The 57,671-nt window shown below is 41.5% G+C and carries 49 protein-coding genes, 1 tRNA gene and 2 pseudogenes; 14 read left to right on the top strand and 38 right to left on the bottom strand.

The window, feature by feature from the left end:
* Positions 1-212: 212 nt before the first annotated feature.
* The 3 genes from V7K79_RS04310 to V7K79_RS04300 all read left to right on the top strand — a co-directional run bounded on the left by V7K79_RS04310 (position 213) and on the right by V7K79_RS04300 (position 2,827).
* The gene (locus V7K79_RS04310; protein WP_335045009.1) at positions 213-1,292 is read left to right on the top strand and encodes an SGNH/GDSL hydrolase family protein; all 1,080 of its coding nucleotides are present in this window, start codon (positions 213-215) and stop codon (positions 1,290-1,292) included.
* 13 nt (positions 1,293-1,305) lie between these two features.
* Positions 1,306-2,352 (top strand): M42 family metallopeptidase, encoded by a 1,047-nt coding sequence (locus tag V7K79_RS04305; RefSeq protein ID WP_335045215.1) that lies wholly within the window; start codon positions 1,306-1,308, stop codon positions 2,350-2,352.
* A 181-nt stretch (positions 2,353-2,533) separates the two neighbouring features.
* Positions 2,534-2,827: a hypothetical protein gene (locus V7K79_RS04300; RefSeq protein WP_335045007.1), complete on the top strand. Its 294-nt coding sequence runs from the start codon at positions 2,534-2,536 to the stop codon at positions 2,825-2,827.
* Between the two features lie 51 nt (positions 2,828-2,878).
* On the opposite strand, the gene V7K79_RS04295 is transcribed toward V7K79_RS04300, so the two are convergent.
* Positions 2,879-2,950 (bottom strand) — tRNA-Thr (locus V7K79_RS04295).
* 33 nt (positions 2,951-2,983) lie between these two features.
* On the opposite strand from V7K79_RS04295, the gene V7K79_RS04290 reads away from it, so the two are divergent.
* Complete coding sequence (locus tag V7K79_RS04290) at positions 2,984-3,277, top strand: DUF3493 domain-containing protein (RefSeq protein ID WP_335045005.1); 294 nt, start codon at positions 2,984-2,986, stop codon at positions 3,275-3,277.
* A 351-nt stretch (positions 3,278-3,628) separates the two neighbouring features.
* Here the strand turns inward: V7K79_RS04290 and V7K79_RS04285 are convergent, their stop codons facing one another.
* On the bottom strand, positions 3,629-5,323 hold the full coding sequence (locus tag V7K79_RS04285; RefSeq protein WP_335045003.1) for a DUF1565 domain-containing protein: 1,695 nt from the start codon (positions 5,321-5,323) through the stop codon (positions 3,629-3,631).
* A gap of 293 nt (positions 5,324-5,616) precedes the next feature.
* Here V7K79_RS04285 and V7K79_RS04280 point away from each other — a divergent pair, with 293 nt between their 5' ends.
* On the top strand, positions 5,617-6,153 hold the full coding sequence (locus tag V7K79_RS04280; protein ID WP_335045002.1) for an alpha/beta hydrolase: 537 nt from the start codon (positions 5,617-5,619) through the stop codon (positions 6,151-6,153).
* Here V7K79_RS04280 and V7K79_RS04275 read toward each other — a convergent pair.
* The 7 genes from V7K79_RS04275 to V7K79_RS04245 form a co-directional block, all read right to left on the bottom strand.
* Positions 6,150-6,347, bottom strand: coding sequence for a hypothetical protein (locus V7K79_RS04275; protein WP_335045000.1), 198 nt, complete (start codon positions 6,345-6,347; stop codon positions 6,150-6,152). The two genes, V7K79_RS04280 and V7K79_RS04275, sit on opposite strands and share 4 nt — an antisense overlap.
* Before the next feature lie 171 nt (positions 6,348-6,518).
* Positions 6,519-7,139, bottom strand: coding sequence for a low-complexity tail membrane protein (locus tag V7K79_RS04270; RefSeq protein WP_335044998.1), 621 nt, complete (start codon positions 7,137-7,139; stop codon positions 6,519-6,521).
* A 105-nt stretch (positions 7,140-7,244) separates the two neighbouring features.
* Positions 7,245-10,412, bottom strand: coding sequence for a translation initiation factor IF-2 (gene infB, locus V7K79_RS04265; RefSeq protein ID WP_335044996.1), 3,168 nt, complete (start codon positions 10,410-10,412; stop codon positions 7,245-7,247).
* A 484-nt stretch (positions 10,413-10,896) separates the two neighbouring features.
* Entirely contained in the window at positions 10,897-11,166 is a 270-nt protein-coding gene (locus V7K79_RS04260; protein WP_335044995.1) for a YlxR family protein, read from the bottom strand.
* A 149-nt stretch (positions 11,167-11,315) separates the two neighbouring features.
* A complete protein-coding gene (nusA, locus tag V7K79_RS04255) occupies positions 11,316-12,599 on the bottom strand; it encodes a transcription termination factor NusA (RefSeq protein WP_335044994.1) in 1,284 nt (427 codons plus the stop codon).
* A gap of 333 nt (positions 12,600-12,932) precedes the next feature.
* Positions 12,933-13,391, bottom strand: coding sequence for a ribosome maturation factor RimP (rimP, locus tag V7K79_RS04250; protein ID WP_335044993.1), 459 nt, complete (start codon positions 13,389-13,391; stop codon positions 12,933-12,935).
* A 187-nt stretch (positions 13,392-13,578) separates the two neighbouring features.
* Positions 13,579-15,024, bottom strand: a complete 1,446-nt coding sequence (locus tag V7K79_RS04245; RefSeq protein WP_335044992.1) for a hypothetical protein — start codon at positions 15,022-15,024, stop codon at positions 13,579-13,581.
* Positions 15,025-15,380: 356 nt separating this feature from the next.
* Here V7K79_RS04245 and V7K79_RS04240 point away from each other — a divergent pair, with 356 nt between their 5' ends.
* Complete coding sequence (locus V7K79_RS04240) at positions 15,381-16,094, top strand: peptidoglycan-binding domain-containing protein (RefSeq protein WP_335044991.1); 714 nt, start codon at positions 15,381-15,383, stop codon at positions 16,092-16,094.
* Positions 16,095-16,125: 31 nt separating this feature from the next.
* Here V7K79_RS04240 and V7K79_RS04235 read toward each other — a convergent pair whose 3' ends face one another.
* Together V7K79_RS04235 and V7K79_RS04230 are read right to left on the bottom strand one after the other, a co-directional pair.
* Complete coding sequence (locus V7K79_RS04235) at positions 16,126-17,019, bottom strand: SDH family Clp fold serine proteinase (protein WP_335045213.1); 894 nt, start codon at positions 17,017-17,019, stop codon at positions 16,126-16,128.
* 104 nt (positions 17,020-17,123) lie between these two features.
* Entirely contained in the window at positions 17,124-19,019 is a 1,896-nt protein-coding gene (locus V7K79_RS04230; RefSeq protein WP_335044990.1) for a serine/threonine-protein kinase, read from the bottom strand.
* Between the two features lie 294 nt (positions 19,020-19,313).
* Between V7K79_RS04230 and V7K79_RS04225 the strand changes: the two genes are divergently transcribed.
* The gene (locus V7K79_RS04225) at positions 19,314-20,234 is read left to right on the top strand and encodes a Tll0287-like domain-containing protein (RefSeq protein ID WP_335044989.1); all 921 of its coding nucleotides are present in this window, start codon (positions 19,314-19,316) and stop codon (positions 20,232-20,234) included.
* A gap of 296 nt (positions 20,235-20,530) precedes the next feature.
* Here the strand turns inward: V7K79_RS04225 and V7K79_RS04220 are convergent, their stop codons facing one another.
* The 4 genes and pseudogenes from V7K79_RS04220 to radA form a co-directional block, all read right to left on the bottom strand.
* Positions 20,531-21,775, bottom strand: a complete 1,245-nt coding sequence (locus V7K79_RS04220) for a serine/threonine-protein kinase (protein WP_335045210.1) — start codon at positions 21,773-21,775, stop codon at positions 20,531-20,533.
* A gap of 505 nt (positions 21,776-22,280) precedes the next feature.
* Positions 22,281-23,009 (bottom strand): annotated as a pseudogene (locus V7K79_RS04215) (serine/threonine protein kinase); the annotation flags it as partial.
* A 503-nt stretch (positions 23,010-23,512) separates the two neighbouring features.
* Entirely contained in the window at positions 23,513-24,220 is a 708-nt protein-coding gene (locus V7K79_RS04210; RefSeq protein WP_335044988.1) for a Uma2 family endonuclease, read from the bottom strand.
* Between the two features lie 119 nt (positions 24,221-24,339).
* Positions 24,340-25,860: a DNA repair protein RadA gene (gene radA, locus V7K79_RS04205; RefSeq protein WP_335044987.1), complete on the bottom strand. Its 1,521-nt coding sequence runs from the start codon at positions 25,858-25,860 to the stop codon at positions 24,340-24,342.
* A gap of 170 nt (positions 25,861-26,030) precedes the next feature.
* Here radA and rpaB point away from each other — a divergent pair, with 170 nt between their 5' ends.
* Positions 26,031-26,759: a response regulator transcription factor RpaB gene (gene rpaB / locus V7K79_RS04200; RefSeq protein ID WP_292866575.1), complete on the top strand. Its 729-nt coding sequence runs from the start codon at positions 26,031-26,033 to the stop codon at positions 26,757-26,759.
* A gap of 158 nt (positions 26,760-26,917) precedes the next feature.
* The gene (locus V7K79_RS04195; protein WP_335044986.1) at positions 26,918-27,577 is read left to right on the top strand and encodes a cofactor assembly of complex C subunit B; all 660 of its coding nucleotides are present in this window, start codon (positions 26,918-26,920) and stop codon (positions 27,575-27,577) included.
* Positions 27,578-27,789: 212 nt separating this feature from the next.
* On the opposite strand, the gene V7K79_RS04190 is transcribed toward V7K79_RS04195, so the two are convergent.
* Positions 27,790-28,704 carry a M48 family metallopeptidase gene (locus tag V7K79_RS04190; RefSeq protein WP_335044985.1) on the bottom strand — a complete coding sequence of 305 codons (915 nt, stop codon included), beginning with the start codon at positions 28,702-28,704 and terminating at the stop codon, positions 27,790-27,792.
* Between the two features lie 154 nt (positions 28,705-28,858).
* On the opposite strand from V7K79_RS04190, the gene V7K79_RS04185 reads away from it, so the two are divergent.
* A complete protein-coding gene (locus V7K79_RS04185; RefSeq protein WP_335044984.1) occupies positions 28,859-29,377 on the top strand; it encodes a DUF456 domain-containing protein in 519 nt (172 codons plus the stop codon).
* Positions 29,378-29,923: 546 nt separating this feature from the next.
* Entirely contained in the window at positions 29,924-30,592 is a 669-nt protein-coding gene (locus tag V7K79_RS04180) for a PEP-CTERM sorting domain-containing protein (RefSeq protein WP_335044983.1), read from the top strand.
* A 225-nt stretch (positions 30,593-30,817) separates the two neighbouring features.
* On the opposite strand, the gene nblB is transcribed toward V7K79_RS04180, so the two are convergent.
* The 7 genes from nblB to V7K79_RS04145 all read right to left on the bottom strand — a co-directional run bounded on the left by nblB (position 30,818) and on the right by V7K79_RS04145 (position 39,859).
* Positions 30,818-31,483, bottom strand: a complete 666-nt coding sequence (gene nblB / locus V7K79_RS04175) for a phycobilisome degradation protein NblB (protein WP_335044982.1) — start codon at positions 31,481-31,483, stop codon at positions 30,818-30,820.
* A 66-nt stretch (positions 31,484-31,549) separates the two neighbouring features.
* Positions 31,550-32,014 carry a CBS domain-containing protein gene (locus V7K79_RS04170; RefSeq protein ID WP_335044981.1) on the bottom strand — a complete coding sequence of 155 codons (465 nt, stop codon included), beginning with the start codon at positions 32,012-32,014 and terminating at the stop codon, positions 31,550-31,552.
* A gap of 125 nt (positions 32,015-32,139) precedes the next feature.
* Positions 32,140-32,556, bottom strand: coding sequence for an 8-oxo-dGTP diphosphatase MutT (gene mutT, locus V7K79_RS04165; protein ID WP_335044980.1), 417 nt, complete (start codon positions 32,554-32,556; stop codon positions 32,140-32,142).
* A 740-nt stretch (positions 32,557-33,296) separates the two neighbouring features.
* Complete coding sequence (locus V7K79_RS04160; RefSeq protein WP_335044979.1) at positions 33,297-33,641, bottom strand: DUF760 domain-containing protein; 345 nt, start codon at positions 33,639-33,641, stop codon at positions 33,297-33,299.
* 218 nt (positions 33,642-33,859) lie between these two features.
* Positions 33,860-34,816 (bottom strand): RNA polymerase sigma factor, RpoD/SigA family, encoded by a 957-nt coding sequence (locus tag V7K79_RS04155; RefSeq protein WP_335044978.1) that lies wholly within the window; start codon positions 34,814-34,816, stop codon positions 33,860-33,862.
* Positions 34,817-35,406: 590 nt separating this feature from the next.
* Positions 35,407-38,730 (bottom strand): carbamoyl-phosphate synthase large subunit, encoded by a 3,324-nt coding sequence (carB, locus tag V7K79_RS04150; RefSeq protein ID WP_335044977.1) that lies wholly within the window; start codon positions 38,728-38,730, stop codon positions 35,407-35,409.
* A gap of 574 nt (positions 38,731-39,304) precedes the next feature.
* On the bottom strand, positions 39,305-39,859 hold the full coding sequence (locus V7K79_RS04145; protein ID WP_335044976.1) for a Dps family protein: 555 nt from the start codon (positions 39,857-39,859) through the stop codon (positions 39,305-39,307).
* A 460-nt stretch (positions 39,860-40,319) separates the two neighbouring features.
* Between V7K79_RS04145 and V7K79_RS04140 the strand changes: the two genes are divergently transcribed.
* Positions 40,320-40,577: an Asr1405/Asl0597 family protein gene (locus V7K79_RS04140; RefSeq protein ID WP_335044975.1), complete on the top strand. Its 258-nt coding sequence runs from the start codon at positions 40,320-40,322 to the stop codon at positions 40,575-40,577.
* 59 nt (positions 40,578-40,636) lie between these two features.
* On the top strand, positions 40,637-41,305 hold the full coding sequence (locus tag V7K79_RS04135) for a (2Fe-2S) ferredoxin domain-containing protein (protein WP_335044974.1): 669 nt from the start codon (positions 40,637-40,639) through the stop codon (positions 41,303-41,305).
* Positions 41,306-41,587: 282 nt separating this feature from the next.
* Here V7K79_RS04135 and V7K79_RS04130 read toward each other — a convergent pair whose 3' ends face one another.
* The 12 genes from V7K79_RS04130 to V7K79_RS04075 all read right to left on the bottom strand — a co-directional run bounded on the left by V7K79_RS04130 (position 41,588) and on the right by V7K79_RS04075 (position 54,112).
* Positions 41,588-42,547 carry a 1-aminocyclopropane-1-carboxylate deaminase/D-cysteine desulfhydrase gene (locus V7K79_RS04130; protein ID WP_335044973.1) on the bottom strand — a complete coding sequence of 320 codons (960 nt, stop codon included), beginning with the start codon at positions 42,545-42,547 and terminating at the stop codon, positions 41,588-41,590.
* Between the two features lie 116 nt (positions 42,548-42,663).
* Positions 42,664-44,433, bottom strand: a complete 1,770-nt coding sequence (gene hflX / locus V7K79_RS04125; RefSeq protein WP_335045208.1) for a GTPase HflX — start codon at positions 44,431-44,433, stop codon at positions 42,664-42,666.
* A 232-nt stretch (positions 44,434-44,665) separates the two neighbouring features.
* The gene (locus V7K79_RS04120) at positions 44,666-44,995 is read right to left on the bottom strand and encodes a type II toxin-antitoxin system PemK/MazF family toxin (protein ID WP_335044972.1); all 330 of its coding nucleotides are present in this window, start codon (positions 44,993-44,995) and stop codon (positions 44,666-44,668) included.
* Positions 44,973-45,194, bottom strand: coding sequence for a hypothetical protein (locus tag V7K79_RS04115; RefSeq protein ID WP_335044971.1), 222 nt, complete (start codon positions 45,192-45,194; stop codon positions 44,973-44,975). The genes V7K79_RS04120 and V7K79_RS04115 overlap by 23 nt, the downstream gene beginning before the upstream one ends.
* A 137-nt stretch (positions 45,195-45,331) precedes the next feature.
* Positions 45,332-47,209 (bottom strand): tetratricopeptide repeat protein, encoded by a 1,878-nt coding sequence (locus V7K79_RS04110; RefSeq protein WP_335044970.1) that lies wholly within the window; start codon positions 47,207-47,209, stop codon positions 45,332-45,334.
* The gene (locus tag V7K79_RS04105) at positions 47,190-48,551 is read right to left on the bottom strand and encodes an ATP-binding protein (protein WP_335044969.1); all 1,362 of its coding nucleotides are present in this window, start codon (positions 48,549-48,551) and stop codon (positions 47,190-47,192) included. The genes V7K79_RS04110 and V7K79_RS04105 overlap by 20 nt, the downstream gene beginning before the upstream one ends.
* Before the next feature lie 456 nt (positions 48,552-49,007).
* On the bottom strand, positions 49,008-49,994 hold the full coding sequence (gene cofG / locus V7K79_RS04100; protein WP_335044968.1) for a 7,8-didemethyl-8-hydroxy-5-deazariboflavin synthase subunit CofG: 987 nt from the start codon (positions 49,992-49,994) through the stop codon (positions 49,008-49,010).
* Positions 49,995-50,107: 113 nt separating this feature from the next.
* The gene (crtW, locus tag V7K79_RS04095; protein ID WP_335044966.1) at positions 50,108-50,869 is read right to left on the bottom strand and encodes a beta-carotene ketolase CrtW; all 762 of its coding nucleotides are present in this window, start codon (positions 50,867-50,869) and stop codon (positions 50,108-50,110) included.
* Positions 50,870-51,508: 639 nt separating this feature from the next.
* A complete protein-coding gene (locus tag V7K79_RS04090) occupies positions 51,509-51,952 on the bottom strand; it encodes an SRPBCC family protein (protein ID WP_335044964.1) in 444 nt (147 codons plus the stop codon).
* Positions 51,953-51,971: 19 nt separating this feature from the next.
* Positions 51,972-52,160, bottom strand: coding sequence for a CPXCG motif-containing cysteine-rich protein (locus V7K79_RS04085; RefSeq protein WP_334860686.1), 189 nt, complete (start codon positions 52,158-52,160; stop codon positions 51,972-51,974).
* A gap of 77 nt (positions 52,161-52,237) precedes the next feature.
* Positions 52,238-53,893, bottom strand: coding sequence for a B12-binding domain-containing radical SAM protein (locus V7K79_RS04080; RefSeq protein WP_335044962.1), 1,656 nt, complete (start codon positions 53,891-53,893; stop codon positions 52,238-52,240).
* Between the two features lie 21 nt (positions 53,894-53,914).
* Positions 53,915-54,112, bottom strand: coding sequence for a SemiSWEET transporter (locus tag V7K79_RS04075; protein ID WP_335045206.1), 198 nt, complete (start codon positions 54,110-54,112; stop codon positions 53,915-53,917).
* Here V7K79_RS04075 and V7K79_RS04070 point away from each other — a divergent pair.
* Positions 54,039-54,203, top strand: a complete 165-nt coding sequence (locus V7K79_RS04070; protein ID WP_335045227.1) for a hypothetical protein — start codon at positions 54,039-54,041, stop codon at positions 54,201-54,203. The two genes, V7K79_RS04075 and V7K79_RS04070, sit on opposite strands and share 74 nt — an antisense overlap.
* Before the next feature lie 60 nt (positions 54,204-54,263).
* On the opposite strand, the gene V7K79_RS04065 is transcribed toward V7K79_RS04070, so the two are convergent.
* The 3 genes and pseudogenes from V7K79_RS04065 to V7K79_RS04055 form a co-directional block, all read right to left on the bottom strand.
* Complete coding sequence (locus V7K79_RS04065) at positions 54,264-56,126, bottom strand: tetratricopeptide repeat protein (RefSeq protein WP_335044961.1); 1,863 nt, start codon at positions 56,124-56,126, stop codon at positions 54,264-54,266.
* 128 nt (positions 56,127-56,254) lie between these two features.
* Positions 56,255-57,343, bottom strand: a complete 1,089-nt coding sequence (aroC, locus tag V7K79_RS04060; protein ID WP_335044960.1) for a chorismate synthase — start codon at positions 57,341-57,343, stop codon at positions 56,255-56,257.
* Between the two features lie 175 nt (positions 57,344-57,518).
* Positions 57,519-57,671 (bottom strand): annotated as a pseudogene (locus V7K79_RS04055) (photosystem II q(b) protein); the annotation flags it as partial.

Here is a 57,671-nt window from a genome sequence, read left to right as displayed (position 1 = left end):
CTGATTTTTTATGAAGAAAATGCAAATCTAAGTATTTTCAGCGTTTTTACCTGCGTTTGATGAATTTTTAAGGCATAGTTAAGTAAAACAACGTAAACTAACTTAACTTAATAAACGTACTTAATTTTGAAATAACTCAAAAGACAAGTTGTCAGACTATCGCCTTTTGATTGCTTTTAAACAAACTAAAAAATAACGCAGGTAAAACAAATATGAAAAAACAAGCTGTCGCAGCAGGATTTGTTCTCTTATCTTTAATGTTGCCGCTCAGAGTAAGTGCTGCGAGTTTTAACAAATTTTATGTATTTGGCGACAGTCTTTCTGATACTGGCAATGTTTTCACTGCTACTGGTGGTTTAGTGGCTCCGACAACAGCTATTCCCCAATCTCCACCCTACTTTCAAGGGCGTTTTTCCAATGATCGGGTGTGGGTAGACTACCTCGGAGAGCAGCTAGGATTAAAACCTTCTCCATACATTACTTTAAATACTACTATTCCCAATCAAGGTATTAACTTTGCTGTCGGTGGTGCTAGTTCTGGTCAAGGCAATGCTGTTGTTCCTAATGCACCGTTACCGGGAGTACTGGAGCAAGTCGGCTTGTTGACGCAACCCATTTTACAAGCTAATCAGAAGCTCGATCCAAATGCCATTTATGCTGTATGGGGAGGTGCAAATGATTATGTGTTTGGTCAAGCTAGCAATGCGATTCAAACAGTCCAGAATTTATCAAATGCAGTAGGGTTACTTGCCTCATCTGGCGCAAAAAATATTTTAGTCTTTAACTTGCCTGATTTGGGCAAGATTCCATTTGCGTCTGCGACAGGTCTATCTAGCAACTTGACTAGTTTGACAAATGACCATAACAAGAGATTAGCAGAGGAACTAGGCAAATTTAGCAATAACTCCGATCTGAATCTGATCTCTGTAGATGTGTTTTCCCTATTTAATCAAGTAGAAGCAAATCCAGGGAAGTTTGGGTTTAAAGATGTGACTAACCCTTGCGTAGTAGGGAATTTCCAGACAATTATCAGTGTATGTTCTCAACCAAACGATTATTTATTCTTTGACTCTGTGCATCCAACGACAGGCGCTCATAAGTTAGTAGCAGATGCTGCACTGGCGGCGATTGAGGCTAAGTCTGTGCCTGAACCTGCGATAAACTTGGGAATTTTAGCCGTTGGTACTTTTGGTGCGGTAGGAGTGCTGAAGCGTCAACAAAAAAGGTCAGCATTGATGACAGCAGACCGGGTTTTTGATGCACAATTGTCTCATACAACAGTTGAAAACTAAACTAACTGTATTGATGTGGGATTACGATCGCTTATTTGAAATTATTGAAGAATTGGTTATGCACCATTCCCCTAGTGGTGCAGAAGCTGAGATTAACCAGTTGTTAATGCAACGATTTGCGGCGCTGGGTGTGGAAGTCTGGTGCGATCGCGCTGATAATATTATTGCCAAGATTCCAGGAAAAAATCCAGACCGAGCGATCGCCATCACAGCACATAAAGACGAAATTGGTGCAATTGTCAAGACTATTGGTGATGAAGGTCGTGTGAAAGTTAGTAAACTTGGCGGTTCTTTCCCGTGGGTTTACGGCGAAGGAGTTGTCGATTTACTGGGAGATAATGAAACTATCAACGGTATTCTCAGCTTTGGTTCCCGCCACGTTTCTCACGAATCACCCCAAAAAGTCCAGCAGGAAGAGACTACTGTTAAGTGGGAAAATGCCTGGATTGAAACGAAGCTGACATCTGCTCAATTAGAAGCAGCTGGTGTTCGACCTGGAACTAGAATGGTGATTGGCAAACATCGCAAGCGTCCAATTCGGTTAAAGGATCATATTGCTGGTTACACTTTGGATAACAAAGCTTCTGTGGCGATTTTGCTAGCTTTGGCTGAAAATCTCAAACAGCCAGTAGTCGATGTTTATTTGGTAGCGTCGGCGAAAGAAGAAGTGGGAGCAATTGGGGCGCTATTTTTCACCCAAAATCAACGTTTGGATGCGTTGATTGCTTTAGAAATTTGTCCATTATCTGAAGAATATCCGATTAAAGATGGCGAAAGTCCTGTACTTTTATCTCAAGATGCTTATGGAATATATGATGAGGGGCTAAATGGACAACTGCGCCAATCTGCCAAACAACTTGATATATCAGTGCAGCTAACGATACTGAGTCAGTTTGGTAGTGATGCTTCGATTGCGATGAAATTTGGTCATGTTGGGCGTGCTGCTTGTTTGGCGTTTCCTACACAAAATACCCACGGTTATGAAATTACTCATTTAGGAGCGATCGCAAACTGTATTGATTTGTTAAAAGCTTTTTGCGAAACTGAGTTTGAGGAATAATTCAAGGCTTTGACTAGAAGGAGCGATCGCATATCAACCCAAAATAGCGTGAATTTTTCTGGTTGTCGAAAATGCGCGATCGCACTAAAAGGGAATCACAGTTTGTCAGGGACAAAGTGCTTTTAGCGCCACTTGCTTGTCAAAGTCTACCAGTTGCAAAGATTGTTCATGCGATTGCTCAGTGGTAGTTTCAGGTAATAGAAGGATGCGATCGCTAAATAGTGATTCAGGCGATCACATTTATAGCTTTTACGTTCGCATTTGTTATTTCAGCGTTCGCATTTACAGCTTTTGCGTTCGCATTTGTTATTTCAGCGTTCGCATTTATAGCTTTTGCGTTCGCATTTGTTATTTCGGCGTTCGCGTTTGTTATTTCGGCGTTCGCATTTATAACTTTTGCGATCGCGTTTGTTATTTCGGCGATTACTGTTGGCTACCAAAAGCCCACATTGTACCGTCAGGTCAGTGTGGGTAATTTACTGTACAATTTATGTCAAACTCTAAATATTGAGGAATACTTCATCAAAGCCGATGATGGGATTTGAACCCACGGCCTGCTGATTACGAATCAGCTGCTCTACCACTGAGCCACATCGGCGTACACAATCTCAAACTATAACATGATTTAATCATGGTAGACCAAAATCCCAAAAATCGTCTTAATCCTGAACAGTATGCCAGCCTGAAAGCGGAAATAGCCGCTCCTTATCGCGGCTTCCGACAATTTTTCTACATTGCTTTCGCTGCTTCTGGCTCACTCGGAGCATTCGTCTTTTTCTTGCAAGTGCTTGCCGGACGCAATGTTGAGAGTGCTTTGCCTAGTTTAGCTCTCCAACTCGGAATAGTTGCCTTAATGGTTTTCCTCTGGCGTTGGGAACAGCGTCGGCAACAACGCCCGAATTCGGGTAAAAATCCTAATTCTTGAAGGGAGAAATCTTAGCTAGTTAATTTTTGATTACTTTCTTTTAATACATCTTTTCTTCAAATTTACTCATGCTTTTATGAAGATTAAAAAATCCAGAAAGAAAAAATAAAAAAGTTATTAGGAAATCCCAAAAAGCAAAAGTTTCTGAGAAAATAGAAATCGTTGAAACGAGGTCAGTCAATATAAAGACCCTGACCATAAACCCAATCACATTCAAATGGGGTCAGCTATATTTAAAGACCCCAAATTTTATATTATGATTAAAAAACCCTGAAATTAAAAAACCACTACATTGGAAGCGCCAGACTTATAAATTATCAGTCTGGCGTTTCCTATTTGCTAACTAGACATTTACTGAACTGTTACCAAATAAGATGAAGGAATTGGTTGGGCACGTCCAGCATTAACGAGTGCCTGGTAAACAAAGGCAGCAACTTCGGCTCTAGTCGCCTGACGATTAGGATTGAGTTGCTTGGCTGTGGGATAGTTGATTACTAATTGCCGTGTAGTTGCGGCGGCAACTGGTGCGATCGCATAATTAGGAATCTGAGCAGCATCAGTGTAAAAGGAAACGACATTTTGATTATTTGCAGTTAAGCCCAAACCATTAGCTAAAGAGACTAACGCCTGCACTCTAGGAATTTGCTGCTGTGGCTTAAAAGTGCCATCGGGATAGCCAGAAACAAATTGACTCTGGTAAGCAGATTGAATGGCAGCGTAAGCCCAGAAATTGCTTGCTACATCCTTAAACTGAATGGCTGCGCGTTTAGTTGGTGGCTTTAGGGCTTTAGTGACAATAGTGGCAAATTGAGCGCGGGTTACAGGTTCATTGGGTTTAAAGCTGCCATCAGGAAAGCCAGCAATAATATTTTGGGAGGCTAGAGCTTCGATGTAGGTTTTTGCCCAGTAATTTGCTGGTACATCTTTAAAGGCAACAGATTCTCCAGGGGGTACGTCAACAGTGGCAGCAACAAAATCTACTGAGCCAAAAATCTTTTTTTGGTCGATATCGTTGCCAACAGCGACAATTTTACTGGTTTTAGTAGCATTGTTCACATCATAACGAGTGTTATTGCGGATAAGATTGCCGCCAGGATTTTCATTGGTGCCAAGGTCGGGTGAAGCGTTGACAGTCGCTACTACTCCATCCCGTTTATTGTTTTGAATGTAATTTTTACGCAATACGGGCTTGGCTGACTCTGAGATAAAAAGACCGTCTTGATTTTCGATAATTTGGTTTTCTACAACTAGAGGTGTGGAAGTCCCACCGATCGCAAGACCAAAACCGGTATCCTGAAATAAGTTACTCCGAATTTCTCCTTGAGCAGTCTTAGCAATTGAGATCCCATTGCCTTTGTTTTGCACAAACTGGTTACTTTCAATTTTGGGATTACCTGTACCCGTGACAAAAACACCCTCTCTAACACTGTTAGTAAAAGTACTGTTTTTGATAATCGGATTAGTTGACTCTACCCATACACCTGTACCCCGGCTATTTGGGTTAGTGACGCTGACACCAGCGATGGTGCTATCTTGTTCGGCAAGGATGGTAATGTCCTGTCTGGCAAAGGTGCGACTAGTGTAGAAGCCTCCACCTGTAATCAATATCGCCTGACCTTTAGTAGCTTCATCACCTCGCAGTGTCACCCCTGGTTTAAGTAAAAGCGGGAAGGTTTCACCACTTTCCTGGTTATAAGTACCAGGTGCTAATTGAATCACAGCACCTGCTTGGGCTTGACTGAGAGCGAAACTGATGCTCTTGTAGGGTGCTGCCGAGGTTGCACCAGCACCAGCCCTATCTGCACCAGTTGCTGGATTAACATAAATCGCTGCGGCAGTTGTAGGAGCTTGTGCTGTACGAGTTGGGGCCATATTTTCTGGATGAGTGGTATCAGCATTAACCTCATTAGGTAGTAGTATTGACCCACTTGAAACAACAAGGATTGCCGTTAGCCCGGCTCCTACGCGCAAAGTATATCTGAGATGACTGCTGGAAAGAAGGCGAAAATTTTTTGCAAGAGTAATGTGAAAACCCCAATATTTCATTTTTTACGTCTGTAATGTCTGAATTACGGTATGTCGAACAAGATTAAAGATAACAGCGTTGTAGCTGCTCTGAAACCCATGCCAAACTATACTGGATGATTAGCACTGATTCAGCTAAATTCCCTAGATAGGTCACAGAACTTATACATTAGTTATATTGTGTTATTCAGAAAATTTTCTTAGGGGCACTATGGGGATGAGGCGATTTTTAGTATTCCCTAAAGCTAGGTGCTGCAACTAATTCTGCTGAAATATCATCACAAAAAAAGCAAACCTATTGGAAATTGGGAGAAATGCATTTTAATCTTTTAGGGCTGTGTCGCGTTTTAGTTTTGGTAGGCATTACCTGTCTTCTGTTTTTGTCCACTCCTGCCTTTGCAGCAGAACGAATAGTGCTAAAGTATGGTATCTTCCGTGAATCACTTTCTGTAGAGGAACTATCCACCTTTGCCCAAACAGGTGAACTTTCAGGTTCACTAAAAGTTAATTTAGCTTTGGCACGACAAGACCCCAAAGTTATTCGTCAGTATTTAACAAAGCCTGTGAAGGTAAATCCTGTATTTTTAGATAAAGTGCTGAATAGCCAGATCGGTAATATTATTTTGGATCAAATTAGTCAAGTTTTTTATACACCGTCTCAAAGAGCAAATCGGCAAGCATTACGAGCCGCTTTGGTACTTGGTGCGAATCAAGACGGGCAAGTGTCGCTGATTGAAATTATTAAGAATTATCCTACAAATGAAGTGGAAGTTGATGGCGATCGCTTGCAGGGTGCTTACCGTCAACTCCGCCGTTTGCAAACAAGCTTACAAGATTTATTAGGTGTTTAGTAAGCTAAAGTTTCTAAAGTTTCTCTTAAATACCTCTGTACCTGATGTTCCAAGCGAATTCCGTCTAATTGAGCATCGCGTTCTAGTTGCCAGCGTTGAAAACCGGAACTAGTGGAGATCGCACATTTGAGGCTATACCAAATTTCAGTATCGGCAGAAAATTGGCGATCGCTAGAAGCTGGAATTTGAGCCATAGTTCCTTATTCCTTTATTTTAAACTTCAATGGTAATTTGGACATTAGACATTGGGCATTGGCAAGAGACTTGTTACAAGTTCTAACTTTAGTCACCTTGTCACCTTGTCCCCCCTGCTCCCCTGCTTTTTCTCTAGCCCTTTAAAGTTAAATAATATACTTTATGGGCTGCTACGAATCTGTATTTACCCTAAACAAGGATTGCAATAATCGGGGCACGATTTGATTAACCCGCACTCCTAAAATAGTGAAATCTTGCTTAATCTTTTCTAAAGATAATGGCTCGATGCCAGCGAATTCTGTCTCATTAATCACTAAAACTCGCATTATACTCACAGGTATTTGTAAAAATAGATTGCTGCCCAAAAAGGCTAATCCTGCAAGCACTAGTGCAAGGCTGCGCCATTGTGGGAGGAATTTAGCTGTATTTGCTACTAATGGGGCAATTTGGTAAAGATTCCACAGTATCCAAACCGATAATACTGCTGCCACTAATGCCAGAATACGATTTAACTTTGTATTAATTAAACAGAGAATTTTTCGCTGCCGTTCAGTCAGATTTTCTGGCTTTAGGGCTATTCCTAAAAGAGCAAATATATAAAAGGGGCGACGCAACTGCATCCATAATAGGGGGAGAACACCAATGGCGGCAACTAAGAATAGCTCCATCCAAACTGGCATAAATGGCTCACCTACAGACAAAAACAATAAGCAGAGTACTAAAAAAACAGGCAACGTTGCCAATCCAGCGACGTGAATCCACAAAATAGGTTCAGAGCGAAATGAATGCATATTATAAAAAGTTATGAGTTAAAAGTTAGGAGTTGGGAATTAGTAGCCTTTAACTCCTAACTCTTAATTTATCACTCCTAACTTCTAACCATTTTACCCTCAACACTATCTCGTTAAGGTGAGAGTGCGCCGCTTTGTAACCATTTGATAGGCTTCGATGATGTCACCTTCAACCCAATCATTGAATTTATCCATACCGACGCCGCATTCATAACCAGCATTCACCTCACGGGTATCTTCTTTCATCCGTTTTAAGGAGTCAAGGACGCCTTCATAGATCACCTTACCGCCGCGTCGCACCCTGACTTTGCAGTTGCGAACTAGCTTGCCAGATTGAACATAGCAACCAGCAACCGCACCACGACCGACTGGGAAGACGGCACGTACTTCGGTTTGACCCAAGGGTTCTTCTACCAACTCTGGTTCCAAAAGACCTTCCAAGGCATCTTGGATATCTTCTAGGAGTTTGTAGATGACGTTATATTCTCGGACATCGACACCTGCTTCATCGGCAGCTTGTCTAGCGCCAGTGGCAAAGGTGGTGTTGAAGCCGATAATTACAGCGTTACTGGCAGCTGCTAAGTCGATATCTGTCTCGGTGATTTCCCCAGCTGTAGCCAACAACATCCGAATTTGGACTTCGTTTTGGGGGATTTGCTTCAGCGCTCCCACAATGGCTTCTACCGAACCTTGTACATCTCCTTTCAAGATCAAGTTGAGTTCTTTCAACTCACCTTCTTGTGCTTGAGCCGATAGGGTTGTGAGGGTAACACGTCCTTGTAACAGGCGGGATAGGCGTTGTCTGTCTGCGCGATCGCTAGCAAGCGCTCTGGCTTCTTTTTCGTTCTGGAAGACCTCGAACTCGTCGCCTGCTGCTGGCACATCACTTAAACCCAATACCTCGACAGCAAAGGAAGGAGAAGCAATGTCTACTCTTTTACCTCTGTCATCCACCATCGCCCTGACTTTACCGAAAGCCGAGCCAGCTACCAAGATATCTCCCACATGCAGCGTGCCATTCTGAATTAACAAGGTAGCAACTGCTCCCTTGGCTTTATCCAGATGTGCTTCAATGACAGTTCCTTTGGCGGTACGATCTGGGTTAGCAGATAGTTCTGCAACCTCTGCTACTAGGAGAATCATCTCTAAGAGCGTATCCAGATTTTCACCTCTGATGGCGCTCACCGGAACCATGATTGTCTCACCACCCCAGTCTTCTGCGGTTAGACCATACTGGGTCAGTTCTTGTTTCACCCGTTCTGACTGTGCCCCTTCTTTGTCAATTTTGTTGATTGCAACGACAATTGGCACTTCCGCAGCTTGGGCATGGCTAATGGCTTCAATGGTTTGAGGACGAACACCATCATCAGCAGCTACTACTAACACAGCAATGTCTGTTACCCGCGCTCCTCGTGCCCGCATAGCTGTAAAGGCTTCGTGACCAGGAGTATCCAAAAAGACTATTTGCTGCGGTTTGCCCTCATGTTCCACATCCACATGGTATGCACCAATGTGTTGAGTGATCCCACCAGCTTCGCCAGCAGCCACTTTTGTTTTACGGATTGAGTCGAGCAGGGTTGTTTTACCGTGATCTACGTGACCCATAATTGTCACAACTGGCGGACGGCGGTGGAGATATTCTAGGTCTTCTGCGCCGACCATTTCCGTAACCTTCCGAGCTTCTGCTTCTCGCTCGGCGGTTTCGACTTCTATTTCTAGTTCTTTTCCTACCAGGGTAATTGTGGGAATATCTAGATTTTGGGTAATACTCACCGCCATGCCTTTAAGGAACAGGATTTTCACAATCTCTGTATCGGGAACAGCTAAAACGTCAGCTAGTTCTTGCACAGTTAACGGCCCTGTGATCGCCACTTTTTCGGGGCGATCGCGCTTTTTCTCGGTTTCTTGGCGACGGTTTTGCTGCTGGTCGCGCCCAGAACCAGATCTGGAACCAGACCTGGAACCAGACTTTTTCGCTCTTGCAGTTGGGACGCTAGCAAGGGTTGCACCTGGTATTTGTACAGGTCGAGTTGCTTTCGGTTTGGGAGGACGAGCGATGGAAAGACTGACTTGGACTGTGGCTGGTGAATCAGTGTCGTCATCATCCAGCAAATCTTCTTCAAACTCATCATCAAGTATGGGTTTGATTCGCTTGCCTTTGACGCCAGATTTTGCCTTCTCTTTAACCTCGTCAATTATTTCCTCTTCTACCCACTTTTTGCCACCTTTGGTCGGTCGAGGCGGACTTGGGCGTTTCAAATCGAGGAGATCCGGTGTGACTGGTTCATCACCCAATCCTTGAGATTTGCCCGCTATTCCTGACATCTGTCTGGGTGGAGTAGCGATCGGCATTGCGGCTGCTACTGCTTCACCTGGACGTGCTGGTCTGGGTCTTTGTCCTTCTCCCAGTTGTGATGGTGCAGATGGTCTATTGCCTCTCTGCTCTGGTCTGCTGGGTGCAGGGGTAGGACGACTTGTTCTTTGTGGTGCAGAAGATGGTGGAGACTGGTCTGTTGGCAGTTTAGCGACTCTCGGCTTAATTTGATCGCGATCGCCTTCTGTGGGTCGTTGCCGTTGGTCGCGTTTAAGGATCGGTTTATCTGCCTGAGATACTGGTGGCTCGTCTGCTACCTGCGCTTCTTCTGCCGCAGGCCTGGCTGGAGGAGCAACTAGTTGTGGTTTGAGCGGTTTTTCCGATTTTGGTCTGGGTGGAACTATTTTTTCCGGTTTTTGGGATGCTATTTTTTCCGGTGCCGATTTTGGATTAGGCGTTTGTTCCAAGTCAGCGGTCAAAGGTTGCTCTTGAGTCTCAGATTGAGTCCGGGGCACAGGTCGAGTTGGTGGTGCCGGTTTTTGGGGTGAGACTGGTGTAGCGAAAGGCCGTGGCGGAGAGGGAGGATTAGCTTCAGACAAGGCAGCTTGGGTATTGTTAGCAAGTGACGCCTCTAGGGCGTTGGGAGTAGTATTTCTCAATATTTTGGGTTTGCGTATTTCCAAAATTTGCTGTTTGTGGGGTGCAGCAGGTCGCGGGGGTCCGCCGTTGGGTGGTGAATTTGGCTTATGGCTGGTTGTACCTAGTTCCTTTTTGGCTGACACATTCGTAGCTGCAAGCTTTTCTGCTGCCGCCCGGATGTTTTCTGCCTCGGATTCTGAAATCGTGCTGCTATGACTTTTGACCGCAATATCGAGCTGGTCGCAAATTGCTAATAGCTCTTTGTTATCCAAATTCAATTCCTTTGATAATTCATAAATTCTAACTTTGCCGTTGTTCATCCACTCTTCCCCTTTAATTTACAGTTTTAGCGGATGGTTGCCTGGAAGTGCGACATCTCCATCCTTGGATTACTGTTTTTAGGTTGCCGTTCAGTTTTTGCCGGTGCCTCCAATCAGGAAAGAGAGATGTTTCGGTTTAATAATGGCATCCCCACCAGGAATGATGGTTAAGGGATACCCATAAAAATTTCTTAAATAAAAGATTTTTATAGGAACCCTTGACGCCGAACTGCGCCTGAGCGCTACCAGGTTGCCATTTTGTAGTTTCTTGTTTTGTTGATTCTGAGTCTTCCACAATACAATCGATTACATCTTGTTCTGGGAATGTTGCCTCGACCCTCTTGTTATTTGGAGAGTCGAATGTGTTTTACACCCATTTACTATTTTGGCATTAACCTTGACAATCAACAGAGGGTGTGACAAATGCGCGATTTTCGGCTTTCTACACAATTCCTTTGATGATTAGGTTACAAAGTTGTTCCAACTAAATTTGGTTTTGGGTATTACTGCGCGCTAGACGTTGCGACAAGCTTTGATACAGTGTTTCTGGCACTGATGCATGTAGCGATCGCCCTAGTCGATTTTTTTTTTGAGCCGCTTGTAAGCAACTCGTTTCTGGACAAATATAGGCAGAACGCCCCATGCCCCAATCTAATTGTACCTTTCCCGATGGAAAGACGCGGACAATCCGCCAAAACTTATCTTTTGAGCTTACTTTACGGCAACTAATACAGCGCCGATAATTTGGTTTCATTGGTTCATTGCGACCTCAGTCCAGGATTGTGGATGTCAAAAGAAGTTTATTATGACTATTTTTTACTTATACCAAGTAGCTTTTGAGAAAATAATCCTTGAGACTGAGACTACAATCTTACATTATCAAAACTTTACAAAATTAATCAATTATTCATCATCGTTATCGTCAAAACTGTCTTCCTCTTCTAATTCGTTCTGATTTTCATCCTCGAATTCTTCTTCATATTCCAGGTCGTCTTCTGATTCCTCTGATTGATATTTTGTTCTGACAGCTGCAAATTTGGTATCTTCTGCTGCATAGTCATACTTAGCTTTGTCTTTAATGTCTATTTTCCAACCAGTTAGACGGGCTGCCAAACGGACGTTTTGTCCTTCTTTGCCTATAGCCAAACTCAATTGATCTTCAGCTACAAGTACGTGAGTTTGCCGCGATTCTGGATCCATCAGGCGTACTTCATCTACCCGTGCTGGACTTAAGGCATTAGCAATGTATGTTGCTGGGTCTGGCGACCAGCGAATTACATCTATTTTTTCACCGCGTAATTCGTTGACTACCACTTGAATTCGCGATCCCCTGGCTCCAATACAAGCGCCTACTGGGTCTACATCGCGATCTAGAGTATCTACTGCTATTTTAGTCCGGGGACCGACATAACGGGAAGGGGGGTTTGCCTCCCTAGCTACGGCAACAATCCGTACCACCTCATCTTCGATTTCTGGGACTTCGTTGGCGAAAAGATAAACTACCAAACCAGCATCAGCACGAGACACAAGTAACTGTGGCCCTCGTTGCTGACCTTGGGAGACTTTTTTCAGATATACCTTGAAGGTGGCATTTGCCCGATAATTATCGTTGGGCAACTGTTCCCGCTTTGGTAATTCTGCTTCTACTTCTGGCTGACCAAAGCCGCTGCTAACTGCTAAAACCACTGATTGCCGTTCAAACCGCAGGACTCTTGCTTGCAGAACAGTTCCTTCTAAATCTTGGAACTCTTCTTGCACCATCTGGCGCTGTTGATCCCGTAATTTTTGTGCTAATACTTGCTTAGTTTGCATAGCCGCCATCCGACCAAATTCTCCTTGATCAGGGGTAACATCTAGCACCACTGAGTCCCCTAACTGCGCTTCAGGAGCGACTTGTTGAACTTCATCTAGGGAAATTTGGTGGTCTGTATTATCTACTTCTTCAACAATAGTTTTGGTGGAAAGAACGCGAAATCCTTCTCCTTCAATATCAAGTTCAACTTCAAAATTTTCAAAATAATCTTCGTCAAACTGTTTGCGCTCTAAATTTTGGGCGCGGCGATAACGTTCATAGCCTTTGAGTAGTGCTTCTCTTATAGCTGATTGAACTGCAAGCCTGGGTAAATTCCGTTCGCGACTTATACTTTCTATTAATTCTTTTAATCCAGATAAAGTAACCATTGACATAAGCAATCTCCTTTAAAAATTAGGAACTAGAGACTGGGCGTTGGGCGTTGGGCATTGGGGAGCCACTGCCTTGGACGGGTTCCCCGGCTTGAAGCAAGTGACGTCATGGGGCATGGGGACAAGGAGATAAGTCTGATCGCTGGAAGCCAGCGCTCAGAACTTCTCCTAAGGGAGACGCTGCGCGAACGGAGGAAAAACTTGTTTGTTGCAAGTTCTCACCTCTTGTCATCACCTTGTAACCTTGTCACCTTGTCTCCCTTGCTCGTCTGCCCCTCTGCTCCTCTGCCTATCCAATCCCTAGTCCCTAGCCTTCTAGCCTGAGTAACTTGTTTATCAGCGCTCCTGTAACTGCACCTTAGTAATTAGGGAGCGGGGAATTTCGACTACACGACCTTTTTGATTTAAGTAAAGTGCTGTCTCATCCCGACGAATCAACTGACCAATCAACTTTTGTTGTCCGTCGTAGGGGGGCGTTGTAAAGATAATGACAGGAAATCCTTTAAAGGAAATAAACTCCCTGTCTGTTACCAATTGCCGCGAAATACCAGGACTAGACACTTCCAAGACGTATGTATCTGGAACGATTTGGGCAGCATCTAAGGAAGCTTCTAAAGCACGGCTCATCTTCTCACAATCGTTCAACCCAGTGTCTTGCTCAGGATTGCGAATATCTACCCGCAAAACTGGTGGACTTTGGTTAGTGTGAAAAACCACGCCAACCACTTCCAATCCCAGTTCTTCTGCCACTGGTATTGCCAAATCAATAATTTGTGGAACTAAAGGATGAACCATGAGAGAATTCAATAAAAAAAGTGGGCATCGACCCACTTCCTGCGATAGGTATATCTTCCAAGAAGTCTTGTGACGAACCAATGATGATTCGCCTAATTCGAGTTTAGCGCATTTCTTGGATAGTCATTAGTCACTAGTCAAGAGTTAGAAATACTTCCCCTGCTCCCCTCCTGCCCCTCTGCTTTACCTACCCTTCCCGTATTTTTGGGATAGTGCCTTTATCCACGACTGCGGGAACTGCTACTTGTGTTCGTAACTGCCTGGTTTGCTCGATAATTTGGTCTATGTCTTCTTGGGACAAACGCTGGACATAGTTGAGTTTGATTTCCTCTAAGAAGTCAAAAAGTAAACTCTGAATTTCTGAAAGTACGTGTTTTTGTTTTATTTGAGATCCCAAAGCGTCACTGAAGCTTTGTACCAATTGAGTGGTGAGTTTTGCGCCCACAGGGTCTTCAACAGCGCTCACTAAAGTTTTGTAAAGATTAGTTGTGATTTGGATCGCTAGTTGTTCGCTTAACTGGGTTTGGGCTTGTCCGATGCCAGGGAAGTTTTGAAGATTGCGGTAGATGGGGACTTGATGGAAGACGGTTTCAATGTTGTGGTGCAGAATGGCAACGATCGCAGGTTGGATATCGGGTAGCACCTGGTAGACAATTGTTTTTACCAAAAGACCTGCGATCGCTTCCACTTCATTTACATTATTAATATCTATGTACGGACGTAAATTTTCTTTTTGCGAGAGCCAGCTAGTTAATTCACCGCGCTGAATTGAACCTTGAACCTGATTAATCACTCTCACCACCACAATTTCTGTGAGTTCTTCGGCAAAATTGGCGACAATCCCCTGATTAACTTGCTTTCGTACTGGATGCAGATTCAATAACCGTGCTTGATCAAGGCGAATTAATACAGGTATGATTCGCAACCCGCGCCAAAATGGTATCAGTAAAAATAAATCGTACCAACGCCATAATAGTGCTTCTAACCAGCTAAACCCAGGATGTTGGCGTCTGAGCAAGAAGGTACGCCCTAGCAACTCTACACCAAATAAAATCACAAAGGCTAAGTCAATCATCCAGAATTCATCAACAAAATCGCCATTTTCCCCGATTTGGCGGTAGTAGTTAGAGGCAATCAAAGGGCGAATGCTCTTGTTAAAAAAACTAATTTGTTGATCCCAGCCATTTTGTGATAGGTAAGGCTGACTCCAGAAAGTGGCAAAGGACTGCTTTGCAGATTCTTTGCGGATGTGCGATCGCATCCTTGTTTTGATTTTTTCCAGAGTCCCACTCTTATTCACTCCTGCAAACGGGTTACTGTCAATCATCTCGCTGCTCAGACCCCTTATTTCCTCTAGCCTGCTATTTACCTGAGGCGACTGTAACCCTGTTTGTCTGACTTGTTCTTCTAAAGCATCTACTGTTTTCAGATAGTTGTCTGTGTCGCGATGGAGTTCAATACCTTTTATTGGATCATAAATCTTGGTAATTTGGGGAAGTTTTCGCAAGTAGAAATCTCGCCAGGGTACGTAACTTAAATCAAACAAAACTAAACTTAAATTTACGGTGGCAGCAATTGCCATAAATTTTTCAAACCAAAGATTACGCTGCTTATAAGATTTTATATTTCTCATTTTTTGTAAAAAAATATACTCTTCTATCTATTTAAAACATAAGCCTTTTCATTTATGAATTTTTGACCCTTTTACCCAATTACAGTGATTTTCACTTGAGTAGACCCTAGTAGGAGGGCACAGATGTGCATTTCTATTGCAATTTAAAGCATAAGCGCTGGATCTCTACTCATAGAAGATACTTCTTTTGATAGATGACATAAAATAATTTTTATAAATCAGTTAAAGTTAACAAAAAAAAATCACAAATTGTTCAAAATTCATTAAATAATCGTGAAAAAAGTTATTAAACAAACTTAAAATGCAGCTGTTAACGTTTACGATTCTGCTGATTTAACCCAAAGGAGTTTTTAAGTATGTGGTGTGGGTTTGGAAAATCAAGCGCAACCTTTGCTGTTACTTGCCTGATGACTGCTAGTTTGGTAATTACAGACACAGGTTTTGCAGCCCCTCAAAAAAGTTATACACCCCAGCAATTCCGTGAGGTATTGCGGGGATTAGGTTATAACGTCAAGGTAACAAATACTGCTTTGACAGACGAGCAAACTAAAAAGGCAATTCGAGAATTTCAGACTGGTTATAAGCTAAAACCAGTTGATGGTATCGCAGGGCCAAAAACCCAAGATTTTGCTGCTAACATCGTTCAAATTCTGCACAGAAATTTGAATGCAGTGGTGAAGCCAAATCCTCCCCTACCGCGCGATCATTTTTATGGTTCCCGCACGGAAGAAGTGGTGAAGGAGTATCAGAAGAAATATCAGTTGCAAGAAACTGGAATTGCTAATTTAGCACTCCGCCAAAAGCTGAATGAAGAAGCAAAGACACTCTTCAGCCAGCCGACAGCGACACCAACAACTAAACCGACAACTAGACCGACAACTAAACCGACAACTAAACCGACAGCTAAACCGACAGCTAAACCGACAGCGACACCAACAGCGACACCGACAGCGACACCAACAGCGACACCGACAGCTACACCGACAGCTACACCAACAGCTACACCGACAGCGACACCAACAGCGACACCGACAGCTACACCGACAGCTACACCAACAGCTACACCCTAGTCGCCACAAAAAACTCCTACCCCAAAGCCCCTCAAGTTATCTGATTTGGTTCTTCTAAGGGTCTGCCTTTGGGTGTAGGTAGAATTGGACGAGGGTCATTGTAAGGCATAGGAATGTACTGCACACTGGGTCGTCCTCCTTGTGGCTGTGGGTACAGATCCATAAGATCATAAATAGAATGGGGCAGTCCGACGGTTACGGGCAGCCCCATTTCTGTTGCTTCTTCAATAGTGATGGGATAATCGTGGGTGACGCGCCCAGTTGTCAAGGCTTCGATAATCGGTTCGATATTTTCTGGCAGAACTTTTTGTTTAGGTATACTGTCTTTTAGCAAAGTTCGGACAAATCGTTGTACCTGCTGTATTGCTTTGCCTGAGAGATCGGCCATAATTAGGGTTTGGTCATCAATCTCGCTGATGGGTTTATCTTCAACTACTTTTAAGATACTGGCTGCGGGGAAATTGCCTAGTTGTGGATCAACTGGCCCTAAGACAGCGTTAGCATCCATAATAATTTCATCAGAGGCGAGGGCAAGCATTGTACCGCCACTCATGGCATAGTGGGGTACAAAAACTGTGACTTTTGCTTGGTGGCGAATTAAGGCTCTGGCGATTTGTTCAGTAGCCAAAACCAAACCACCAGGAGTGTGTAAAATTAAGTCAATTGGCACATCTGGGGGTGTGAGGCGAATTGCTCGTAATATTTGTTCTGAGTCTTCAATAGTAATGTAGCGAGATATGGGAATTCCCAAAAAGCTAATGGACTCTTGACGGTGAATCAGTAAAATCACCCGACTTTTGCGTTCCTGCTGGAATTCTTGTAAAGCACGCAAACGCCGATATTCTATTTGACGTTTTTGCCAAAGAGGTTGCAAAGAAGTCAAAAGCAGGAAAATCCAAAATAAATCACCAATACCAAAGCCCATATAATTTTTATTGTTCAAAAATAACGGTTGCTGTCATTATTGTTACAAATTTGGGGCGATCGCAGTTCTATCTGTAGATTTATAGAAAAATTACGAATTACGAATTAATTATTACCCCTTCGCCAAATTTTAATAGTGTCGTCATCACTACCGCTAACTAAGGTTTGATCATCGGGACTAAAGGCGACACATCTAACATAGTTGGAATGCCCTGTAAGTGTGCTGATTTCTCTACCACTGTGCATGTGCCACAGTTTGATAGTGTTGTCCCAACTGCCACTAGCGAGAAATTGTCCATCCTGGCTAAAGCCGACTGACCAAACTGAATCAGAATGACCAATGAGAGTACGAATTTCTTTGCCTGTATTTACATGCCAGAGTTTAATCGTGTTGTCACCACTGCCACTTGCGATAATTTCCCCATTTTTGCTGAAGGCGATACAGTTAACAAAGAAGGAATGACCTGTGAATGTGTAAATATTTCTGCCTGTATATATTTGCCACAGTTTAATCGTGTAATCATTGCTGCCACTAGCCACTAGCTGTCTCTCCTGGCTATTAGTTGTAGACGTTCTCGGAGAGTAAGCAACTGACGAAACTGGGTCAGAATGACCTGTGAAAGTTTGGATTTCTATGCCTGTTTGTACCTGCCACAGTTTAATTGTACAGTCAGCACTGCCACTAGCCAGAAACTTGCCATTTGGACTAAAAGCAACGGAATTCACCCAATTAGCATGACCAATGAGGGTACGAATTTCTTTACCTGTGTTGACATCCCACAATTTGATTGTATTATCCCAACTGCCGCTAGCTAAGATTCCCCGGTTCAGGTCTGCAACTCCCGCAGATTTGCCAGACTCGCCTTGATAAGAAAGGTTTGAAGAGATTGGGCTAAAGGCGACGGAATGAACCATATTAGAATGACTAGAAGACCAACGACCCAGTTGACGCACTAGCTTGCCAGTACCCATTTGCCAAAGTTTGATGGTCTTGTCATTACTGCCACTAGCAATAAATTGCCCGTCTGGGCTAATGGCGATCGCATGAACCATACTAGAATGACCTTTGAGGGTCTGCACGCATTGCCAGTTCTGCCGATCTAATACAATAGGTACAGGTGGTTGCACCTTAGGGGCTATCACTAAAGTAGATGATATTTTGGTTACATCTTCCCCTGTCTCAGAACCCAATAAATCCAACCACTCTTGCACAGACTGGGGACGATACGTTGACTCCAGATCCATGCCGCACATAATAGCTTGATTTACCCTGTTGCTGATGTTGGGATTAAAATATTGTGGTGGTTCTAAATTAATATTGTGACGTCTATCGTCTGCACTAGTTGGTACAACTGCCGTAAGCAAATTATACAAAGTAGCGGCTAGGGCGTAAATATCAATGTATTCTCCTCGCGGCGCTTCTGATTCATACTGTTCAGGTGGGGCAAAACCAGGAGTACGATACACTGTATGCCTTTGGATCGTATTAGGAACAAACTCTCTAGCGATGCCAAAGTCTATTAGTACTGCTTCTAATTTATCAATGCGGATCATGATGTTGCGTGGTTTGAGATCCCGATGCAACAGTCCTTTAGAATGAATTAGGGTCAAAGCATTACCAATTTGCCGGATGTAAAGTAGCGCTTCTGCCTCTGATAGCACTCCTATTCGCCTCAAGCGCTGTGCTAAGTCTTCCCCTTCAATATAATCCATCACCATGCAGGGCAAATTCCCCTCATCGAAAATGGTTTCTATCTGTACTATATGAGGATGGTGGCACACAGCCAGCCGAACTGCTTCATCACGAAAGTCTTGCCGTAACTTGTTTCGGTGGAGTATCCAGGCGGGGTGATTCAGGATTTCTTCTTTGAGGGTTTTAATCACTCGCTGTTGATTTCGTTGATTTCTGGCAAGATAAGTAATGCCAATTCCGCCTTCACCTAGTTGGCTTTCAATAATGTAGCGTCCCCCGAATATAGACTTTCCTGCATTCCACACCATTAGTAATATTTGACAATTGCTGGTATTTATTTTGGCAAGGTATCAGAACAGCCAATACGAATTTTTGGGAATTCCATTTGAATTGCTGTTGTAGCTTTTTAGAACTTACTTACTTAGATAACATTTTCATTAACCTCAATAATTACTAATAGTATAAAGTTGGATATAGCTTCATAGTTTTGTCTAAACTATGCCTTTACATGAAAATATGAAAGTTGATTGCTCATGTTAGAGTAAACAGTAACTTTAGACATATTTGTTCATAATAATTTGACTTGTAGATAATCTAAAATTATGCTAAAAAATCTAAATTTGAAACAAAAATTTACAATTCTGCTACTGGTAATTTTGACATTTGGTTTGAGCTTGACTGGATTTGCTCTTTCTTCTCTACTGAGGGAGAATGCGAAACAAGATATTAGCTCAACTGGTATCATGCTCATCCAAACCATGAGTTCTGTTCGTAAATATACCAGTGATCAAGTTAATCCAAAGCTAGTTGATAAATTGGCTACTGAGTTTTTGCCACAAACGGTACCTGGGTACTCAGCACGAGAGGTGTTTGAAGTTTTACGGAAAACAACAGATTACCGTGATTTCTTTTATAAAGAAGCAACTCTCAATCCCACAAATCTTCGGGATAAGGCTGACGGTTTTGAGACAGATATTGTAGAACAGTTCAGAAATAAATCAGACCTTAAAGAAGTTAGTGGATTTCGCTCAATTCCTGGTGGGGATATCTTTTATATTGCTCGTCCCTTAGCAGTTTCTGAACAAAGTTGTCTGGTCTGTCATAGTGTACCTGAAGCTGCACCTCAAAGTATGATTAGTCTTTATGGTGCTGCTAATGGATTTGGGTGGAAGCTTAATGAAATTGTTGGCGCTCAGATTATATCAGTACCTGCCAAGAATGTCATTAATAAAGCAAATCAGTCTTCTTTACTAATTATCTTGATTGTATCAGCTATATTTATAGCGACTATCCTGTTAGTCAACTTGTTCTTGAATCGACAAATTGTGATGCCTCTTAAACGCATGACTCGCATAGCCGAAGAAGTTAGTACGGGACACATGGAAGTTGAATTTGAGCAGATATCTAATGATGAAATCGGTAATTTAGCTAGAGCCTTTAAACGGATGCAATTAAGTTTAGAAATGGCGATGAAAAGAATCAAACGTACTCAAGGAAGTATAGGCGATTATAATAATTCGTAATCAGGCTCTCTAAAGACGCTCTTGCTAGTTTGCTTCCTTGCAGGGATACGCAGACTTGCTACCGTTATGCTAATGTAATAACTCTCTGTACAAGACTTTGCGTGTAGCTTACTTATACATAGAAGTATACAGACTCGCTTTGTCGTTTTGCACAATACTAACGTTATTAATCTTTGTAAGGGGTATTTAGATCCTATCAAAAAAACCTTGTTACTTTATATGAACTATTTTGACTTAAACTCACATAATTAGTTAAGAGATGAAAAACTATTCTTCAATTTATGATGTCTAAATCTTTATGAAAATAACCTTTTTTTGAATTCAAAAGCTGCTTGAAAGTTAGGAATTTCCTTAGCTACAAGTTCAATAAATTGGTCAGCTGAAATATAAGGATTGTGATCTAGTATTTCTTCTATAATCAGATTTGCCATTGGGCCGATGTGGTAGGCTAATTCTTGCTGACAATGTTTGATAAATGCTGGTTGGAGTGAAGATTGTTGTTCGATTCTTTGCCCAGTTTGTGGACTACTAGTAGGTGAATTAAAAATTGTTTCTTCAGGTTGGTTATATGACTGCGATGGAGCTGACATAGCCTGAAATTCAGGGTTAAATACCGTAGCCGGTAAATCATCAACCATGATTGCAGAAGGCATTGCCACTTCTGGTTCTCTAATATACTCTAAATCTCTGATAACTTCACTGGCTGTTTGGTATCGCTTGTTTGGCCTATCTTCCAACATATAATCAAGTACTTGAGCAAACCCATCAGTAACATAAGTATAATCACGCCAGTTCCATTCAAGTGAGTATTGATCCATTAGTAAAGATGGATCTCTAGCTGTGAGTAATACAATAGCAGTTACACCTAAAGCATAAAGGTCACTAGAGGGTGAACATAAACCCAAACTAATCTGTTCGCGGGGAGCATATCCCACTTTGCCAACAAGGGACATTTTTCCGACAAACGTTACCTGTTGGTTGGAATTTCTCCCTTCGTTCATGTCAGCAATTTGCTTACCTACCCCGAAATCAATCAGCACTGGCAGATCCTTGCCATCGGGTAACATGATGTTGTCAGGAGAAATATCTCGATGGATAATGTTGTGCTGGTGGACATATTCCAAAACAGGCAGCAGATTCTTTAGCCACTGGATAACTTCGTCTTCAGAAAAATTTCTTCCTTGACGTTGAAGTTCTCCTAGTAGTCTTGAATATGTTTTACCGTCAACATATTCTTGTACTAGAAATAGCCGACCATCTCCTTCAAAGCAAGCCAAAAACTTGGGAATTTGAGGATGCTGCAATTGATGAAGAATTTTTGCTTCTCTTTTAAATAAGTTACGATATTGTTCCAGTCCACTTTCGCCTGTGCCGATGGGTGCAAATTCTTTGAGAACACAGGCTTCATTAAACCGACGAGTATCAAATGCTAAGTAAGTTCGTCCCAATCCTCCCTGTCCTAGAAGTTTTTGGATAATATAGCGGTTATCGATTAGAGTTCCAGCAGCTATTTCTGGTCTTGTCATAGGGGACTGTGACATCATCATCGCACTCCTAGCGATTTTGTTATTGATAAATTATCTAATTTGCTGAAAGTCAGAAACTCTAGCAGATAAAGGCTGATAACATCCTTTAAATTGAGGTTAGCACCACTATCGAGTCAAGGAAATACACTTTTCTACAACTTTTTGATCGTCTTGTGTTACCAAATAGACAATTTTTAGTATGAGTAGTTTGATCATACTACTAATACTTAAGTATTTTAGCCGCCGCAACATAATCAGTGTCTGCGGTAATATCTGCAAATGTTCAGGGCATCACTTCTTAGATTTGCTGCTGAACCTTATTTTCCCGTTTGTAATCCAATTGAAACTGGTTGAGGAACAGTAAGGATATAGCGTCATATCATGGTTTTTCATAAAAACTGAGGTTGCTATAGACTTGCCAAAAGGAATATTATATGTATCTCAAGTGCTAAATATGCGATCGCTCTCAAAAATTAATCTTTCTGAGAACCTATATCCTTATGAGATAGCTGCTTCGGCAATCGCTAACACTCGAATTCAAATCTTTAGGCGGTTTCAGGGTAAAATTTTGTAGTCTGACTGGTACTGGCATAGGCAATTGTCCAGTCAGCAAAGAATATAATGTAGCGGCTAAGGCGTAAACATCAATATATTCTCCCCGTTCGGCATCGGGTACATACTGTTCTGGTGGCGCATAACCAGGAGTGAGACTTTCCGTATGCTGTTGAACTGCACCAGAAATAAATTGTCTAGCAAGGCCAAAGTCAATTAGCACTGCTTCTTCTTTACCTGCACGCATCATAATGTTACTCGGCTTTAAATCCCGATGCAGCAAGCCTTTGTCGTGAACCAGGATCAAAGCATCGCCAATTTGCTCAATGTATTGCAGTGCTTCTGCTTCTGATAAAGCACCTTTTTCAGTTATCCGCTTACCTAAATCTTCTCCCTCAATGTATTCCATCGCCATGCAGGGTAAATCATCGTCATCAAAGACGTTCTCTACTTCTACAATGTAGGGATGGCGACATAATGCTAGGCGTAATGCTTCGTCTTTAAAGTCTCGCTTGAGTCTACTTTGATGCGGTATCCAGTCAGGATGATTGAGGATTTGTTCTCTAAGGGTTTTGATAACTCGCAACTCGCCGCCTCGATTTTTAGCGAGATAGGTAATACCAACTCCACCTTCGCCCAATTTTCTCTCGATAATGTAGCGTCCACCAAATAACTGCTGCCCCGAATTCCACGCCATTGATCAAGACTGTAGTTTTACTGATATTTTATTTTGGCACATCGTAAAACTCAGTCTTGTGTCCACAAAGATTTAAGGTGCTGTTGATTGAGTCTACAAATTGAGATTATAGCAGAAGGCAGGAGGCAGAGGGCAGTTCTTGCTGGAGGTAAAACTATTGCTAACTCTCTTCTTTCACCCCATCCTTATGTCCTAAAGAGTGTGACTACGGCTATAGTAGCTATTGCCATGATTGTATTTATCTCCTGATAAGGGGGCCAGATAAGGGCGATCGCATTCATCTTTTGCAGGATTGGGCGATCGCCTTTATCATAGTTTTATATGAATGTATAAAACTATACTTAACAACTAAAAATTCAAAAATTTCTATCAATAATTCTCAAATTTTAATGTTAATAAATTAGGTCAAATTCGAGTTATTTAAAATTTCATTGCTATAAAAAAATGCTAGATTTAGCAAATTTTTAACTAAAGCTAGCAATCCTAAATTATTTACAAGAAGTCTAATCTTCAGGTTCAATTCCCGCAGCCCGCAATTGGGCTGCTAGTCGTTCGGCGCGTTGGCGTTCTTGTTCGGCTAATTCTGTTCCCCAAAGTAAAAGGTTTCCTTGTTCATCCCACCACCGTAACCACTTTCCTGTGCGGTTTTCACGAGTACCTTGCGATACGCTAAGGTAAAGATTGATTTCTGGTATCCAGTACCGTTGATTTTCATCAGGCTCTTGCAAGATATACTGTTCTGTATTTTGTAAGCAATACATCTCGAAACTGCCGCTATCTGGCTCAAAGATAATATAGTTTGGTACTTTTAAGATGCGCTCGTAAAAAAACCATTTTCCTGGGGGATATGTTGCTTTGATAGAATATTCTGTTTCCTGTGTATCGGAAACAAATTCCATCACAATTACGGGAATGTCACCCTGTAATTGAGGTGTGTAACTGCGTATTACTTCTTCTCTACTAACATTAATTTTGGCAATGAAAGCCCAATCAGCAGCTTTAATGACCATTTTGTTGTTTAGAGTGGCACAAATGCCGTAATTAGTTGTTGTTAGGGCGTTGGCTGAAATTTTTCCGGCTAATTGTAGGCTTTCTGTGAGTGCCGCAGCTAAGGCTGGTTGGTTGATGTTATCCACTGGATCATCTGGCAGTTTATAATCATCGGGTAGTTTCTCCCAAGTGATTTGGTAGTCTTGGGTGAGGGTTGTCATGGTGGATTGTCCTTTAGTGTGTAAAAGTGACTGGAGACTGGGTTTTTACTTGTAAAAATTATGGAATTTGCTTTAAACCCTGCCAAATTTGGGAACAATTTCCTAGTACCCAGTAGTTACTAATCTTCATCGGGTTCTAAATCGTCGGCTGTCAATTCTTGATGCGGGATGGCGGCAATAATCGCATCTATTACTTTGGCAACGGGTAAAATCTCGATATCAAGATCGGGGAATTTTTGTCCTTTAGGGACGATCGCTCGTTTAAATCCCAATTTAGCTGCTTCTTTCAACCTTAGTTCCATTTGGGAAACTGATCGCACTTGTCCACCTAACCCAACTTCACCGATTAATACTGTGCCGGGATCGACGATGCGATCGCGAAAACTAGCTACAATTGCGATCGCAATTCCCAAATCTACTGCCGGTTCTTCCACATTCAACCCACCCGCCGAAGCAACATAAGAATCTAACTTGGACATGGGAATTCCCACTCGTTTTTCTAAGACGGCGAGAATTTGCACTAAACGGTTGTAGTCTACGCCAGTTCCAGCACGCCGAGGGGAAGGGTAGCTAGTAGGACTCACTAAAGCCTGCAATTCTACAACAATCGGGCGAGTACCTTCGCAAGCAACCACAATGGCAGTACCCGGAGCCGGATCGTCACGGTTGCCTAAAAATAACTCTGAGGGGTTGGCAACTTCTCGCAATCCATCTGTTACCATTTCAAAGATGCCGATTTCGTGAGTTGCGCCGAAGCGGTTTTTTACTGTGCGTAATAACCGATGGGAGGCAAAGCGATCGCCTTCAAAATACAACACCGTATCGACTAAATGTTCTAAAACTTTTGGCCCTGCGATCGCTCCTTCTTTGGTGACGTGTCCCACAATCAGCATGGTGACATCTTCGTGCTTCGCCACCTTCATCAGTGCTGCGGTGCATTCCCGTACTTGAGCTACTGAACCTGGTGCAGAAGTCAGCGCCGGAAAAAATACCGTTTGAATACTATCAATTACTGCCACATTTGGTTTAAGAGAGTCTATTTCCCGTAAAATTTCTTCTAAATCTGTTTCTGGCAGTACATATAAATCTGCACCTATACTGTCAGGGTCTATAGGAAGTGTAGTATCTACTACTGTTACCTTCTCATCATTTACCACACTTAGGGTTTTTGATACTCCCAAACGGGAAGCTCGTAATTTTACCTGCTGCCCTGATTCTTCACCAGTTACGTAAAGAATGCGGTATTTCTGTGCTAATTGATTAGATACTTGCAACAATAAAGTCGATTTACCAATACCTGGATCGCCACCAATCAGCACCATAGAACCAGGGACAACCCCACCTCCAAGCACTCGATCTAATTCTCCATAACCAGACTCCCAACGAGCAATTTGGCGATCGGTAATTTGATCGAATGTTAAAGAGGCTCGCGCTTTAGCTGGTTTCCCGTGAGATTTACCATTGCCTTGAGCTGATTGCCAACTACTCACTCCTCCCCGACTGGGCACATCTACTGAGGATTGAATAGAAATTTGTTCTTCTAGAGAATTATAAGTGCCGCAAGCTGGACACTTACCAAACCACTGGGGCGATTCTGCTCCACATTCGTTACAAGTGTAAAAAGTTTTTGGCTTTGCCATTCTTAAATCTTATTAAATAATCTTAATATTTACTTAATTCTTGAAAAAAACTAAAAACCAATAATAGTGGTATTTAGAGCTTTTTCCAAATCAATTCATGGAATGATATCTTAATATTATGGTATTAAAAATTAATCATGTAAATTTTTAGTCAAGGAGCCTAGAGAAACTTGGAAAGCCATAAAGAAAAAATCTTGGTGGTAGACGACGAAGCCAGCATTCGCCGGATTTTGGAAACACGCCTTTCCATGATTGGCTACGATGTAGTGACGGCTGGCGACGGGGAAGAAGCTTTGGATACTTTTCGCAAAACTGAGCCTGACCTGGTAGTTTTAGATGTAATGATGCCAAAGCTAGACGGCTATGGTGTATGTCAAGAGTTACGAAAAGAATCAGATGTGCCCATTATTATGCTAACAGCTTTAGGTGATGTAGCCGATCGCATCACTGGATTAGAATTAGGTGCTGATGATTATGTAGTTAAACCATTTTCCCCTAAGGAGCTAGAAGCCCGGATTCGCTCGGTACTACGGCGAGTAGATAAAAACGGTGCTTCTGGAATTCCCAGTTCTGGGGTAATCCATGTCGCTAATATTAAAATCGATACAAATAAGCGACAAGTCTACAAAGGTGATGAGCGGATTCGATTGACAGGTATGGAATTCAGCTTGTTAGAGTTGTTAGTCAGTCGCTCTGGAGAAGCTTTTTCTCGTTCAGAAATTTTGCAGGAAGTATGGGGTTATACACCAGAACGTCATGTAGATACCCGCGTAGTAGATGTGCATATATCACGTTTGCGGGCAAAATTAGAAGATGATCCTAGCAACCCAGAATTGATTCTCACCGCACGGGGTACTGGTTATCTTTTCCAGCGGATTATTGAACCAGGGGAGGAGTGAGTATGAGGGAGCAGGGGAGCAGGGGAGCAGGGGAGCAGGGGGGACAAGGGGACAAGGGGAAATAATTAAAAAAGTCTCTCCCAAGTCTGCCCCCTCTTCCTTGTCTACTTGTCTCTTCTCAATGCCCTGTTTGCCCAATTCCCAATTCCTAACTTTTAATGACTAAACCTGATCCTAATCGAGTTTTGCGGCGTCTACCCATTGTCGTGGGTGGGCTAGGCGCTGTACTTTTATTGATTAACCGTTTATTGACACCGGAATTAACCCAGTCTCAATCGCGTGGTGATGTAGTGGGCGTGATTTTGAGTGCAGTGTTAATTTTGACAGGTTTAATTTGGCAGCAAGTTCAGCCGCGATCGCCTGATATTGTAGAACTAATTGGAGAAGAAGGTTTTATACTCGCAGCAGATTTACCCGAAACCGTGAAAACAGAGCTAGCCTGGGCATCTCATTTATTGTTGACGAATACAGTAACGCGATCACTTGTGATTTTTTATCAAGGTAAAGTTTTGTTGCGTCGCGGCATTCTGGGTACTAAATCTGAAGTTGTACCAGGAGTAATCTTAAAACAGGTACTCGAAAAACAAAAACCGATTTATCTAGTTGCTCTAAAAATATATCCAGGTAAAGTTGAATTTGATTATTTACCAGAGAATACTCAAGGTGTAATATGTCAACCTATTGGCAACCAAGGTGCATTAATTTTAGGAGCAAATGCTCCTCGCAGTTACACCAAACAAGATGAAAACTGGATTGCAGGAATTGCTGATAAATTAGCCGTTACTATTGGATCGAATTTATCCAACCAAGCGACTTAACCTAAATTTAAATTTGTCATCTGTGAGAAGAACTCGTAATACCAATTCAAAATTCATGCATTAAGAAAGCTGGATAGAACAAAGGTATATCCGTATCTATCTATCGCATTCTTTTTTCAAATTGGTATAATTTGTAATTATTACTTCAAATTGACTTACTCGTATCTACAAGTTAATTACGAATTACGAATTACGAATTAGGAATTATTAACTCACCAAGAAGTCAAAAAATTCCAACCTTCCTTTTCTTCTGGTATTTTTTCTTCTTTTTCTTCTAGTTCTTCCGGTGTCTTTAAATTTGTTTGTTGAATTAAATTATCATAAGCTCCAGAATCAACCCATTTTAATAATTCACCAGTTCGCATAACTATCCAAGAAAGCCCAGGCTCTGTATAGCTTAATATTTTGGTGACTTTATCCACACTATCAAAGTTATTGGATGCAAACTCACGCGCTTGGACAAGAAAATCTTCTATTACAGCAGTAGTCAAGTACTCATCTGGCAAACCTGCCAGTTTCATCAATGTAGTAGTTGCTACATTAATATCCTGACAAGCTAATAAAGCAGCCCGATCGGCGGTGAACCTAGCCATCATCCGCCAATTATATAAACCTAGTTCCATTCCACCAGCTACTAAGCCACCGACTCCGAGTGTGGTACTGCTCAATAAATTTTTCAACGTTGGCATAACAATTGCCATTTGGTGATAAATCATGTGCTTACTCTTGATGCGAGCGATTTCGTGTCCAAAAACGTAAAGCAACTCATCTACCCCAAGCCACTCCATTGCATCTAAATTGATACCGACAATCGGTTTTTCTACGCCAACAATGTAGGTTTGAATGTGACCTGTGCCTCGAAATAGATATAATTCAGGAAGTGGAGCAACATCAAGAATTTGGCAGGTTTCTACAAATGTTTGATGTAATTCGGGAAAGTTACGCGGCGAAATTCTGATTTCACTACCAAGGCTTTGCAGTCTTAGTAGGCGATCAATACCGTATTCATTAATTTTTTTGAGTAGTAGGGAGACACCAGGCATATTTTGCAAAGAAGCCAAGGCTTTACGATCAAAGGGATGCTCGTAGGCTTCAGAACTTAGTCCAGTTAATATTTTTCTCGTCATGTGTTTTGAGCTTTTAAATAGCAGTTTAGAAGCATTAGACAAACTTGCACCACATTGTACTAAGCATTTTTCGCTATCTTACCTAGATAGAATAAACAGTAGGAGCGCGCAGATGTGCGTTCCTATGAGAAAATTGGAAGTTTACAATTGATTTATGCAAATTATTTATTGGCTATTAGTTGCTGTAATGGTTGTGGGTATTGTCGGTGCTGTAGTTCCAGCTATTCCTGGTAGCAGCTTAATTTTAATTGCAATTATTGTCTGGGGAATCGTCAGTAGTTCTTTTGCAGCTATCAAGATTCCACTAATTGTGACAATTATAGTTTTACTGCTCAGTGTCGGAGTGGATTTTTTAGCTAGCTATATGGGAGCAAAACAAGCTGGAGCTAGCAAATGGGGGCAAATTGGCGCAATTGTTGGTTTGGTGGTAGGATTTTTGGGATTATTGCCAACTTTACCTTTTGGAGGCCCACTGTTAGGAATTTTACTAGGCCCGCTTTTGGGAGCAATTATTGGTGAGTACCTTTTCCGACGTGAATTTGGGTTGGCGATTAAAGCAGGTATAGGAATTGTAGTCGGCTCTTTAGTGGGAAATTTGATTCAAGGGTTGTTAGCGATCGCCGCAGTTGTAGTTTTTGTTGTCACAACCTGGCCACAGCTATATGGCTCTTAACATTTAAAAAATCTGACAGATTTGAGAACAGAAGTAATAGCTAGCAACTAGCTATTTGTTACAAACATTCAAAAAGACTATCTATAGTAAACAAATACAGCGGTTCCTCCCATTTATTTTATGAGAGGAACCGTTTCACTAAATATTTAGTAACTATAAAGATTATATATACACTTTCTACTCCATTTATTTAAAATATAGTTTGGCAGCTAATGGCATATTTTATACATTATATATATATTTACGGGTGTGACTTTTCTTGAAGCTGGAGCTATTGCCAATAATTTCAACCTTATATATTCAGGGATATACGAAGCGCAGATATGTAAGAAATTAAAACTTTATGAAGACGATTTATTAGTTAAAGATGTGATGAAGACCACTCAGTAAATATGGCAGGTTCTAAGTCTATGTGATTCTATGGAGATAAGAAATACATCACACAAGTTTCGCTTTCACTAACAGTATTTTAAATAGATTACTGATAGTAAAAGTCAAGCAATCAATTTCTATGTTCCAGGTTATTATTAGCACTCTCAAAGAATCATGATTAATTTAAAATCTAAATTACTAAACGCTACTCTAGCTGCTAGTTTTGCAATCCCCTTGGCTACTGCTGGGATTTTTACTTCTGCGGGTTCAGCTCAAGCTGTAAGCCTGAATGGGAGCATTGGTCTTAATGGTACATCTATCGTTCCTAGTGATGGAATCAATCCAGCTAAGACTAGCATTAAATTTGTCGATGTTGATGGTGTTGATACTGATGGTGATTTTACAGCCTTCTCACCAAATTTAAAGTCAGGTGCAGGTATTACGATTAACACTTTAAATTTAACCAGGACAGCTGTTCTATCAGGCACAACAGCTACATATTCTACAGGCGTTTACACTCCGTTCATTAATTTCGGATCGCGAACCTTGGGTAGTACTACTGCGCTTCTTACCTTTGATCTTGATGATTCTGTAGTTACCAGAACTCGGAAATCGGCTACTAATATTAATGACGTAATATTGGATGGGATTACGGGGAAATTTAATTTCAATGGAAAAACTATTGCAGTTGGCAATTTAGGTGCTTCTCTTAATGGTAAGACAAGCGATTACCACTTAACTCTCGAAGCAGTTAGCGTTCCTGAGCCAACCACAATGCTAGGCTTAGGTTTAGTTGGTGCTGGCATGGTTATGTCTCGCCGTCGCAAAAGTGTAATTCAATAGTCCTATCCTAAATATAAAAAAGTTACTTTTAATTGCTAAAAGTAACTCTAAGTGATCTATTCGATCTGGCTGGAATGCAAAATTTTCTCAACCAGGTCGAATTTTTTATACTGTCAGATAAATCTATATTATAGCCGTAGTCACACAGGTTACGACACTTGGAAAGAGTGAAAGAAGAGAGTTAGCAATAGTTTTACCTCCTGCCTCCTGCTATATTAGATAGACTTAAACTGACTGCAAAGAATTTTTGGCTTCGCTTGCGATCGCATCTACTTCATCATTAGCTAGAGTTTCTAATATAGATTTGGCTTCTGGATTATCCAAACGAGCCAAAGCTTGTACAAGTCTGTAACGAATTTGCCAATCTGGATTGCTAGCATAGGGAGCCAACAGAGAAATAGCTTGTACATCTCCCAAGTCACCCAAAGAACTAATAGCAGCAGTTTGGACTAATTCGTTTTCTGATGAGAGTGCCTCTTTGAGTAGTTCAAAGGCTCGCGGATCGCCCAACTCACCCAACGTAGCAATAATACTGAATTGTATTAGCCATTCATCGGTTGTATGATAAAGCTGCTGTAAATCTTCAAAAGCTTCGCTTAACTTTAAAGCACCCAAACAGTCTGCTGCTGCTGCTTGTACATCTACTTCGGAATCATTAAGTAAGCGATCGCGCAAGATATCTAAGGATAACTGTAAATCTTGGGTTCCAAGTGTATCCATTTGACTCACTGCTGAGTAACGGACACGAGAATTGCGATCGCCAATCGCACTTTGAATTAATTCAAAGCCAATGGCTGGTTCCAATTGGCGGATTTGATTTACAGCACGTAAGCGATCGCCTAAATCCTCAGAACTGAGCAATTGCTTAACAGACTCCGGAGTAATACTCATTTAGTTATCCTTGATTTTCAAATGTATAAAAAAGACAGACGCGATTAATGGCGTCTCTATTTTTGACTAATCTTGACTAGCAGCCATTGCCCGAATAACATCACCACGAGTAAGAATACCAATTACTTGATCTGTACCATCAAGTACTGGCAAGCGGTGAACGCTGCGATCGTGCATGATTGTAGCTGCTTCTTTTAAAGTTTTATCAGGGGAAATAGCGATCGGGTTTTTACTCATCACTTCCCCAACAGTTTGTCCTAAAGCCTTATGCAAATCACGTTCATACGTAGCAGGATTTTTTAAATAGATAACACTATCAAGAAACATAATGTACGCAGGTGGAGTAACACCAGTTTCTTGCCACATCAAATCGGTTTCCGAAATAATGCCCACCAATTTACCGAGATCGTCCACAACAGGTAGTCCGCTGATATGGCGTTCTGCGAGAATTTGGATAGCTTCATTGAGTGGAGTTTCCTCCCGAACAATAATAGGATCGCGGCTCATCACATCGGCAACAGTTTTAGGCATTTATTTGCTGACACCTTAAATCAAAGTCCTGCGCCTATTGTAGAAAATTGCGGGACTCAACCTGATGCAATTAATAGATTGTTACGGGATTAGTCATTAGTTATTAATTATTCTCCTCTGCTCCCCTACTCCCCACTTTCTTTTAATGCAGCAATAATTTGAATATTTGCTTTTGGAAAAGTAAACTGCTCCAGTTCTTCCAAAGTTACCCAGCGAATTTCATCGGATTCTAAAGGTTGGGGGACACCTGTAACATGTCGGCAGTGATGTACTGTGAGAGTAACGCGCAAGTTTGTATAGCTGTGGTCAATAGTAATCAGATGCTCTCCCACTTCAATTACTATTCCCAGTTCTTCAAAAATTTCTCGTTGAATACATTCTTGGATAGTTTCACCTGGCTCTATTTTACCACCAGGAAATTCCCACAAACCACCCATCGCTCCTTCTGGACGACGACGGTCGATTAAAATTTGCTTTTGGTCATTCCAAATTACTGCAACACCAATGATTTTATGGGGTGGGAAAGAACTGCTTTCACTCATAATTGAATGGGGAGTAGGGAAAAAATTCCTGAATTTTGACTCTTAACTAATTAGGACTTACGCAAAATATCTCTCAAACTCTGATTTCCACCGAAGTTCAGATCGGCGGAAGCCGCCGCTCCGACTTCTCTGCGTGTCGCGCGAGTTGCTACCCTACGGGAACGCTAAAAGCGAACAAGTCTCTTAACCGCAAGGGCGCACTAACTTCTCTGCGGTTCGTTATTCCGTAACTCATGCGTAAGTCCTACTAATAATAAAACTCGGCAGACTAGTTGTAAATCTGCCGAGTTTAGATTTATGGCGTTGCAAAAGTGATCTAGCACTGTTCGTTTATCCACAAATGTGCATTAATCATCTACAAATACACCTCTAATATCATGTCTGATTAAAAATTTATTGTTAATGCCCTAGAGGCTTAGAGGGAAGGAGTTTTCTGCCTTTATGCATAGATTCGGGAGTTATACCTAACTAGCTTGATATCATATACATATAATTGATTGAATTAATCACAAAATTACAGGAGTTTACAGAGAAGCGAAATCAAAGACTCCGCGTTCTTCTGCGTTTAATATTTCAACCTGAATTCGTCACTATTTTGGATATTTTAAAAAACTTAGCTGATGTATAATCGGGAATTAGCAGCAAAGATTTCGCAGAGACTTATTTTCAATTCGTATCGCCGTAACTATAACTAGCTATCAGCTCAAGATTATTAATTGGATTTCCCAAATTTTAGATTTCTATTCAATTTCGCTGTTGTCAGTTTCAGCTCCTTGTAGAGCCATTTCAAAATTCATTCTCTGTTCAGCGTTACGCAAGAAATAACCACTAATCATTGCAGAAGCAAGAAGTCTACCTAGATTTTCCCGATTTGTGGTTACAGTAACACCAAAGTGTTCTGAAGGTAGATTACCTAATAGTCCTGTAATATTCCGTTCCATCACTTGAAAGACTTCGGCAGACGTGGGTTTGGATAGCTGGGTAACTGTTTCTGGACTTAAGGATTTAACGTACTGCCATAATAAATCGTTAGTTTCTGATTCGCTATTAAAAAATTCTGAGACACGATTGGATGAGTTACTCATTTTTTAGCTCCTTAACTACCACTATTAGCTGCGGTGCTTGTGATTTTAATATTAAATGTCTATTTTGGATTTGACTTAGTTATTTTGTCTTCCTGTCAACTAATGTAACAGCCTAGCGTCAGAGTGGAAGTAGGTGTAACCGTACCAAAGTCAGCGTATTTTCTCACCCCAATAAATAAGGAGTGGAGAGTTAATTAAAAACTCATCACTCCTTACTGCTAACTTGCCAAATATTCATCCATGTTGGCTTTAGATTTGCGAAGTTTGCTTAAAGCTTCTCGCTCAATTTGTCTGACTCGTTCTCGGCTGATGTTCAGTATTTCACCAATTCTAGCCAAAGTCAGGGCTTGCCCATCAGTTAAGCCAAAGCGTAACGTAATTACTTCCCTTTGTTGTGGTGTGAGATCGCCCATCAGGCGATCTAAGTCATAAGATAGGGAGGATTGCATAACAAACTCTTCGGGAGAAGCGCCTGGATCTTCCAGCATTTCTCCAAGTTCGGTGTCGTAGTTATCACCCAGCCGCAAATCCAAGGAAAGGGGCAAACGCGCCTTTTCTAAATACTCTCGTACTTGTTTGGGGGTCAATTCTAATTCTTGAGCTAGCTCCCCAGCCGTAGGAGCGCGTCCCAACTTTTGAGACAATTGGCGCTGTGCCTTTTTAATCTTATTTAATTTTTCGGTAATATGGATCGGCAGCCGAATTGTACGAGCTTTTTCGGCAATAGCACGAGTAATCGCTTGCCGAATCCACCAATAGGCATAAGTAGAAAATCTGTACCCTTTGGTAGGGTCAAACTTTTCTACACCACGTTGCATACCAATACTACCTTCTTGGATCAAATCCAGTAAATCGACGTTGCGCTTAATGTATTTTTTAGCAACGGAGACTACCAGCCGCAAATTGGCTTCTACCATCTTGCGCTTGGCAATTTCACCATCTGCGATCACTTCGTTCAACTCTGCTGGTTCTAGGTTTGTCGCTTTAGCCCACTCTTCTAGAGTTGGTTGGTGACCTAGCTGGGTGGCAAGAGATTCCTTTGATTCGTGCAAAGCGCAGGAACGTTGCACCTGTTTACCATAGAAAATCTCTTCCTCGTGGGTTAAGAGTGGCACACGGCCAATCTCACGCAGGTAAGTCCGCACGAGGTCTGTGGCTGTCTGAGCGGTCTTCATGGCGCTACTCTTTGATAATGATGGGTTTGGCGGTAGGGTCATTAAGGGATAGATGCTTTGTTTATTTATTAGGGTTTTACCCAGTCAGACTGGAAACCTATACTACGGTTTGCAACTTACGCGCCTGAGAAACTCGGCTGCTCATAATAATCAAATTTAGGCTTCTTAACTGCTAAAACTACAGTTATTTCCTACTTTTCACAAGTATCTACAGTTAGATAAAAGGTTGCTTTTTAAACATTTTTTTATGGAAATCATATTAACAATTGTAACATTTATGAGAAGATTTTGGCTAGATGGCGACGTGAAATTTCCTGGTTTTTCCAGTTCATGCACCATTCCCCATATCTTAAGGCTGACTAAAAGTCAATTTAAGAAGTTATCTAGTTCAAATAATTTTCCTCATATTTGTTAAAGTATCTCAATGAGAAATATATTCATTCTCTTCTAACAATTGTTTAATTTTTTCTGGGGCTGGGGAACTCGGGGCCCCCTCTGGGGATAAGGGGCAATGGGGATTGGTGACTGGGAATTAGGTATTAAGTATTCAAAAAACTTTTTCCTAGTCCCTAATCCCTAGTCCCTAATCCCTAGTCCTTTGTGATTGGGCAGTACTCTTGGATAGTTTTTACATCCAAAGTCGTATTTTGTAAGGAACGGATAGCGGCAAGGGTAGCTTTTGCACCAGCGATGGTAGTAATGATGGGAATTTTGTAAGCTAAGGCTGTGCGGCGGATTAACCTAGCATCAGTCTGAGCTTCTTCTCCTGATGGTGTATTGATAATAAGTTGGATTTTCTGGTTTTTGATCGCATCTAGGACGTGGGGACGACCTTCATGTAGTTTTAACACTAATTCAACATTTAACCCCTGTTCGAGAAGAACCCGGCGTGTACCAAGGGTAGCCATCACTGTAAAGCCCAAATCGATAAATTCCTTCACCACACCACTTGCAGCAGCTTTATCGCGATCGCTCATTGATACAAATAGAGTTCCCGTTAACGGTAAACGCTCCCCAGCACCCATCTCCGCTTTGGCAAAGGCACGGCCAAAGTCGCTGTCAATCCCCATCACCTCACCAGTGGATCTCATTTCTGGGCCCAATATTGTATCAGTTCCTGGGAATTTGTTAAAGGGTAACACTGCTTCTTTTACAGCAATATGTGTGGGAATAACTTCCTCTGTAAAATCTAGCTCCTCTAAGGTTTTGCCCGACATGATTAAGGATGCTAGTTTCGCTAACTGTACGCCCGTAGCTTTAGATACAAATGGCACTGTGCGAGAAGCGCGGGGATTAGCTTCTAGAATGTAAACTTGGGGAGAATAACTGCTTGCGCCGACAACAGCAAATTGAATATTCATTAACCCTACGACTGACAATGCTTGTGCTAGCTGTATCGTCCAAGTGCGAATCTGATTGAGAACTGCTGGTGATAGGGAAATGGAAGGTAAGGAACAAGCGGAATCTCCTGAATGAATACCCGCTTTCTCGATGTGTTCCATAATACCACCAATTACTACCCGTCCTGTATGATCGGCGATCGCATCGACATCGACTTCAATTGCGTTTTCCAAAAACTTATCAATCAAAATCGGATGTTCTGGTTCCACGAGTACCGCAAAGGTCATGTAGCGTTCTAACTCAGCATCAGAATAAACGATTTCCATTGCCCGTCCCCCCAACACATAGCTGGGACGCACCACCACTGGATAACCAATGCGTTTGGCGACAATCACCGCGTCTTCATAACTCCGAGCAATACCATTAGGGGGTTGGGCAATATTCAACTGTTGGAGAATCTTTTCAAACCGCTCCCGGTTCTCTGCCATGTCAATGGAATCTGGCGATGTGCCCCAAATTTTGGAAATTGGGGATTGGGAAATCTCCCCAGTCCCCAGTCCCCAGTCCCCAGTCCCCAGTCCCCAGTTCCCAGTCCCTAATCTCTGCAAATACTCCTGTAAGGGTAATGCTAATTTCAATGGTGTTTGCCCGCCAAACTGGATTATCACCCCAACTGGATTTTCAGTTTCGATAATATTAAGGACATCTTCTTTTGTTAAAGGCTCAAAATAAAGGCGATCGCTGGTATCGTAGTCTGTCGAAACTGTCTCTGGGTTAGAGTTGACCATAATCGTCTCATACCCCGCATTCTTCAAAGCATAGGCGGCGTGACAACAACAATAGTCAAACTCAATTCCCTGTCCAATGCGGTTGGGGCCACCACCTAAAATCAACACTTTTGGCTTGGTTACAGGCAAAACCTCTGTTTCTTCTTCGTAGGTAGAATAATAATAGGGGGTAAAGGCTTCAAACTCAGCAGCGCAGGTATCTACTGTTTTATAAACTGGGATGATTCCTAGTTGTTTGCGGTAGGCGCGAACTTCATCTTCAGTGGTTTTGGTGGCGTAAGCAATCTGGCGATCGCTATATCCGTCCCGCTTCACTTCATAAAGTTGTTCTTTTGTCAATTGCTGTAAAGGTGTCCGCTTGAGGAATTTCTCGACATCTAGGAGTTGCTGAAATTTATCTAGAAACCACGGGTCAATACCAGTCAGTTCGTAGATTTCCTCAGCACTAATTCCTAGTTGCAAGGCATGACGCACGGAGAAAATGCGATCGGGGTTAGGTGTCCGCAGTTGAGCGCGAATTTGTTCGCCACTGGGTAATTTTTCGGCTCGATCGCAACCCCAACCAGCGCGTCCGGTTTCAAGCGATCGCAGCGCCTTTTGAAAGGATTCGTTGAATGTGCGCCCAATTGCCATTGCTTCCCCCACAGATTTCATTTGGGTTGTCAGCACTGGATCGGAACCGGGGAATTTTTCAAAGGCGAAGCGGGGAATTTTTGTTACCACATAGTCAATTGTTGGTTCAAAGGACGCCGGAGTTTTCTTGGTGATGTCATTTTTAATTTCATCCAAGGTGTAGCCTACTGCTAGCTTTGCGGCCATCTTGGCAATAGGGAAACCCGTAGCTTTAGAAGCTAAGGCTGAACTACGGGAAACGCGCGGGTTCATCTCAATGACCACCACATCGCCAGTGACAGGATTGATAGCAAATTGAATGTTAGAACCGCCAGTTTCCACACCGATCTCACGGATGATTTTAATTGCCTTATCCCGCAGCCTTTGATATTCTTTATCAGTGAGGGTTTGCGCGGGAGCGACGGTGATAGAGTCTCCAGTGTGAATGCCCATCGGGTCAAGGTTTTCGATGGAACAGATAATTACCACGTTATCTGCCAAGTCACGCATCACTTCGAGTTCATATTCTTTCCAGCCGAGTAAAGACTGGTCAATGAGAATTTGCGAAACAGGGCTGGCATCTATACCTACCTGTGCCATTTCTTCAAATTCTTCTTGGTTGTAGGCAATGCCGCCGCCACTTCCACCCATTGTGAAAGCTGGACGAATAATTAAAGGATAACTACCAATTTGGCGGGCAACAGCTTTGGCTTCTTGTAAAGATTCGGCTGTATCGCTAGGACAAACAGCTACCCCAATCCTTGCCATTGCTTCACCAAACAGCTTTCGATCTTCGGCTTTTTCGATTGCTGGGAGTTTAGCGCCAATTAACTCAACACCGTACTTTTCCAACACCCCTTTTTTGGCTAAAGCAACGGCGAGATTGAGGGCAGTTTGTCCTCCCATCGTTGGTAGTAGAGCATCAGGGCGTTCTTTTTCGATGACTTTTTCGACCAATTCCGGCGTCAGCGGCTCAATGTAAGTGCGATCGGCCGTTTCCGGGTCGGTCATAATCGTCGCAGGGTTGGAGTTGACCAAAACCACTTCATAGCCTTCTTCTCGGAGTGCTTTACAGGCTTGAGTGCCAGAGTAGTCAAACTCACAGGCTTGTCCAATCACAATTGGGCCAGAGCCTAACAGTAGAATCTTCCGGAGGTCGTCACGGCGGGGCATAGTCGTTGCCTTGGAATACGAGAATACAAATCCTGATCATTTTAAGGGTCTTTACCCCCTATGGTGCTTTTTATTATTAAGTTTTCTAAGTTTGATGATAGGAAGGAGTGGGGAGCAGGGGAGCAGGGGACAAGGAAGACAAAGGGGACAAAGGTGAATTATTGAACAAGTCTCTCCCTTCTCTCCCCTCTCTTCCTTGTCTACTTTGTCTCTTCTCAATGCCTAATAATTATTTTGTATTTCTTATTTTATTTAATTAAGCTCCTCAAATTTTTAAAGTTTTTGCGAATTTTTATTATTTAATCTGATGAACCTGGCGATAGATGATGATTTATTTTGGTATATATCCGTCTGCTTTTTTATGCACAAATAAATTACTTAGATAAAAATTTATCTAAATTAGCTAATTGCTAAATATTTTCAACATTGAAACATTAGATAAATATGTTTACTTCGATGAAAAATGGCAGAGAAATCAGGTGTCCCATTCTCTGCCATTTTTTATAATATTTTAATAGTTGGACTGCCAACTTTTTCTTTGAGTCTAGGTAGACAAATCTGAATTATGATAATTTTAGCTTTGAGCGGCTTGGACAAACCCTAAAGTTAAGCTGTCTTTGGCGAGGAAATGAGATAAATGATATGCACGTTCCTCAGTTTTCAACAAAATCTTTTCGTACAGATAGCGTGTGCCTCTATCGCCTAAACTCTCTGCCTGAGCAGCTTGACGACGAATTACACCAATAATTGCTTGTTCGGCAGCTAGGTCATTTTCTACCATTTGGCGAGAGGAATATACGCCTTCAGACTCTTGCTCAAAACAGGTTAATTCTGCCAATTTGCTGAAGGTAGCTACTGGCACACCACCCAGTCCATCCAAACGTTCGCCAATTTCATGAACGTGGTCTTGGACTTCGTTGTAGCTTTCGTTAAAAAACTCATGCAGAGAGTAAAATTCTGAGCCTTCAACTACAAAATGATGCTTTTGGTACTGCAAGTACAGTGCCTGGAAACTAGCTAATATAACGTTAAATCCTTCTGTAACTGGAGCAGTTACGCTGTGATCCAGCAACACAGGATTGTCATATACATGACCAAAATTCCGTAACAAAGTTTGCGTTTCAGACATTGTTCTCCTCGCTATTTAGCAATTATATGATTTTAACTGCTCATTGTTTACATATTAGCATTTTAACAATCAGAGCAAGCCAATTTGCCATCACAAGATTTTGTATTTTTGCTTACTAAAATTCTGAAGTTTATCGTTTGCTGAATTATGGTAAGTTCATCAAGTTGTGTATATTTCTCATTATTATTGAGATGATTACTTAAGTGCGCAGTGCTTATCTCCAAGAAAGTAAGAGGAGATAGAAGAGTAAATACCTCCTTACCCTGATTGTCCTGGTCATCCTTTTCATCTCTCTCACCGGATGATTACAAAAATTTTATTTTTTTTTCCAAAATTAATGAGAATTGTTTGCACTTAAGGTATGCTGGTTTGAAGAGACTAGACTACTTAGACTTTCAAAAAGCAGGGAGTTAAATGGCCGTAGTTACTGCAAGTTGGTTGCATTTTGAGGGCAATTCTCTTGAAATCGTATAGTTCAGAAATACAAATAAACCACCTTGTAGAGGTGAATTGGGTAGATCGCTGGCAAGTCTATCAACGTCTAGAGGAGTTAGACATTCCTTGTAGTTGTGCGGCTAACCAGCCATTAAAAGTTGAAATTAGCAATCCGACTGCGGCTGTTCAACTTTGGAGTGTAGTACGGCAACTTACAGCCTCTCGTCAAGACCAGATTTGGACTCTTGAGTGTTGCTGGAAAAGTCGCTACAAACAGTTCTAATCTTTAGCTGCTGAGAATATCTCGCTTAATAGTTTGTATTAATTAAAAGGAGGTTAAAAATGGGTGGATCTCACAAGATGGAAGTCTCAGAATTTCGCCTTGAGGGTAGATTTATAGATTTTGTTATTAAAGACGGCTATAAGCTCAAAGGTTTACTACTGGCCACTCATGAGGGTGAATGCTACGTTAAACTCGCTAAACATTTACGGACTGCTTTTGACTTGCGGCTACCAGCAGGTACTTGGCTACAAGTTGTTGGTTATAAAGAATACGATATAAAAAAAGACAAAGTTACACTTAAAGCTGAACGTGTGATAGCGGCGCGTTCTAAAATAGCGGCAGTTCAAACCATCGCTGCACCACACGAACCTCCATCTACTGATAATGTCAAGCTAAAACCAGATAAGACAAAGGCCACGATTTTGGTGTGTCAAAAGTCTGATTGTATGAAACGTGGTGGTAAAGCACTTTGTCAAGCGTTGGAGGCGGCTTTAAGCGATCGCGGTTTAGAAGACCAAGTTACAATTAAGGGCACTGGTTGTATGAAGAACTGTAAAGCTGGGCCGAATTTAGTTATGCCAGATAAAACACGCCATAGTCGAATTCAAGCTGCACAAGTTCCCGCCTTGATGAATCAGCATTTTGGTGACAAGAGTTTAGAAGCACAGCCTGAGAATTTAAGGGAAATTGCGATATATGATGGCAAACTTTGGGGAAATAATTCATAAAATCTTGACATTTTAATGAGAAAGCTTAATAATATCTTCTCAAGTGTGTTCCGTTAATACTCGGCCCTAAATCCGCTAGAAGTTTACAATAAAATCAAAAAACTGGCTTTAATTAAGGCCAGTTTTTTGAATGAATAGGATTTTTATTAAGTAATTTTTAACTGGGATGCTTGCATCGTTTGCGAAAATTCAAGGGAACGTGATTGATTGGTGAGTAGGTAGACTTTAGCAAGCTTTTTGGCTTTTTCTCACCGTCGAACTGACGTTGAATTAAGTGGCAACTCAGATTTTAGAAAATCCCTGCAACTTTTCTTCTATACCCACGTTGCCCTGTAAGCCGCCTGTGTGTACCAGCAGCAAGGAGTCGCCTCTACAAAAAAACCCTTGCTGTAGTAAATCCATTACTCCATAAAACATTTTGGCAGTATATACGTAATCAAGGGGTACGTCATGTTGTTGTGTAAACTGCTGGCTGAACAGTATTAACTCGTCGTTCACCTTTGCATAGCCGCCAAAGTGGTAATCACATATCAATTCCCAGTCAGAGGGAGAACTATATGGTGCAGGCAAATCAGAGGCAAGGTAATTTGTCAACAAAGTTTCAATTTCTTGTGCGAGAAATACCCCATTTTTCAATACGGGAAAAGCGATCGCTCTTTGTCCTTCATGCAACGAAAGCACAATTCCTGCTAGTGTGGTAGCTGTACCGCAGGCTACGCAGATACGATCAAATGCGTAGGCGTAGCCAGTCGTAGGCATCGCATCACCAATTATCTCTGTGCAGCCGCGCACACCATTTAAATTACTCCCACCTTCGGGAATGATAAATACCTCACCGAACCTTTGTCGCAGATATTCCTCTAACGCTGGTGTATCGCGCTGTCGATACATCTGGCGGTTCAGATACACAAGCTGCATACCCTGTTGTACAGCAAAACTCAGCGTCGGGTTTAATGGTAGCCTCTCCTCCCCACGAATTACACCAATGGTGCGAAAACCGAAAAGATTACCAGCCGCCGCAGTTGCATAGATATGATTAGAATAAGCGCCACCAAAAGTTAGCAGCGTTGTGAAATTTTTCTCTTTGGCCTCCAAAAGATTGTATTTCAGCTTAAACCACTTGTTGCCGTTAACCCACGGGTGCATGAGATCCAGGCGCAGCACATACAGATCGACACCAGCGTTACAGGAGATTTCGCTGTTGATTTGTTGTATAGGAGGAGGAAGAAAGGTTAACGACATGCGTAAACATTAATTATGGCGATCGCGATCGCACTTGCGGAATGTGGGATAGAAAATGCCATAGTTACTATTAACTACGGCATTTTAAACTAGATATTAAAAATTTCTTTCAGTATTTACTGAGAATCAACGGCGTATTCAATCAGCTTGGCAAGGCGCTGACGTAGAGTTTCTAATCCCAAGCGCTGACTCGCAGAAATAAATACTGCTAAGGGAAATTCTTCCCTAGCGAGAGCCAGTGTCTCACTATCGGCTTCATCAATCTTATTAAAAACAACCAGTGCCGGGCCTGGAGTTATTGGCATTTGCGCCAAGATTTCCCTAACTGAGCGAATATGACGCAACCAAGCAGGGTGAGACAAATCTACCAAATGTAGTAGGGCATCGGCTTCTGTAACTTCCTCTAAGGTGGCACGGAAGGCATCCATTAATGATGCAGGTAGTTCGTGTATAAACCCTACTGTATCTGTAATCAGAATTTCCTGATGTTCATTTGTTTCGCCATGAGGAATTACTAAGCGGCGCGTCGTGGGATCGAGAGTGGCGAATAGCTGGTCGGCTGTATAAACTTCTGCATTAGTGAGAGCATTTAGCAAAGTGGACTTACCAGCGTTGGTATATCCAACCAAAGCCACCGAAGGGACTTCTTGATGCTGCCGTCGCTGCCGTAACCGCGAACGATGGGCTTGCAACTGATCGACTTCTTTTTGCAGTCGAGAAATACGCTGCCCAATAGCACGGCGTTCAGTTTCCAGTTTAGTTTCACCAGGGCCACGAGTCCCAATACCACCACCCAAGCGGGACATTGTGCGACCTCTACCAGCGAGTCGCGGTTGCATGTATTCTAACTGTGCTAGTTCTACTTGCAACTTCCCGGCACGAGATTGAGCGCGTTGGGCAAAGATATCCAAAATTACTTCCGTGCGGTCAACCACCCGGATACCAATTTGCATTTCTAAGTTGCGGACTTGGGAAGGTGAAAGGTCGCGGTCGAAGACAACGAGGTTGACTCCTAGTGTTTGGGCAGTTAGGGCAATTTCTTGCACCTTACCTTCGCCAACTACCGTCTGGGGATGAACGCGCGATCGCTTTTGTTGTATTGTTTGTAATACATCTCCCCCAGCAGTATCAACTAAACGCCCCAATTCTAATAGGGTGTCCTGGAATTGTATGAGAGTCATCTCACTGGTCATCAGCCCCACAATCAGCACGCGATCGTGGTCAGCATCTACTTCCTGGGCGACATATTCGCGCTGGAATTCCGCTTCCAGATTTTCTACCAAGTCTACTAAATCCTGGTCTGCCAGATCGTCCAAGTCCAGAGGTGGCGATATATTCCAACTTGGGGATTGGATTTGTTTAGAGGGAGCGAAGCCGAATTGGCTTTCCTCTACTTTGACAGCAGCAGGACTAGGAATTAGGGTGCGAGAGTCTTGGGGTGTCAGATGAGCTAAATAAGCTTCTTTGACGTACCCAGTCGAACCGCCGCCCCGCCGTGTAAATCCGGTTCCGGTAATGTTTAGGACAACTAGGGCATCTAAGCGTTGCAGTGCCATAGCCGTGAGTGCCGCTTCATTGGGCGGTTCTGGCTTCAGATGGGTGGCAATACAACGAATACCACTGAGTCGTTCTGCACCGTAACGGGGCAATTCCAGGGGTGGTATTTGCGTTTGGCGCGGTGTGCCTACCCCGACGCGAATCACTTGTCCGCGACGGTTGATGTAGGCGCACACAGGCTGATTGACTTCTGTGCTAATTGCTGCCATACGCTGGGAAAACTCAGGCGTGGTGATGCGATCGCCTGGTATGCGCTGGTGATACAGCCGCTGTAGTTGCTTCAGCTGGCTGGACTTCAGACCTTGGAGATTTCCAAAAATAGTTTCTATAGGCGTTTATGACCAGTTAAATGGCCCCCCGAATCCTTATATGTCTATTTTACAACAGGGTTTAGGCTCCTATCTCTCTCCTTTGAGGGATGCGTTAGTAATTAGTTCACAATGGATATTTATTTGAAGCGATTTTGGTGGTAATGCTATGTACCCCGTCGAGCAATGGTTTCTATTCACACTGTCTTTGAATAAAGATAAATTTGTAGCGATCGCTTTTAATTTAAGTTGCTTAAAATTGAGGCTTGATATGCAAATCCCATACTTCTTTTAAATGCTTTGCATCTAATTCATAAATTTGTCCTATTTTAGCCAGCAACAAAAATTGTTCTAAGCAATTTAATCGAGATAGACGCACGGTTGAAGCAACACGCAAGCCACTTGCAGCCCAATCATTTAAAGGTACATCAGTTTGTGTGCGTGGTTTTGTAGATGTGACTACTGCTACTACAACATCATTTCCATCTATCCACAATACAAGCACGGGGCGCTTTTTAGAACTGCCACCGCTAGTGAATGGAATATCTGCTACCCAAAACTCACCTGCTTGGATAGTCGTCATAAAGTCCTTCGTCTTCTAGTGCGTAACCGTTCAAAAAAGCGTTATGGTTGCGGGTGCTTTTGGGTTCTTCCGCTTTTTGTTGGATGGTGATTAGCCAGCGTCCTGTAGTTATATTTTCCAGTATTGATTCTGGGAGATTCAATTTCTCTCCTGGTTTTAGTTCAATTTCATAAGTCAGAGTAGTCAATTCATTTTGCATAACTGTTAGTTAGGATTTTCATAATGTTAGTCTAATTCATTTACGGACGATCGCTTTTAATTTCAGTTAGTATTTTCAGTCAATGTGTGAAGTCGGTCGCTAAATTCATCGCTACATTAGTTGAGTCTTTCTAGCGGTTATTGAATTAAAAATTGAAAGCGTTTATCTTCCCGGATACCATCAAAATCTGATTCACTTTTTGCCATCTCTCGATATTTATCAGGATTCAGATTAATTGTTTGTTGTAGATTTTCCAGGGCTTGCTCAATATTACCTTGAAGCGCATAATAGCAAGCTTTGTTGTAGAAAGGGCTTGGATAATCTGGTTTAAATTTCAGTGCTTGGTCGTAGGATGCGATCGCCTCTTCAGTGCGTCCTAAATTTATTAGCGCATAGCCGCGATTGTTCCAAGCTTCGTGGTAATCAGGTTTAAATTTCAGTGCTTGGTCGTAGGATGCGATCGCTTCTTGGTAGCGTCCTAAATTTATTAGCGCAATGCCGCGATTGTTCCAAGCTTGGTGGTAATCAGGTTTAAATTTCAGTGCTTGGTCGTAGGATGCGAGCGCTTCTTGGTAACGTCCTAAATTTATTAGCGCAATGCCGCGATTGTACAAAGCTTGGTGGTAATCAGGTTTAAATTTCAGTGCTTGGTCGTAGGATGCGATCGCTTCTTGGTAGCGTCCTAAATTTCTTAGCGCATTGCCGCGATTGTTCCAAGCTTGATGGTCATCTAGTTTAATTTTCAGTGTTTGGTCGTAGGATGCGATCGCTTCTTCAGTGCGTCCTAAATTTCTTAGCGCAATGCCGCGATTGTTCCAAGCTTCGTGGTCATCTGATTTAAATTTCAGTGCTTGGTCATAGGATGTGATCGCTTCTTGGTAGCGTCCTAAATTTCTTAGCGCATTGCCGCGATTGTTCCAAGCTTCGTGTAAATCTGGTTTAAATTTCAGCGCTTGGTCGTAGGATGCGATCGCTTCTTCAGTGCGTCCTAAATTTCTTAGCGCATAACCGCGATTGTACCAAGCTTGGTGGTAATCTGGTTTAAATTTCAGTGCTTGGTCGTAGGATGCGATCGCTTCTTCAGTGCGTCCTAAATTTCTTAGCGCGTAGCCGCGATTGTTCCAAGCTTCGTGGTAATCTTGTTTAAATTTCAGTGCTTGGTCGTAGGATGCGATCGCTTCTTCAGTACGTCCTAAATTTCTTAGCGCATAACCGCGATTGTACCAAGCTTCGTGTAAATCTGGTTTAAATTTCAGTGCTTGGTCGAAGGATGCGATCGCTTTCGTATAATCTTGTCCACTAGAATGCAAATTTCCCAGTTCAAACAGTAATTCTGTTTGGCTACTAGTTACTTGATGATTTTCTGCAAGCAATTCCTGAATTTCTAGTATTTTTTGAGTTCTTTCTTCTGGTGTTAGCGTGAGATATTTTTCATAGTCTCCATCCTGGAGTATACGTGATGATTCCTGCTTGAGAGTTTCTGCATCTATAGGAAAGTCAAACAACCCCGAACGCCAGTCAAAGAAGTCTGGGGCGCGTTGAATAAAATATTTAATAGCAAATAGAGGTAGAAAGAAAACAAAACAAATATTAAAGCTATCTCTAAAACGTTCTCGCTGTTGATTCAGGTTAATTAAAACAGGCGGTACACTCTTCCAACTATATGAATAAATATCTCTACTATTCCAGTCTGTCAATCTTTTAGATTCTTCATATTCATAAAATGAATACTCTAAACCTGTAATAAATAAAATATCTATCTGCTCTTTGTTATCTAATTTGTCTATAATTTCATATAAATTAGTAACAGCTTGCTTTAATCGCAAAACCTCAATATTTTTATTTGTAATTTGTTCTTTAACTTTGCCAATTAACTGCTCACCCTCAGCCGGAGAACAACGAGCAAATAACAAGCCAAAACCTTCTGTAAAGTTCAGAGTACGGACTAAAGCTTGATATTCTTCATCTGGTTCCAGTGGTAAATCTTTATCCCAATCAGTTAGTTCCAGTTTCATCAAGCTGTGTCTCGTTAAGGTTCAAATTAGCAAAAGCATCCTGAAATTCTTTAATTCCTTTAATTAAAGGATGAATATCATACCAACATTGAATTTGTTCTTCTTTATCACGGTGGCGATATTCCAAAATACAGCGATTGAATAATAAGTTACGGTGTTGTTCATCATTCACTATTTGTTTAGAATGATAAACTTTGGCTAGTGCTTGCCATTCATCTGCATAAACTGTATTGCGGTAGGTAATTCTAGTTTCGCTAATTGACCGTTGTAAAGCTCTAGTCGTAATGGGTAGATTATTAGTATATTTAATTGCTTCCTTCATTAACAATAGCAAATTCCGTACATGACCTCCACTCATTAAGCATAGTTGCTGTAAGGCTTCTGGCTGCTGAAACATATTTGTGATAGAAAGGTTAGGGTCAATCTGACTCACCCGCTTTTGCAACAATTCTTGGACTTTATTAATTCCTCGTTGATAACTTTTATTTTCAGGAGTTTGCACCATAATCATTGGTAAAACTTGAGCATCACTACCATAGATATCTCGTAAATCTGTAGCGCGGTTAGAGAACACCAATGAAATCGGTACTGTATAAATTAGATGGCAATTTAAAGCTTTGAGTTGTTCGCTACGGTCTAAAAAAATATGTTCGTGATTGCTGCGTCCATCTTCCTGCGTTATGGGTACAATTCGATCTAGATTATCAGCGATGACTACCAATTGAGAATATTCCGAAGGTAAGCGTTTTTTTGCATCTTCAATAAATTGATTCAAAGCCAAAATCAAAGTTTGGGTGTGGGGGTTAAGTCGTTCACGGATTTTGTGGCGGAGACTAGGTTCGGTTCTCAATTTTGCTGTGATTTTGGCAAAAAGAGAAATTTCCTTCTCTACCTCCAGACCTTCTAAAGATACATCAGGTAGCAAATCTTTTAAATCATGCCAGCGGCTTTTCAACCATGACACCAAAGGTTCAGAATTAGCGTTATCTTTTAATGCTTCTAATAAACGTCGTGTACAAGCAAGAAGAATATCTGTATATTGGGCATCTTCCGGCTCGATATCTTGTTCATCGGCGGCAAAATAGACAACAAAGCAACCTTGCTCGTTTAAATATTTCTGAAGACGCAGCAATTCTGTTGATTTGCCTGCACCACGATGTCCAGCATAAAGTTGACAAGTCTTTCTGTCTGACAACAAAATCTCTCTACCCACCTCTACCAAAATGTCGCCATCTCCTCGCACCTCCTGACAATCGACATAAGCCGGGTCTCCTGCGGGCAAGGGACGAAATGGGTCAAAAACGTTGTATATCTTTTTTAAAGTTGCAAAATCCTGAACCATAGGTGAATTTACCAGTTTAGTGCGATGATAACGCAAGTTGGCGCGGGGACTAGGGACTGGGGATTGGGTAATCAGCAGCCCTAAAATTCATTAGTGAAGTTCTGATACTCGTTGACTAGTATCAAAGACTCATTAATGAAGCTCAAAGACTCGTTAACGAGTATTAAAGACTCATTAAAGGAGTTCAAATACTCATTAAAGGAGTTCAAATACTCATTAATGAAGCTCAAAGACTCTTTAATGAAGTTCAAATACTCAGTAGACCTCTTGCAAAAATCTTTGAATCACCCCTCCCCAACCCTCCCCTTGTTAAGGGGAGGGGGCAAGATTTTAAGTTTCCCCCCTTTATAAGGGGGGATTAAGGGGGGTCTATTCGACTTATGTAAGAGGTTTATTAATGGAGTTCAAAGACTCATTAATAAAGAAACTCTAGGAAATGGAAAAATCTTTACTCCCCTATCCTTGTAAAAGAGAAGCCGGAGTTAAAGTTTTTCGCCACCGATTCACCAATTTCTGTAATTCCCCTGACAACCAGCCATCAAATTGCGGATAAACTGGCAAACGGGGCATCAATTCCCACCCCGCAGGCTGTAAAATTTCTCTCAATACCTGCTCCTGAACATGAGGATAATCAGGATTCACCTCATCTTTTGGCCCTATTCCACCCAAATCTCGCGCACCAGCTTCGATACAAGCGAGTAACCATCGGTCATCTTTAATTAAATTCGGCGGAATTTGAATAGTAATATCTGGCGGTAAAATCTGACGTGCTTTAGCAATTACTTCTGGTAACTGATGGGGGTCAAAAAGTGGTGCATCAAAGGTTTGCTGATATCCTGGACTATGAGGTTGCAAGATAACTTCTTGAATGTGGTGATAACGTTGATGCAGTTGAGATATAGCTGTTAATGTTTCCCACCAATCATCTACAGTTTCCCCAATTCCCAACAGTAACCCAGTTGTAAAAGGAATCTGCAACTCTCCCGCCCATTGCAATTGCTGTAAACGAACTTCTGGTAATTTACTCGGTGCGTGCCGATGTACACTATTTAACAATGTTGGCGTTAACTGTTCCAACATCAGCCCCATCGAAACATTCACACGCTTGAGCTTTTGCATTTCTGCAAAACTCAGTGGCCCCGCGTTTGTATGAGGTAAAAACCCCATTGAAAGCGCTAATTCACACAAATCATAAATCCGCTCAAACCACGCCTGACGCTTTGGCGAATGAGGATGTACTTCACCGCTAAGTATGAGAATTTCACAGACTTTTTCGCTTTGAAGTGGTTTTAAAATACTGTCTGCATCTGAAAGACTCATCCACGGACTTTTACCCGGTTCGCTGCGAAAGTTGCAGTAACTACAGCGATTAAAGCACTCGTAAGTGGGAACGATTGTATAAGCAGGGCTATAGGTTACAAGACGAGAATTATTAATTGGCATAAGCAGAATAAATTTGTTTTTAGTAAGCAGCCCCAGACTTATTTTAAAGATTAGAAACGCTGACTAGAAACTTTTAATTATTCATGCCTAATTATTTATTAAATAAATAAGAACTATTTTGCTTTATAAATTTCTGGTAACTGCCACCAAGGAACATGGGGATACTCGTGATGTTCTTCATGATAGCCGAAATGATAGCAGGTGATAAATGACCACCAAATTGGACGGCTAATCGTTTGGGCATAGTGAGGTTGAATATAACCTGTAATTGGTTCACTATGTGGAAGGAAAGTACCAAAATAAAATAATTGGAATGAACTTAGAAGCGAAGGAAGTGTCCAAAAAGTTATTAGATTAGCATGGGGTATATGAAGGATACGATTAGCAAACTGATATATAAGAGTTAGAGCGATAATTTGTCCCCAACTCCAGTAACCTTTCATAAAATAGAAATACCAAGCAAAGAAGTTTTTATGTTCACCATTATGAAAGTCTGGGTCGATTTGAGTTGCTGGATTTTGGTGGTGTAACCAATGCTTTTTTAATAATTTTTTATATGGTAAAAGACCATAAAGAGATAGGGTTAATGTCCCAATAAAATGATTAATTTTGCTGTTCTGGGGAAAGACTACCCCATGCATAGCATCATGAGATGTAATAAACAATCCTGTATATAAAAATGTTTGCCAAGCTATGCTAGGCAATATTATCCAAAATTGTAATTTTGAGATATCAAGGGTAAGTAATAAACTTAAGCTAATGACCCATGCACTAATAATAACAATAGCAATGAAAAGTCCTTGAAACTGAGATTCACTTTTCACTACTGGGGTCAGTTTTGTTTCATGGCTGGGTGGTTGTTCTAATTGAATCACGCTTTTACTCTGTCTAGTATTCAGGTGAAAATTCCTAAAATATAGTCACCATAAAAAGCACTAACCACCAGCCAGAAAACTCTATTAGTGGTAAGTGTTTTGCATCGGATAGTGCCAACACTTTAAGATGTTTAGAAATATTAAGTTGCTTGGACTATTATTACACATACAACCGCTATACCAAAAATAGTTTTTGGTTTAGAGGTTGATTTGTATAAGTTATAATACTGAGAAATAAGTAATTTTGATAACTAGTATTTTTAATATAGGATTTTTGAAACAGCTGAAGCTTGGCAAAAAGACAGTAACAGAATCAGCAGCAAGAGTAGGGAATCAAGTGTAGTAATTCGTGCATCACACTGTAGCTGTTGAGATCCCAAACTAATGTAAGCTAGAAAGCGATTGTTGGCAAGCGATCGCTCCTAAGTTCACACTCAAGATTAAATCCCAACTCTAAGAATGAGATTTTCAAGCTTTTCAGGAAAGACAGCGAAATAATATTTATATTGTCAAAAAAATATAATCGAAATTAGAGAAATTATTGGTTTTTCTTATCCAGATTAATAAACATAAAATAATAAATATGGCTCCTAGTATGCTAAAAATCCGGAGCCACTTACTACAAGAGAATGCTCATAATCACTCGCATTCTCGTTTAGTCACATAGTGGCGGTAGCGAAACATTGCTTCTAATTGCGCTTGCACTAGCCAACCACTGACAAATTCAACTCCTCCTCCACCAGGCATAGAGAAGGAAATAGCGTCAGTTAATCTGGTTTTGCCATTTTCCGCTTCAAATTCATGTCGATGTATCCAAGATTCAAAGGGGCCAGATATCTGTTCGTCAGTAAACAGGCGATATTTTTCACATTCAGTATGACGCGCTAACCAAGTTAAGGGTAATGGGCCGAGAAACAAACGAAATTCGGTGATAGCGCCCACGTTTAACCCTCCTTCACGACGAACCACTTGCACTGGCTGCCAAGGTGGATTCAACAGTTGTAAAATATCTGGCCTTTCGTGAAATTTCCAAACTACTTCTGGTGAGGCATTAATTACTGAGGAATGTTTAAATTGCAGCATGGAAAGAAAAACCTAAAATTCAGCTTTCAGATTCAGTATCAATTTCGATATCTAGGGTATCTTCATCAACCCGCACATACAAAACATTTGGGTTACAACAAACTTGACAATCTTCAACGTAAGATTGCTGTCCTCCAGCACTCAAATCAATAAAAGTTAAGTTCGGTTCGCCGCAATAAGCGCAGTAATACTCAGCTGTGTTTTGCATCAAGTTTTCAGCTATGAATTCATGGGTATTGGGGACTGGGTGTTGAGTACTAACTTTTAATTCCTAGTCCCCAGTCCCTAGTTTCTAGTCCCCAGTACTGGCTGTAATTCTTTTGGGGATGGATTGATATAACTCTGAGCATCAGCCAAATGCTTTAGTAGTGTAGACTGTGGCAGAGGCCCTTGCAAGTGGCTCCAAGGTAATACTTGTTCTGTTGACCATTCGGCGTGGACGTAGAAATCTAAGTCGGGGATTTGCCCTTTGAGTTGCTTGAAAGCACGTTTGTAGCTACCCAAGGAATCGCCAAAGTCACGAGTAAGTTCGAGAAGCTGGGAGAGTCTGCGATCGCCTCTCGATAATAAAGCCTGTATAATCGACCAATTATAGCTTTCTGGGCGAAATTCTATCCCCTGCGGTTTTAGCTGTTTTTGCAAAAGCTGCAACCGCTTTTCGGCTTGGCGATTTACCCCAAACCATTGAAACGGTGTGTGTGCTTTGGGTACAAAGGTGCTGCATCCGTATGTTAAGCGTAATCCTGGCGCAGCTTTTTTGATATTACGCATCATCACCACGGTTTGCTCTAAATCTTCTGCTTCTTCACCAGGAATTCCTGCCATTCCGTAGAGTTTCAAGCTTTTTAAGCCGCCAACTTTAGCATTTATCGCTGCTTGGATAATTTCGTCGTTATGCAGTTTTTTATTGACGATTTGGCGGATTTTCTCGGAACCACTTTCTACTGCAATGGTAAGCGATCGCGTGTCTCGTTTTGTCAAAGTTTCTGCTAACTGCACTGTTACAGTATTAGTTCGGACTGAGGCAATACTGAGACGGACATCATCATACTTTGGCTGACTAATATAATCTAGCAACACCTCAAATTCTGGATGTTGAGTTACTGAAGCCCCCAATAATCCTAACCGATTTGTGACTTCTAAACCTTTGGCGATCGCTGGAATTAATGAATCTTCCAGACTGGCTGTTCTAAAAGGCAGTGTAAGATAACTCGCTAAACAAAAGCGGCACATTTCTGGACAACTTCTCACCACTTCCACCATGTAAATATTTTCCCATGCCGCTTTTTCGGTGACTACAGTAGATGCCGATAGGGTATTTCCTCTATAAGTTTGCTTTTGCACCACTGCGGGAATTTCGGGAGAAATTGGTTTAATAGACTTTACTTCACCATCTTTTGTGTGATATTCCACCTCATACAAACTAGGTACATAAATTCCTGGTATTTGTGCAAGTCTTTTTAGTTGAATTTGTCTTGAGGCATTTCTCACTTCTTTGTAAGCCTCAATAAAATTCCCTAACAGGGTTTCACCATCCCCCAGCAAAATGACATCAAAAAAATCTGCAAAAGGTTCGGGGTTAGCGGTGAGAACGGGGCCACCACCAAAAATTATCGCATGAGAATCATCACGAGAGGTTGCCCGAATCGGAATTTCTAAAGATTCCAGCAAATTCAAAATATTCACATAATCCAGTTCCCACGAAATAGAAAATCCTACAATTTCCGGCGTTCTAGGGAGTTGTTCGTGAGTATCGGTAAACAGGCGACTTACCTGCACATCATCACGCATTGCCAAGGTTGCCCACACTACCTGATAGCCAAGGCTTGTAATACCTACACTGTACTCATTCGGAAAGGCGAAGATTACGGGGATAGCGTTGGTGTCTGGGGTATCGGGAGTAAAGAGAAGGCGTTCAGAGTCAAATACAGATGATGTCACAGGTATTTATTAGAGGCAAGTTTATCTATATTTAATTTTAAGCCATAGAATAATTAAGTTAAAAATTAATGTTATGGCGTTAGCAAGAATAATTGGCAAGGATTGTAAATAAATTCCATAGACTAGCCACAAAAAAACACCACTTATGAATGTAATCAGCGTCACCAAAGAAACATCTTTTGCTGATTTTGTTCGCCAAGTTTTAAACATTTGTGGCAAAAAAGAGATTGTGGTTATTGTGGCGGCAGCTAATCCTAAAATTGTAATAAAATCCATGCGATGCAACCAGAGCAATTCATTTGTAGTGTAACGCTAGAGTAACACTTGCATTACATTAAAGTTTACTTAGTTTATCTTTTGCTTTTCTGATTCAGATTTTATTATTTGAATTTTTGATATAAGACTTTGCCCAAGCATACCGTTGTGGATCTTTATTTAGTAGGTAGTTTATCACTTGCTGACGCTTGCTTTCATCCTTAGTATTTTTCAATACTCGCTTGATTTCAGAATCCATATTTCTAGGATTAGCACCACGTTTGATTGCTTCTTTAAACCAATATTCACCATCTGAATATTGATGTCGTTCAAAACAAATAGCCCCCATTAAAGTATAAGGGTGATGGCTTTTTGGTTGATATTCAATAGCTTGACGGGCACAATTTTCTGCTTTATCTAATTTATCAATATCTCGAAAAGCTCCACCTCTGCTAGTTAGCAAAGCTGACTTTAGTTTATTTTCTTTTATTTTCTCTAATTCCAAATTATTCGTCAGTTGCAATGCCTGTTCTGGTTCATCTGCTTTACGCCAATGGCTACTAGCATTTGCTAAGTTCCATTTGTTATCAGTGCGTTGAAACTCCTGTTCATAGAAATTTGCTTCAATTGTGTGATAAGCAATCCAAATCTTACCAGAGAATAATTTAGTCTCTTGCTCCTGAGGCTCTTTTTGCCACCTGTAATAACTATATGTTGGTTGAGGCACTTTAATTTTAGTCTCTTGAAGCCAAGCAACATCTGTCGGTTCTAGTCGCTCTTTTAACTCAAACTTTTGCAAAATTGTGTATAAAATACTGGTGTGTAATTTATCTTTATAGCCTAAAACATCATATTTTAATTTCAAAGCTGCAAAGTGCTTTTCTTTAGCAAAAATAATTATATCTTCACATCTATTATTTTTCAACAACTTAATTTCTGACTCATTAAGTAGTTCTCCTGAATCTATTTTAGATTTTAGGATAGAAACATATTTTTTATTTGCAATTTCTATAATTTCAGTCAGCTTGCGTTTTTTGAGGAAGTTAATGTCCTGTTCACCTAACTGATTCGACAACTCAAGTCTTTTAAGAATTTTATACAGGTGACTCTTGGGCGATGAATCCTGATACTCAGTTGCTTTATACTTAAGTCTCAAGGCAGCAAATTCTCGTGTTTGTTCCAATTCTTGAGCAATGGCAATTGTTTCGCTAAGTTCTTGCTGTTCTAACCAGTTAATCTCAGAATCACTCAAATTATTTTTGGTATCAATATTTTGCAGTATTGAATATAGTGGACTTGATAAAGATAAATCTAGGTGTTTATTTGCCTGGAATTTATCTCGTAATTGAGCAAAGTGAGCTTCTTTTTCTGACTCCTGCTGCTTAAAAATTTCTGCTGTTTCCAAGAGTTGGTTATTGATAAGCCAATTATATTCAGAATTACTTAAACACTCTGTAACATCTAACTTTGTCAGTATTTGATACAGTTTACTCTCAGGATATGAGTCTTGATATTGAGTAGCTTTGTACTTAGATTTAAGTTGAGTAAATCGGTTTACCTCTTGAGCAATTTTATTCGTCTCATCTAAACCGTTTGTTCTAAGCCATTTAACATCTGAATCAGTGACTAAATTTTCTGACTCAAGTTTCAAAAGTATCAAATACAGATGACTAGATTGCCAAGAAACGTCATGCTTTGTAGCTTTGTACTTAGATTGTAATTTGGAGAACTCAAATTCTAAATTTCCAAATTCTTGGAATCTATGTTCTTGCTCTTGCTTGATAGCTTTTAAAGTTTCAATAAGCTTATACTCTTTCAACCAATTAAATTCTAAGTGACTGAGTTCAATTCCTAAGTCAACTTTACGCAGTATGAGATACAACAGACTAGCGGGTGATGAATTTTGATATTGAGTTGCTTGGTACTTGGACTTTAAAGCAGCAAAGTGTTTTAACCGATTTTGAGACTCTTTACCCATATTGCTAACAGATGCGATCGCACGTAGTTAAATGTGTTATCTGCTACTATAGCAATACTAGTAAAAAAGGGCGAGTCAGAAACCCGCCCTCGAAGCATAAATATTTTCTAAAAGTCAAAGTATAATCCCTACAACACCTTACACTGTCCATGATGTCGTAATAAATGGTCACACAACACCAGTGCCACCATCGCCTCAACCATTGGAACTGCACGCGGTAACACACAAGGATCGTGTCGTCCTTTAGCAGCCAATAGCGTTTCTTCACCTTCACGAGTTACTGTTTTTTGCTCTTTTCTAATTGTCGCCGTTGGCTTAAATGCAACTCGTAAAATGATATTTTCTCCGTTGGAAATTCCCCCCTGAATACCACCAGAACGGTTAGTTACAGTGCGAATTTCACCATTTTCATCAATATAATATTCGTCGTTATGCTCAATTCCTGTTAACAGGGTCCCTCCAAAACCGGAACCAATTTCAAAGCCTTTGCTAGCCGGCAGAGACATCACTCCTTTAGCGATATCAGCTTCCAATTTATCAAATACTGGTTCGCCCAAACCTTTCGGCACATTACGCGCCACACATTCTACGACACCGCCGATAGAATCACCTTGTCTACCAACTTGCTCAATTAATTCAATCATGCGATCGCCACATTCAGCATCGGGACAGCGAACAATGTTGCTTTCAACTTGTTCTAAAGTCACAGTATTTGGATCGACTATACCTTCCAAGTCTTTGATGCGCTTGACGTAACCAATAACTTCAACATTGGCAACTTGACGGAGAATTTTTTTAGCGATAGCACCTGCTGCTACTCTGCCAATTGTCTCACGCGCTGACGACCTACCCCCGCCTTGCCAATTGCGAATGCCATATTTTGCATCATAAGTTGCATCCGCATGAGAAGGGCGATACTTCTCGGACATCTCGTCATAGTCTTGCGAACGAGTATCTTTGTTCCGTACCAAAATCCCTATAGGCGTTCCTAATGTTTTACCTTCAAATACACCTGATAAAATCTCGCAGGTATCGGCTTCTTTGCGAGGTGTCGTGATTTTACTTTGTCCCGGACGCCTTCTATCTAATTCTACTTGAATTTCTTCTGCCGAAATTTCTAGTTGCGGAGGACAACCATCAATCACAACTCCCACACCACCACCGTGAGATTCACCAAAAGTAGTTATACGAAATAGATGACCAAAAGTGTTGCCCATTATCTTAAAGAAAAAGGATGAGGCTTATGTATTTTACCTAGAGTTTGTGCAAAAGTTCATTTTTATGCTTTGGTACTCGGAATGTTTGGCGTATAGCCTATCTTTATACCTATACAAATTAAGAAAGCGCCCTCTGGTAATAGAGGGCGCTCTCTTATTTATCTAAACTTCAGAATTAACCGTTGATAGCAGGAGCGGTAAGAGCTACAGGAGCAAGATCGCCAGCAGCCAAGTCTAGAGGGAAGTTGTGAGCGTTACGCTCGTGCATTACTTCCATACCCAGGTTAGCGCGGTTGATTACATCTGCCCAAGTGCTGATGACGCGACC

The organism is Nostoc sp. (assembly GCF_036917575.1).
Lineage (GTDB): Bacteria > Cyanobacteriota > Cyanobacteriia > Cyanobacteriales > Nostocaceae > Nostoc.
Note: the sequence above shows the minus strand (reverse complement) of the source record. Positions and strands in the feature narration are given on the sequence as shown.

Excerpts from the sequence above, each read along its gene's own strand:
- V7K79_RS04110 (WP_335044970.1), bottom strand. The coding sequence starts at position 47,209 with ATGAAACTGGAACTAACTGATTGGGATAAAGATTTACCACTGGAACCA.
- V7K79_RS04130 (WP_335044973.1), bottom strand. The coding sequence starts at position 42,547 with ATGTCGTTAACCTTTCTTCCTCCTCCTATACAACAAATCAACAGCGAA.
- infB (WP_335044996.1), bottom strand. The coding sequence starts at position 10,412 with ATGAACAACGGCAAAGTTAGAATTTATGAATTATCAAAGGAATTGAAT.
- aroC (WP_335044960.1), bottom strand. The coding sequence starts at position 57,343 with ATGGGCAACACTTTTGGTCATCTATTTCGTATAACTACTTTTGGTGAA.
- V7K79_RS04260 (WP_335044995.1), bottom strand. The coding sequence starts at position 11,166 with ATGAAACCAAATTATCGGCGCTGTATTAGTTGCCGTAAAGTAAGCTCA.
- V7K79_RS04220 (WP_335045210.1), bottom strand. The coding sequence starts at position 21,775 with ATGTCACAGTCCCCTATGACAAGACCAGAAATAGCTGCTGGAACTCTA.
- carB (WP_335044977.1), bottom strand. The coding sequence starts at position 38,730 with ATGCCCCGCCGTGACGACCTCCGGAAGATTCTACTGTTAGGCTCTGGC.
- rimP (WP_335044993.1), bottom strand. The coding sequence starts at position 13,391 with ATGGTTCATCCTTTAGTTCCACAAATTATTGATTTGGCAATACCAGTG.
- V7K79_RS04155 (WP_335044978.1), bottom strand. The coding sequence starts at position 34,816 with ATGAAGACCGCTCAGACAGCCACAGACCTCGTGCGGACTTACCTGCGT.
- cofG (WP_335044968.1), bottom strand. The coding sequence starts at position 49,994 with ATGCCAATTAATAATTCTCGTCTTGTAACCTATAGCCCTGCTTATACA.
- V7K79_RS04135 (WP_335044974.1), top strand. The coding sequence starts at position 40,637 with ATGGGTGGATCTCACAAGATGGAAGTCTCAGAATTTCGCCTTGAGGGT.
- V7K79_RS04245 (WP_335044992.1), bottom strand. The coding sequence starts at position 15,024 with ATGAGAAATATAAAATCTTATAAGCAGCGTAATCTTTGGTTTGAAAAA.
- V7K79_RS04310 (WP_335045009.1), top strand. The coding sequence starts at position 213 with ATGAAAAAACAAGCTGTCGCAGCAGGATTTGTTCTCTTATCTTTAATG.
- V7K79_RS04270 (WP_335044998.1), bottom strand. The coding sequence starts at position 7,139 with ATGCATTCATTTCGCTCTGAACCTATTTTGTGGATTCACGTCGCTGGA.
- mutT (WP_335044980.1), bottom strand. The coding sequence starts at position 32,556 with ATGAGTGAAAGCAGTTCTTTCCCACCCCATAAAATCATTGGTGTTGCA.
- V7K79_RS04230 (WP_335044990.1), bottom strand. The coding sequence starts at position 19,019 with ATGGTGTGGAATGCAGGAAAGTCTATATTCGGGGGACGCTACATTATT.
- V7K79_RS04275 (WP_335045000.1), bottom strand. The coding sequence starts at position 6,347 with ATGGCTCAAATTCCAGCTTCTAGCGATCGCCAATTTTCTGCCGATACT.
- V7K79_RS04185 (WP_335044984.1), top strand. The coding sequence starts at position 28,859 with ATGCAAATTATTTATTGGCTATTAGTTGCTGTAATGGTTGTGGGTATT.
- V7K79_RS04225 (WP_335044989.1), top strand. The coding sequence starts at position 19,314 with ATGCTAAAAAATCTAAATTTGAAACAAAAATTTACAATTCTGCTACTG.
- V7K79_RS04160 (WP_335044979.1), bottom strand. The coding sequence starts at position 33,641 with ATGAGTAACTCATCCAATCGTGTCTCAGAATTTTTTAATAGCGAATCA.
- nusA (WP_335044994.1), bottom strand. The coding sequence starts at position 12,599 with ATGTCAATGGTTACTTTATCTGGATTAAAAGAATTAATAGAAAGTATA.
- V7K79_RS04235 (WP_335045213.1), bottom strand. The coding sequence starts at position 17,019 with ATGGGCTTTGGTATTGGTGATTTATTTTGGATTTTCCTGCTTTTGACT.
- V7K79_RS04195 (WP_335044986.1), top strand. The coding sequence starts at position 26,918 with ATGACTAAACCTGATCCTAATCGAGTTTTGCGGCGTCTACCCATTGTC.
- V7K79_RS04305 (WP_335045215.1), top strand. The coding sequence starts at position 1,306 with ATGTGGGATTACGATCGCTTATTTGAAATTATTGAAGAATTGGTTATG.
- V7K79_RS04105 (WP_335044969.1), bottom strand. The coding sequence starts at position 48,551 with ATGGTTCAGGATTTTGCAACTTTAAAAAAGATATACAACGTTTTTGAC.
- V7K79_RS04280 (WP_335045002.1), top strand. The coding sequence starts at position 5,617 with ATGCATTTTAATCTTTTAGGGCTGTGTCGCGTTTTAGTTTTGGTAGGC.
- V7K79_RS04085 (WP_334860686.1), bottom strand. The coding sequence starts at position 52,160 with ATGCAAAACACAGCTGAGTATTACTGCGCTTATTGCGGCGAACCGAAC.
- V7K79_RS04240 (WP_335044991.1), top strand. The coding sequence starts at position 15,381 with ATGTGGTGTGGGTTTGGAAAATCAAGCGCAACCTTTGCTGTTACTTGC.
- nblB (WP_335044982.1), bottom strand. The coding sequence starts at position 31,483 with ATGAGTATTACTCCGGAGTCTGTTAAGCAATTGCTCAGTTCTGAGGAT.
- V7K79_RS04065 (WP_335044961.1), bottom strand. The coding sequence starts at position 56,126 with ATGGGTAAAGAGTCTCAAAATCGGTTAAAACACTTTGCTGCTTTAAAG.
- V7K79_RS04290 (WP_335045005.1), top strand. The coding sequence starts at position 2,984 with ATGGTAGACCAAAATCCCAAAAATCGTCTTAATCCTGAACAGTATGCC.
- V7K79_RS04145 (WP_335044976.1), bottom strand. The coding sequence starts at position 39,859 with ATGTCTGAAACGCAAACTTTGTTACGGAATTTTGGTCATGTATATGAC.
- V7K79_RS04070 (WP_335045227.1), top strand. The coding sequence starts at position 54,039 with ATGAATGTAATCAGCGTCACCAAAGAAACATCTTTTGCTGATTTTGTT.
- V7K79_RS04115 (WP_335044971.1), bottom strand. The coding sequence starts at position 45,194 with ATGCAAAATGAATTGACTACTCTGACTTATGAAATTGAACTAAAACCA.
- V7K79_RS04190 (WP_335044985.1), bottom strand. The coding sequence starts at position 28,704 with ATGACGAGAAAAATATTAACTGGACTAAGTTCTGAAGCCTACGAGCAT.
- V7K79_RS04180 (WP_335044983.1), top strand. The coding sequence starts at position 29,924 with ATGATTAATTTAAAATCTAAATTACTAAACGCTACTCTAGCTGCTAGT.
- V7K79_RS04120 (WP_335044972.1), bottom strand. The coding sequence starts at position 44,995 with ATGACGACTATCCAAGCAGGTGAGTTTTGGGTAGCAGATATTCCATTC.
- V7K79_RS04090 (WP_335044964.1), bottom strand. The coding sequence starts at position 51,952 with ATGCTGCAATTTAAACATTCCTCAGTAATTAATGCCTCACCAGAAGTA.
- V7K79_RS04210 (WP_335044988.1), bottom strand. The coding sequence starts at position 24,220 with ATGACAACCCTCACCCAAGACTACCAAATCACTTGGGAGAAACTACCC.
- V7K79_RS04285 (WP_335045003.1), bottom strand. The coding sequence starts at position 5,323 with ATGAAATATTGGGGTTTTCACATTACTCTTGCAAAAAATTTTCGCCTT.
- V7K79_RS04170 (WP_335044981.1), bottom strand. The coding sequence starts at position 32,014 with ATGCCTAAAACTGTTGCCGATGTGATGAGCCGCGATCCTATTATTGTT.
- radA (WP_335044987.1), bottom strand. The coding sequence starts at position 25,860 with ATGGCAAAGCCAAAAACTTTTTACACTTGTAACGAATGTGGAGCAGAA.